Genomic DNA, 57,671 nt, shown 5'->3' on the forward strand with positions numbered 1-57,671 from the left:
TGGCACGCTGTTGAGTTCTCAAGGAACGGACGCTTCCTTTGTACTCACCCGCAGAACATCTTCTGGGGCTTTCCTCCGGGCGCTTCCCTTCGGTCTTGCGTTTCCGACTCTATCAGACTCTTTCGTGCCTGATTCCCGGTCGAAGCGGGTCTCACAATTCCGCCTTTCAGGAATTCGCTTTCGCGTTTCCCTTTCCGGCGGTCCAGACTCTATCAGGCCATTTCGCTTTCCCCGACCAGGACCCCCGCAGACATGCGGCTGCCCGATATCGGGTTAGGGTTTGGGCTTGATAGTCGCTGCCGACCCCCGACTCAACGTCGCGTTGGGGCCAGGCAGGAGTACGACAGTACAGGCTGCCGGGAGTCGAGGCAAATCGTTTCCGGTGCACCCCTAGGTCCTCGAACCACCAGGACTCGGGCGGAACCGTCACTTCTTATGACTTACTCTGCTGAGCAGTACGCCGTCCCCCTACAAGCCGCGGCGGCGCCATTGAAGCTCCACTCTGGGAGGCTCCCCCATGACCACTGTGACGTCCCCTCTTGCAGGGCGTGCCATCGGGCTCACTGCTGTACCCGACCCGGTCTTCTCCGGAGCGATGGTCGGTCCCGGAACCGCCATCGACCCCGTGCGTGAGCCGTCCGAGGCCGTCTCGCCGGTCGACGGAATCGTCGTCTCCCTTCACCCGCACGCCTTCGTGGTCGTCGACGGCGAGGGCCACGGGGTGCTGACCCACCTCGGCATCGACACGGTCCAGCTCAACGGCGAGGGCTTCGAGCTGCTCGTGAACAAGGGCGACACCGTCACGCGCGGCCAGGGCGTCGTCCGGTGGGACCCGGCCGCGGTCGAGGCTGCCGGCAAGTCGCCGGTGTGCCCCGTCGTGGCGCTCGAAGCGACCGCCGATTCGCTGTCCGACGTCATCGAGGACGGCGACGTGAAGGTCGGCGACGCACTCTTCGGTTGGCAGTAACGCGTTCGGCGCAGTGACAGCCGACTGGATAACCACCGCGGGGGCATCGCCCACCGCACGACCGGAGACGGGTGAAATGCAGACAACGCTGCGAGGCGTAGGCGTGAGCCACGGTGTGGCGATCGGCGAGGTACGGCACATGGGCACGGCAGTGCTCGAACCGCCGGCCAAGCAGATTCCGGCCGAGGAGGCCGAGCGCGAGCAGGGGCGGGCCCGGCAGGCCGTGGAGGCCGTGGCGGCCGACCTCATCGCGCGCGGCAACCTGGCCGGGGGTGAGGCCCAGCACGTGCTGGAGGCCCAGGCCATGATGGCGCAGGACCCCGAGCTCATGGCGGATGTGGACCGGCGCATCGCAGTCGGCAGTACCGCCGAGCGCGGTGTGTACGACGCGTTCGCTTCCTACCGCGCGCTGCTCGCCGGCGCGGGTGAGTACCTGGCCGGCCGTGTCGCCGACCTCGACGACGTACGCAACCGGATCGTGGCCCGCCTGCTCGGGGTGCCGATGCCGGGCGTGCCGGACAGCGATGAGCCGTATGTGCTGATCGCCCGTGACCTGGCTCCGGCCGACACGGCACTGCTCGACCCCGCTCTGGTCCTCGGCTTCGTCACCGAGGAAGGCGGCCCGACGAGTCACAGCGCCATTCTGGCGCGGGCGCTCGGTGTGCCCGCCGTCGTGGCGCTCCCCGGCGCCGGCGAACTGGCCGAGGGCACCGTGATCGCCGTGGACGGCAGCACCGGCGAGATCTTCGTCGAGCCGAGTGCCGAGAAGCAGGCGGAGCTGGAGAGCTCCGCCGCCGCCCGCAAGGCGGCGCTGTCGGCGTCCACCGGTCCGGGCGCGACGTCCGACGGACACCTCGTGCCGCTGCTCGCCAACGTCGGCGGGCCGGGCGACGTCCCGGCGGCCGTCGCCGCGGGCGCGGAGGGGGTGGGGCTCTTCCGTACCGAGTTCCTCTTCCTGGACGACAGCAAGCAGGCACCGTCCGAGGAGAAGCAGGTCGCCGCCTACCGCGCGGTGCTCGAGGCGTTCCCCGAAGGCCGGGTCGTGGTGCGGGTACTGGACGCCGGGGCCGACAAGCCCCTGGACTTCCTGACCCCGGCCGACGAGCCGAACCCGGCGCTCGGCGTGCGCGGGCTGCGCAGCCTGCTGGACCACCCCGACGTGCTGCGGACCCAGCTGACCGCTCTGGCGAAGGCGGCCGAAGGTCTCCCCGTCTACCTCGAGGTCATGGCCCCCATGGTCGCGGACCGCGCGGACGCCAAGGCGTTCGCCGACGCGTGCCGCGCCGCCGGGCTGCGGGCCAAGTTCGGCGCGATGGTGGAGATCCCGTCGGCCGCGCTGCGGGCGCGTTCGGTGCTGCAGGAGGTGGAGTTCCTGTCGCTGGGCACCAACGACCTGGCGCAGTACACCTTCGCCGCCGACCGTCAGGTGGGTGCGGTGTCCCGGCTCCAGGACCCGTGGCAGCCCGCACTGCTGGATCTGGTCGCGATGTCGGCCGATGCCGCCAAGGCCGAGGGCAAGAGCTGTGGTGTCTGTGGTGAGGCCGCCTCCGATCCGCTGCTCGCCTGTGTCCTGACCGGTCTGGGTGTCACCTCGCTGTCGATGGGCGCAGCGTCCATCCCCTATGTACGCAGCACGCTGGCGAAGTACACGCTCGCCCAGTGCGAGCGCGCGGCGGCTGCCGCACGTGCGGCGGACTCCGCCGAGGAGGCACGCGTGGCCGCGCAGGCGGTGCTGTCGGGCGAGTAGGACGCCCCGCACGACCTCGGCGTCGTGCGATGTGTGGTGAAGGGGCTTCCCGCCCGGGTCGGCGGGAAGCCCCTTCCGGCTGTCAGTGGTGCGCCTCCGGTTCGTCGGCGGCGATGTCGAAGCCTGCGCAGTACTCCACGCCCGATTCCGGAGAGACGGGTTCACCGGTGTCCGCGTCGGTGCAGTAGGCGCTGAACACCTCCCCCGCGGTGAGCGGGACGAGGCTGCCGCCGGTGAGGCGCCAGCCGTGGACCCGGTCCGCGATTCCCGGAGCGCTGGTCCGCAGGACGACTCCCCCCTGGCTTTCCAGCGCGATGCCGACGGCCAGCACGGTCACGAATTCGGCGCCTTCCCCCGAGTCGAGGTGCGCCGGTCCGGTGGTGTCTCGCTCGGTGTGCAGGGCGGCGAGCAGTTGCTCGTTCTCCGTGGGGGTGCTGCAGACCAGGTGGTGCGTGCCTGGGCCGGCGGCCTCCAGGGTGCGCAGCAGGAGGTGGGAGGCGCGGTCGAAGGCGGCGCGTCCGATGTCCTGCCCGCAGTCGGCGCAGTCCCCGAGCCCGGACAGGAGCATCGTGGCGTACTCCCAGGTGGCCTGCCTGACCGCTCGGGAGACCAGGAGCGGGACGAGGGTGTCGAGAGGTTGTCCGGTGTAGGCGACGGTCGCGCCGCAGGCCGCGACCTCCGCGGTGAACCGGCTGCGGCCGGAGGGGCTGTCGGGTGCGATTCCCGTCTCGGCGCAGAACTCCGCGTACTCCTCGGGGTCGAACAGAGCGACCGTCGTGTGCACGCCCTGTGCGGCGAGAGCCCTGAGCAGGCCTTCGACCTGCTGCAGATAGACGGAGTGGTCGTCGAAGGTGAAGGTGCGGTAGCGCCGCATCGCCGCGAAGTCCTGTTCATCGGTCAGGAGGCCGATGACGCTCGGTGCTTCGCGGCGCAGCGTGCGTCGCATCGTGGTGCTGGTCCTGCCGCGGACGGCCGACCGGTTGTTCCTGGTCTGCGCCATGATTCCCCCAGTGCGCTGTCGAACATTGCTCACTCAGCGTAACCACGGGCACTGACAGTGGCCTGGGTCAGCGGCGCTTGCGGGCCAGCTCCTCGTAGAAGTGGAGGAGTTCCAGATTGTCGATGGATCCGGGGTTGACGGCCTTGGCCAGGGCCGTTCCCTGGAGCAGGCGCTTGACCGGAACCTCGATGCGCTTTCCGGTGAGGGTGTGCGGGATGCCGGGGACCTCGATGACTTCGTCCGGGACGTGGCGCGGCGAGAGGTTCTCGCGGATGGTGCGCTTGATGCTGTCGCGGAGGGCGTCGTCGAGTGCGGCGCCTTCGGCGAGGTGGACGAACAGCGGCATCCAGTAGCCGCCGTCGGGTTCCTCCAGGCCGATGACGAGGGACTCGCGGATTTCGGGGAGGCGCTCGACGGCTTCGTAGATGTCCGCGGAGCCCATCCGGACGCCCTGCCGGTTGAGGGTGGAGTCGGAGCGGCCGTGGATGACGACGGATCCGCGGTCGGTGATCGTGATCCAGTCCCCGTGCCGCCACGTGCCGGGGTACGTCTCGAAGTAGCTGTCGCGGTAGCGGCTGCCGTCGGGGTCGTTCCAGAAGCGGATCGGCATGGACGGCATGGGGCGGGTGACGACGAGTTCGCCGACCTCGTCGGTCAGGGGCCGGCCTTCGGGGTCCCAGGACTGCAGGTCCGTGCCGAGGCAGGCGGCCTGGAGTTCACCGATGTGGACGGGGAGGGTCGGGACGGCGCCGGCGAAGCAGCTGCAGACGTCGGTGCCGCCGCTGACGGAGGCGATCCACAGGTCGTCGGCCACTTCGTCGTGGAGCCAGCGGAACCCGTCGGGCGGGAGCGGGGAGCCGGTGGTGGCGACGCACTGGATGCGGGAGAGGTCGAAGTCCCGGCCCGGGTGGACGTCGGCCTTGCGGCAGGCCATGACGTAGGCGGCGGAGGTGCCGAACAGGGTGGCGCCGGTCTGCTCCGCGACGCGCCACTGGGCGCTGACGTCCGGGAAGCCGGGGCTTCCGTCGTACAGCACGAGGGTGGTGCCGGTGAGGAGGCCGGAGACGAGGAAGTTCCACATCATCCAGCCGGTGGAGGTGTACCAGAAGAAGCGGTCCTCGGGGCCGAGGTCGCAGTGCAGGCCGATCTGCTTGAAGTGTTCGAGCAGGATGCCGCCCTGCGACTGGACGATGGCCTTCGGGAGGCCGGTCGTGCCGGAGGAGTAGAGGACCCACAGCGGGTGGTCGAAGGGGACCTGCTCGAAGACCGGTTCCGTGGCCGCTTCGGTGAGGGCGGACCAGTCGAGTGCGCCTTCGGGTGCGTCGGTGCCGAGCAGCGGGATGTGGACGACGGCGCGCAGGGTGGGGAGTTCGCGGCGCAGTTCGGCGACGGTGTCCGCGCGGTGGTGCTCCTTGCCTCCGTAGCGGTAGCCGTCGGCGGTGAACAGGACGACGGGTTCGACCTGTTGGAAGCGGTCGAGAACGCTGCGGGCGCCGAAGTCGGGGGCGCAGGAGGTCCAGACGCCGCCGACGGCCGCGGTGGCGAGGAACGCGACGACCGCCTGCGGGATGTTGGGGAGGTAGCCGCTGACGCGGTCGCCGGGGGTGACGCCGAGGGCGCGGAGTTCAGCGGCGAGCGAGCCGACCTGGTGGCGCAGCCGGGACCAGGAGACGGGCACCTGGGTATGGGTCTCGTCGACGTGGAGCAGAGCGGGGGCGTCGGCTCGAAGGGGGTCCTCGGCGGTGCGCAGCGCGTGCTCGGCGTAGTTGAGGGTGGCGCCCGGAAACCACTCCGCGCCGGGCATGGTGCGGTCGCCGATGACGGTCTCGTACGGGGCGGAGAACCGTACGTCGAACCATTCGGCGACGGCCTTCCAGAAGGTGTCGAGCTCGTCGACCGACCATCGGTGCAGGCTCGCGTAGCCGCCTTCGGCCGGGGCGCCGTGGTGCTCGGCCGCCCAGCTCTGGAAGCGGGTGACGGCCGCGGCCGCGATGCGGTCCGGGCCGGGCTGCCACAGGGGGGCTTCTTCGGCTGCTGAGGTCATGGGGCGGCTCCCTGGCTGTACGGGTACGCGGGGTGTGCGTGGGTCGCGCGCACGGGCTGGGGTGTGCGCGTGAGGCGGCTCCACGGACGATGCCATGTGATCGTCTTTCGCACCAGGGTTGCCCGCCCATGGTCGCGTGTCCCGGTATGTGGTCCCGGCACGTCCGGCCGGGCCCGGCTCGGCCGTACCCCTGGTGAACGGAAGTTGAACAGAACCCGTTGCCGCACCGGCTGGTGGCAGGGTGAACCGCATGGACGGTCGTGACCTGGTGCGCTCGGTGAAGTCGGTCGGTTCGATGCGGGGGCTGCGTACGGCCCGCTCGGTGTGGCGGCGGGCGCGGGCGGATGCGCGGGCGTTGCCTGCGCGCGGTCCGGAGCGGGCGCGGGTGCCGGGGGATCTGGCGGGTGCGGAGCCGGGGCCGGGCGGCGGCGTGGTGAGGTTCGCCCGGTCGGAGCTGCGGGTGCGGGTGGCCGCGGGCGGGGCGGTGTTCCTGGGGTGGGACGGCGCGGAGCCCTTGCCGTCGTACGCCTTGCCGGGGGACGCGCCGGACGCCGATCCGCGCGCCGTTCTGGAGCCGGACAAGGACGGCGGCTGGCAGGTGGTGTCGGAGCGGCTGACGGTGGTGGTGTCCCGGCTGGGGGCGGTGGAGCTGCGGACGCCGGGCGGGGTGGTGCTCCGGCGGCAGCTGCCGCCCCGGTGGTGGGAGCCGGTGGCGGGTGGGCCGGGGCGGTGGGTGCAGCGCTCCGAGGTCCCGGCGGACGCGCGGTTCTTCGGGCCCGGCGGGCGGGCGGCGGGACCACGGCTCAGGGACGGTGTGTACGCGCTGTGGAACAGCGGCCCGGGGTGCCGGCCCGGGTCCGGGGACGATGCGCGGTATCTGACGATGCCGGTGCAGATGGTCGTCTCGGACGCGGGGACGCATCTGGTGTTCCACGACAACTCCTGGGCGGGTCGGGTGGAGGTGCGGGAGGGCACGGAGGGGGCCGGTTCCGGCCATGACCGGCCGGGGGCGTCCGAGATGCGCGTCGAGGGGGGTCCGCTGCGCTGCTGGGTGGCCGTCGGCACGCCGGCCCGGGTTTTGCAGGCCTGGTCGGCCCTGACGGGCGCTCCGGCGGTGCCTCCGTCGTGGGCGCTGGGTCCGCAGCACGCCCGGTGCGGGTCCGGGAGCGAGCAGGAGGTGCGGCAGGTCGTCGCGGGTTACCGGGAGAGGGGGCTGCCGTTGTCCGCCCTCCATCCGGGGATCGACGGCTTCGAGGCCCGCCAGGAGGACCGGGAGCGGTTCCCCGGTCTGCCGGGGCTGGCGAAGGAGCTGCGCGAGGACGGGATGCGGCTCGTCTCGCTCGTGGACCCGGCGGTGGCGGCGGCCCCCGGGGACGCGGTCTTCGAGGCCGGTGCCGCGGTGGGGGCTTCGGGTGCGTTCGTCCGGGACGCCCGTGGGCGGACGGTGCGCGGGGAGGGGCGGACGGGTGAGTGCGTGTATCCGGACTTCACCGATCCTCAGGTCCGCGCGTGGTGGGGCGGGCTGTACGAGGAGCGGCTGGCGCAGGGGTTCTCCGGTGTCTGGCACGACATGGACGAGCCCGCGTCGTTCGCGGCGTCCGGTGAGGCGGCGCTGCCCCGTTCGGCGCGGCACTCGCTGGAAGGGCGCGGAGGCGATCACCGGGAGGCCCACAACGTGTACGGCCTCATGATGGCGCGGGCCGGATACGAGGGCCTGCTCCGGCTGCGGCCGGAGGAGCGCCCTTTCCTGGTCTCGGGGTCCGGGTGGGCGGGCACGCAGCGGTACGGGGGGATCCGGTCCGGTGATATGCCGCCCGGATGGCCCGGGCTGCGGGCCTCACTGGCGCTGGTGGTGGGCCTCGGGCTGTGCGGGGTGCCGTATGCGGGGCCGGATGTCGGCGGGTCCGGCGGTTCGCCGTCGCCCGAGCTCCGTCTGCGGTGGTTCCAGCTGGGGGCGTACCTTCCGCTGTTCCGGACCCGTGCGGGGATCGACGCGGGGTGGCGGGAACCGTGGGAGTGCGGCGCGCAGGTGCCGGCCGGTGTGCGGGAGGTGCTGGTGGAGCGGGAGCGGCTGCGCCCCTACTGGGTGACGCTGGCACACCTGGCCCGGCTGTCGGGGGCTCCGATGGTGCGTCCGCTGTGGTGGGCGGCGCCCGGCGACCGGGCCCTGCGGGAGTGCGAGGACGCTTTCCTGCTGGGTGACGCGCTGCTGGTGGCGCCGGTGCTGGAGCCGGGCGTCGGGGAGCGGCCGGTCCGTCTGCCGCCGGGGCGCTGGTACGACACGGTGAGCGGAGCGGTGTACGAGGGCCCGGGGCAGGTGGTCGTCGAGGCGCCGCTGTCGCGGGTGCCGGTGCTGGCGCGGGCCGGTTCGGTGATCCCGGTGCGGAGGGCGGACGGCGGGCTCGAACTGGAGGTGTGGGCTCCGGTGGAGGGGGCCGGCGGGGGCGGCTGGTTGGTCCGTGACCGGGGTGACGGCTGGGCGCCGACGGTGGTCGAGCGGTACACGACACGGCTGGTGGGCGGGCGGGTCGTGGTGGAGCGCGACGGCGAGGAGAGCCTGGTGGACGTTCCGCTCCGGATGCGGGGGGTCTGAGCGGGACGCGCCCCCGCGGTCCGCTCGGAGTCTCGTGCCGCCGGTCGCGGTCAGCGGTAGCGGCCGGCGAACCAGGAGCGGACCGCCTCGGTGTGGAGGGGGAAGGCGAGCGCTTCGGGGGCGCGCAGCACCCCGTATCCGGAGGTCTCGCCGGTCGGCACGGACGGCGGAAGCGTGGCGGCCGGCCGCGCGGGGAGCAGCCCGAACAGGAGCAGGTGTCCGTCGGTGTCGCTGAGGGCGTCGGCGAGCCGGACGTCGTCGCCGTCCGCCTCGATGCCGGTCTCCTCACGGAGTTCGCGTACGACGGCGTCTTTCCAGTCCTCGTCGTGGTCGATGAAGCCGCCGGGGAGGGCGGTGCCGCCGAGGCGGGGTTCGATGGTGCGGGTGACGACGACCAGTCCGGTGCCCTCGTCGTCGGTGACGGGAAGCAGGGCGACGGCGACCGGCAGCGGGTTGCGGTAGGCGGTGGCGCCGCAGGCGGGGCAGGTGCGGGGCCAGGTGTTCGGGGACGGCAGCGCTGTGTACGGCGCACCGCAACCGCCGCAGTGGGTGTGGGAGTCCTTCACGGCTTCTCCGTTCCTCGTCGGTTCACGCCCGCGTCCCGTGCCTGCCGGGCGGGCGGGCGGACACGCGCGGACTGTATCCGATCGTCCACCCGCGGCGGCCGGACTAGTGGACGATGTGCTCATGACACTTATGAGGTCCGTTTTCCGTTCGCTGGCAGCGAGTGCCGCCACTTCGCTCGCCGTCACCGTCGCCGCACCGGTGGCGCAGGCGAAGCCCGAGCCGAAGGCTCCCGCGGAGTTCGTCTCCCTGCGGGCGGTCGATCCCACGATCATCCAGGAGATGCGTTACGCCACCGCGCACGACTTCATGGGCGTCCCGGTGGACGGCTACCGCCAGTCGCTGTGCATCCTGACCCGGCCCGCGGCCGAGGCCCTGCACCGCGCCCAGGTCCGGCTGCTGGCGCAGGGGTACTCACTGAAGGTGTACGACTGCTACCGGCCCCAGCGGGCCGTCGATCACTTCGTGCGCTGGGCGAAGGACCTCGATGACGCGGCCATGAAGGGCGAGTTCTATCCGCGGGTCGACAAGACCCGCCTGTTCGCGGACGGTTACATCGCCGAGAAGTCCGGGCACAGCCGGGGAAGCACGGTGGACCTGACACTGGTGCGCCTGCCGGCCGTGCCGACCAGGCCGTACCGTCCGGGCGAGACGCTGGTGCCGTGCTACGCCCCGCAGGCCGACCGCTTCCCGGACAACTCGGTGGACATGGGGACCGGATACGACTGCTTCGACACCCTGTCGCACACCGACGACCCGCGGATCCAGGGCGTGCAGCGCGCCCACCGCCAGTTCCTCAAGAAGACGCTCACCGACGCCGGATTCGTCAATCTGGCCGAGGAGTGGTGGCATTACACATTCAAGCCGGAACTCTTCCCGGACACCTACTTCGACTTCCCGGTGGCCCGCAGGTCCGTCGCCGGCCACTGAGACCGCGTGATCCGGAGAGAGAACGAGCGGGCGGCCGGGACCACCCCCGTGGGTTCCGGCCGCCCGTTCTTCTTCTCGGACGCGGATCAGCCGTATCCGGTTGCCGGTTCAGCCACTACGGTGCCCGTATGCCCCAGCAGACGTTCGATTCGTACGAGGAATTCTGGCCCTATTACGTCGCGATGCACTCCCGGGCCGCGACCCGCTGGGTCCATCTGACCGGCACCCTCACCGGTCTCGCGATCACCGCCTACGGACTGGTGCGCGGCCGGAAGCGGTACGCGGCGGCCCTGCCGCTGATCGGGTACGGGACCGCCTGGCCCGCGCATTTCCTGATCGAGAGGAACAACCCGGCCACCTTCGGCCATCCCGCCTGGTCGCTGCGCGGGGACGCGCAGATGATCGGCATGATGCTGGCGGGGCGCGACCGGGAGCTCGCCGAGACCGCCGCCGAGTGGCTCGCCGACCACGGCTGACCGCGGCTCGCGGCCGGGGCTGTGCCGGGCCCCGGTGACGGGCGCATCCGCGGCCCGCGCGTCCCACGCCCGGTCGCCGCCGTCACCGGGACGGGACGACCGACCGCAGGCGCCGCTATGTGGTGGCCGGCTCGCGGAGCCGGTCCACGCGGGCCACCGCGTGTTCGACGACGGCCACCAGGACGTCCCGTACGGACGACCGGTCCCTGGCATCGCACATGAGTACCGGCACCTGCGGATCCAGATCCAGTGCCGCCTGCACCGTCTCGGCCGGGAACCGGTCGGCGCCCTCGAAACAGTTGACGGCGACGGCGAACGGGATGTCACGGCGCTCGAAGTAGTCGACCGCCGCGAAGCAGTCCTCCAGGCGACGCGTGTCCGCGAGGACCACCGCCCCCAGCGCGCCTTGGGCGAGTTCGTCCCAGAGGAACCAGAAGCGGTCCTGTCCGGGGGTTCCGAAGAGGTACAGCACCAGGTCCTCGCGCAGGGTGATCCGCCCGAAGTCCATCGCCACGGTCGTCGTGGTCTTCGCCTCGACGCCGTCCAGGTCGTCCACCGGACGTCCCGCCTCGCTCAGCCTCTCCTCCGTGCGCAGCGGCCTGATCTCGCTGACCGCGCCCACCAGGGTCGTCTTGCCCACGCCGAAGCCGCCCGCCACCAAAATCTTCAAGGTGACCGGCTCAACGGGCCGCCTGCTGCGGCTAGAGCGCCCGAAGGCCATTGATCACCTCGCGGAGAATGTTCACGTCCGGCAGCTCGGCCGGCGGAACGGGACGGGTTACGTGCACCAGCTCGTCCTCGACGAGATCACCGACCAGGACCCGGACCACCCCGACGGGGAGATCCAGCCCGGCCGCGAGCTCGGCGATCGACTGGGGCATGTCACTGCAGAGTTCGACGATCTCCACGTGTTCCGGGGAGAGCATCTGGTCCCTGCCGGGATCGTCGGCCGCGGGTTCCGGCATGACGATCGCGATCAGGTCGAGGCGGTGACGGGACGCGCTGCTGGTGCGTCCCCTGGTCATCGCGTACGGGCGGACGACCGGCCCCGCGTCGGCGTCGTACCAGCGCGAGGACTGCGGGTCGCCCGGGGCCCGAGGGGTGCGGGGGGTGTCGGCGCTCATCCCATCCACTCACCCTCCCGAGGACGTACCGGTCGTCCGGGGGGCGTTGGCCAGGTGGGCCCCCACGCGCTTGACCATCAGGGTCATCTCGTACGCCACCTGCCCGACGTCCGAGTCGGAATCGGCCAGCACGGCGAGGCAGCTGCCGTCGCCGGCCGCGGTGACGAACAGGAACGCCTCGTCGAGCTCGACGACGGTCTGGCGGACCCGGCCGGCGTCGAAGTGGCGGCCGACCCCCTTGGCGAGGCTGTGGAATCCGGAGGCGACAGCCGCCAGGTGTTCGCCGTCCTCCCTGGTCAGGTCCTTGGACGCGCCGGTCGGGAGGCCGTCGCTGGAAAGGACCAGCGCCTTGCGGATGCTGGCGACGCGCTCGACGAGTTCGTCGAGGAGCCAGTTGAGTTCACCCGACCCCTGACGTGCGGAGTTGAGTGCTGCGGCGTTCGGTGCGGTCATGGACCGTCCCCTCCCGGAGTGGTTCCTTGTGCTGTGTCGCCGGGGCCGGTCACGTCCTCGGCGTTCTGCAGGCGGCCGCGCTGCCAGCCGCGCTGGAGCGAGGCCATGCGGTTGCGTACCTCGTCGGCGTCCCGCTCGATGTCCTCGGCGCTCTCCACCCGGTCCGGCCCGGCGTCGTCCAGAGCGTCGCGGAGCTGGGGGGCGAGGCTGGCCTGCCGGACCCGGCGGGGCAGTCCGCCCACGGTGTCGGGGGCGGCCGGCGGTGAGGGGACGGCTGACGTGGATGACCGGGGCGCCGGGACCGACGGCGTGCCGGGCGGGGCTTCGGCGGGCTTCCGGAATCCGGCGGGGCGGCGCCGCTCCTCGTGCGGAACGGGGCCGGTGGCCTGGCGCCGGGCCGGGGTGCGCGCCGCCTCGGGCTCGGCCGACGTGGGGTGGGCGCGGCCGTCCGGGTCGACGCGGCGGCCCCGGTCGGTGACCAGCGTCGGCGGCGTGCGGCGGGGCAGCGGGCGGATGCCGTCGGGGCGCAGGGCCCGCACGCCTTCGGGCTGCGCCGTACGGTCGGCGGCCTGCTGGTGCTGCTCGCGGTCGCCGTCGCGCCGGAGCTCGCGGGCGCGGAAGATGCCCCCGCGTTCGCTCTCGGTGTCGTCGAGGTCGGCGACTCCGTCCAGTACGGGATCCAGGCCCCGGCCGGCGACGGCTTCGATGAGGGGGTCGCGCTCGAAGTCCAGGACCCCGTCCGGCCCTTCGAGCTCCACCGGACCGTCCAGGAGGGCCGGGTCCGCCAGCCCGCTGGGGACCGGTGACAGGCCGCCCGCCCGGTCCGGCGGGCGGGTGGCGGCGAGGCTGCGGTCCGACGCTGCCTGGCCCCGGTCCTGCCGCGGGTCGCTGCCCGGCCTGCTGCTGGCGATGGCCTTCTCGGACCTGCGGTCGAGACGGAATCCGGTGCCGTGCGAGTCCGGGGCGTCGGTGAGCAGCGCCGCCGGAATGAAGACGACGGCGGTGGTCCCTCCGTACGGGGACGTCTGGAGGGACACGCGGACGTTCTGCCGCTGGGCCAGCCGGCTGACGACGAAGAGGCCCAGCCGGTCGGTGTCGGACAGCTCGAACTCCGGGGTCTCGGCGAGCCGGAGGTTGGCGTCCAGGAGCACTTCCGGGGGCATCCCGAGGCCGCGGTCGTGAATTTCGAGGGTGAAGCCGTTGGCGACCTGTTCGCCGTGCACCTGGACCGCTGTGTGCGGGGGCGAGAACACCGTGGCGTTCTCCAGGAGTTCGGCGATGAGATGGGTGAGGTCGGCGACCGCGGGGCCGCCCACGCCGATCCGCGGGAGCCTGCGGACCTCGATCCGTTCGTAGTCCTCGACCTCGGCGACGGCGGCGCGCACCACGTCCATGAGCTGGATGGGCTTGCGCCACTGCCGGGAAGGAGCGGCTCCGGAGAGGATCACCAGCCCCTCGGCGTGGCGCCGCATCCGGGTGGTGAGGTGGTCGAGGCGGAACAGGTCGGCGAGTTCGTCGGTGTTCTCGGTGCGGCGCTCCATCGTGTCCAGAAGGGTCAGCTGACGATGGAGCAGCACCTGGTTGCGGCGGGCCAGGTTGACGAACACCTCGGAGACGCCGCGTCGCATGTCCGCCTGCTTGACGGCCGCCTCGACCGCGGCCCGTTGCAGCGTGTTGAGCGCCTGTCCGACCTGGCCGATCTCGTCGCGTTCGTACTGGAGGTGCGGGGACTCGGTCTCGACGTCGACGTGTTCGCCGGCTGCGAGGCGGCGCATCACGCTCGGCAGCCGTACTCCGGAGACCTCATGGGCGTCCTTGCGCAGCCGGGAGAGGTCGCGGACGAGCTCACGGCCGATGCGTACGGACACGAAGACGGAGACGAGCAGGGCCAGGAATCCGAGCACACCGGCGACGCCCGCCTTGATCAGGACGCCGTAGCCGGCGGGCCTGCCCCGGTCCTGGAAGCGGTTGTTCATCTCGGTCGAGTCGTTGGCCAGCCGGTCCAGGACGGGCGGGGCCACCTCCTGCCAGCGGGCGGCGTCCACGGCGCGCGAGTCGCGGGTGGGCCCCTGGGCGAGGAGTCTGTCCTCGGCGGTGCGCAGTGGTTCGCTGTCGGGGCCGGACCAGTACCGCTCCACGCGCCGGCGCTCGGAGGCGGGGAGCACCTGGAGGTTGATCTCGTACAGCAGTTTCCGGTTGGCCACGAGGTCGGAGACCTGGCGGAGTTCGGGAGCGGAGAACCGTCCCGCCAGGAGTCCGGAGGCGACCAGCGCGTCTTCCCTGGAGAGCATCTCGCGGGCGCGTGAGACACCGGCCAGCGCACGGACCTGCTTGTCCATGGACACGTTCTCCATCGTGTGGAGGCCGGTCAGGAAGCGGTAGCAGGGGTCGATGAGGCGGTTGTAGTAGTCCATGGCCCTGGCCCGGCCGATGGTGCGCCGGTCGACGGAGCCGCGGAGGGCGTCGAGTTCCTCGACCGCTCCGAGGATCGAGCTGAGCTGGGTCTCGGCGTCGGGGCGCAGGGCGTCGCGGATGTCCTTCTGCTGCGCGCTGGAGGTCACGCGCGCGACGACGCGGTCGGTGACCGCGCGCTGTGTGCGCAGGAGGGGCAGGGCGTCGGAGGCCCGCGGGTCGGCGAGGAAGACGAGGGTCTGGCGGCGCTCGTTCTGAACGGCCCTGACCGTCTCCTCCAAGGGGTGGCCGACCTTCTCCACGATCGTGCTCGCGCTCAGCAGCTGTCCGGCCTCGCGCCCGGTCAGATAGGTGGCGAAGCCCCAGAGCGCGGTGAGGGAGACGAGCGGCACCAGAAGCAACGCCACGATCTTCCTGCGGATGGACTTTCCGCGAAAGCGCATGGCCTCCCCCAGCTCCGCCCCGCCGGGCGGGGATGGTGTTCCGTCAACAAACGGCGCGAGCCTACTACCGACCCACAGACAACTCGAAGGCGTGTCCGGGCGATTTTCGGCCGCCCTGCTGGGAGTTGACCATGAGATGTACCGGTATTCCGGGAGATGAAATTCGCGAATGCGACAGAAGACGCCGATCAGAGCGGCATATTCCTTGCCTTGCCGGTTGGCTGGAAGTCTTCGTTCCGTGCCGGACGAGGGAACGGCAAAGGAATCTTCACCGTCCGGCGTTCGTCTGTCTGTACGGGGGCAGGAGAGCCTCAGGAGTGCACTGGGGCGGGACGGCACGGTCCGTCCGCGTAGAAAGGGTGCATGCGGGGCAGCAACCCTGAAGTCGGACAGCGGTGGGGAGTTGAGAGTCGTTGGACACGCAGGAGCGTCACTCGGCGGTGGAGGTGCCGCGGGCCCGGACGGCTGAGGAGGCGCGCACCGCGGCTCCGACCACGCGGGACGGGCCCCGGATGCCGCCGCAGCCGCTCTGGGTCGAGGAGCCCGCCACCCGCCGGCGGATGCCGGATCCGGTGCGCAGAGCAGCGGTGCGGGCCGTACTCATCACGTCGTTGACCCTCATCCAGGCGATGGTCGCCTTCCTGACCGAGGTGACGGGTTCCTGGCTGGCCTTCCCGACGATGCTCAGCAGTGTGGGCAGCACGGTGATCGCGACGTGGTCGGTGCTGGACGTGTGGGTCACCCGGCAGGTGTGGAACCAGCGCAACGGCGTGGTGTCGGTGCCCAGCAGTTCGGCCCGGCGGCTGCGCCGCGAGCGGCGTATGGCGCGACGGGCGGCGCGGGCTGCCGAGCGGGACGGCGCACGGATACGCCGGGACGCGGGCCGCCGCCGCCTCTCCCGCGCCTGACCCGTGCCTCGCCCGCTCCGCTACGGGGCTGTGCCGGGCTCCGCCGTCCGGCGGTGCGCGTCCTCGGTCCGGGCCGCCGGTACGTCCGGCACCGGTGCGGACCGCTTGAACATCCGGGTGGCCGTGATCTCTCCGTGCACCGTCTCGCTGCCCGGGTCCTGCTTCGGCAGTCCGGGGCGCAGGTGCTCCTCGACGCTGATGTACTTCAGCCCGGCCCTGAGGTCGGCGTCGTTGCGCAACCTGATCACCAGCGGGAATTCGGCCAGCGCCGTCGTGTCGAAGAGTCCCGTGGTGTACAGCAGCTGAACGCCCAGCGCGTCCGCGACCGCGCGCTGGAGTTCCAGCAGATACGTGGCGTTGGCGCGGCCGATGGGGTTGTCGAGGAACAGCGTCCCCGCGTGGCGGTGCTGGTGCCGGTCCCGGCCGCGGTCATTGCTCCGCAGGGCGGCCATCGTGCAGTAGAGGGCGATGGCGGCGGTGAGCAGCTGACCGCCGGAGAAGACGTCGCCCATCTGCCCGACCGGCACCCGCTCGGCGCGCAGCACCGCGTCGGGCTTGAGGATCTCGACGGCGATGCCACGGGGCTCCAGCGCCGCCTGCACACCGCGCAGCAGCAGGGACATCCCGTCGCGCCGCAGGTCGGAGTTCTTCTTCAGGGCCGCCTTGGTGGCCTCGTCGATGACCTCGCCGAGGCGTTCGGTGAGGGTGGCCTGGTCGGGCTCCTCGAAGCGGATCCGCAGGAACTCCTGGCCGGACCACTCCCCCAGGCCCTCGGGGAGCCGGGAGAGCCGCTGGGCGGAGCGGAGGGTGGTGAGCGCGGAGTCCACCAGGCCGCGCAGCCGGTCGACGATGGAGTCGCGGTTGCGTTCCAGCTGGGCCAGTTCGTCGGTGAGGACCCGCAGCCGGGGTGCGAACGCCGTCGCCCACTTCTGCGCGTGCTCGGGGAGCGCGGCGGCCGGGAGTTCGCGGATCTGCTGGCGGGCCGGGGTGCGGACCTGTTCGTAGCGGGTGGAGTTGGCGTGCCGGACGAGTACGTCGCTCGCCTCCCGTACGGCCGCTTCCGCGGTGGACAGGTCGGTGGTGCAGCCGCGCAGGGAACGGCGGGCCTCGGCCGCGGACTGCCGGGCCTCCTCCAGGCTGCCGGGGTACGGCTCGGGGGTCTCGGCGTCGTCCTCGGCGCCGTGGTCGCGCAGGAGGTCGCGCAGCAGGGCCGCGGTCTCGTCGAAGCCGCCTGCCGAGTCCTCGGCGGTGCGGTGGGCGTGGAGCAGCTCGGCGTGGGCGGCGCGGGCGGTGTCCAGGGCCGCGGTCGCGGCGGCGAGTTCGGCCGTCGCGGTGCGCAGGAGCGCCTGGGCCTGTTCGGCGTCGGCGGGGACCTGGTCGTCCGGGAGTTCGGTGTGCAGGCTCTCGCCGTGGGCGGGGGCGAGCCGCTCGGCCTCGCCGCGCAGGCGGCCGAGCTGCTCGCTGGCGGCCGAGGCGCGCGTCTCCAGGAGCTGGACGAGTGATTCGGCGCGGGCGGCGGCGGCCTGCCGGGAGGGGCCGTCGGCGCCGTCCGTGCCTTCCAGGAGCTGGGCGGCCCGGGTGCGGACCTTGTTGGTGAGCCGGTCGAGCTCGGCCAGCGCGGCGCTCTCGTCGCTTTCGGCGCGGGCCTGTTCGGCGCGCAGGTCGGCGCCGACGCCGACCTTCTCGTACAGCTGGGAGGCCGCCCGGTACGCCTCGCGCAGGGCGGGCAGGGTGTGCCGCTGGGCGTCCGGCCCGGGCTCGGGGAGGTGTTCGGGGGCGCCGGCGATCTCGGCACGCTCGGCGCGCAGGGCGCGTGCGGTGCGGCGGGCGTCGTCGGCCGCGCGCTGGGCGGCCCTGCGGTCCTCGTCGGCTGCCCGGGCCCGTTCCAGACAGACGGTGGCACGGGCTTCGGACTCGGCCGCCTCGTCGACCAGTTCGCGCAGCTTCGCCTGCCAGCCCGCCCTTTCGCGGAGCCGGAAGGCGAGTCCGGCGAGCGCGTCGGCGGCGCGGCGGGCGCGCTGGGCTGCCTCCTGGCGTTCGTCGCGGACGCGCGCGGTGTCCGCCGCCGCCTCGTCGGCCTCGGCCCGGGCGGTGCGGGCCTCGGCGAGAGCGGCCTCGGCCGTCTCGGCGGCCGTGCGGGCCGTGCGGGCGGCTTCCGCGAGTTCGGTGAGCCTGCCGGGCGGGCAGTCCGCACGCCAGGAGCCGATCCGGGCGGCGAGCGAGCGGTCCGCCGCGAGGCGGGCTGCCAGGGTGCGGATGTCCTCGTCGCGGGCCGCGGTCCGGCTCCTGAGCGCCTGCCGTTCCTCGTCCGCGGCGTGCTCGTCGTGCATCGCCGGGTTCGGCGGGACGAGGAAGACCCCGGCGGTGCTCGCGGCGGATCCGGCTACGTGGTCGGGGACGGGGGCGAGCAGCGCGGCGGCGGTGCCCACGGCGACGGCGGAGCGCGGCAGCAGGGCGGCGGCGCCGAGGACCTCACGGGCTCGGGCGTGCGCGTCCGGATCGGTGATGACGACGCCGTCGACGAGTTCGGGGCGGGCGGCGAGCACGGCCGCGTGGTCGGCGGGGTCGACGGCCTGGGCGAGGTAGCGCCAGCCGGGCAGCGCGGGGATGCCGTGCTCGCCGAGGTATTCGACGGTGGCGAGCACATCGGGCCCCGGCGGCAGCAGTCCGCCGTCGCCGAGCGCGCCCAGGATGCGCGAGTCGTCCGCGGCCGCGGTGCGCAGCTCGAAGAGACGACGCTCGGCCGCGGCCACGCCCTGGTCGAGGAGCTCCCGCAGCTCGTCCGCGTTCCGGTCGAACTCGTCTGCGGTGAGGGGCTGTTCGGCGGACCCGGGCAACGCGGCGGTCCGAGCTCCGTGGCCGGCCGGCCCGGACTCGGCGCCGGAACCCTCCCGGGCCTCGCCGTGCCGCTCGTCCTCCGCTCCGTCCTGAGCGCCCTGGCGCGGCCGGGGGACGCCGCCGGTGGTGGGCAGGCCCAGGAGGTCGGCGAGGCGGTGGTCGGCGGCGATGGACTCGGCGGCCCTGAGCTCGGCCTCGTAGGCCTGCTCGGCCGCGCGAGCGCCGTCGGCGGCCCGCGCGGCGGCGAGTTCGGCCCGGCTCTCGGCGGCGGCGGCCTGCCTGGACCGGTCCGACGCGGCCCCCGCGGCCTCGCGGGCGGCGTCCCAGGCGGCCACGGCGGTCTGCTCGGCATCGTTCGCGGCGAGCGCGGCGCGGGCGGGGTCCGCGTGGGGTGCGGTGTCGTCGAGCCAGCCCGCGCGGACCGCTTCGGCGGTCTCCTGCTCCACCTCGGCGAGGCGCTGGCGCAGATGGCCGGCCTCGCTGCGGGCGCGTTGGGCCTCGGTGGCGGCGGTGGTGGCGTCCCGGTGGGCGGCCTCGCCCGCGCTCTGGAGCGCGTCGGAGCGCTCTTCCTCCTCGTTGGCCAGGTTCTCGCCCGCTTCGGCGGCGGTGTGCAGGGCCCGTACGAGATCGGCCGCGGCGGTGGCGCGGGCCGCCAGGGCCGGTGCGGCGTCGCGCTCGGCCTCGCGGATGGCGACGGCGACACGGGCGGAACGGTCCGCGGCGGCGCGGTGGCGGAGCACGGCCTCGGCGGCCTGCCAGGCGGCGTGCAGGGTGCGGGCGTCGCCCAGTTCCCGGCGCTGCGCCGCCGCGCTCTTCTCGGCCGCGGCCAGGGCCAGCGAGGCGTGCCGGTAGGCGAGTTCGGCGGCGATGAGGGCGCTGCGGCCTCGGGCCTCCTCGGCTGCGGTGACCGCGTGGGCGGCGCCGGTGACCTGCTGGGCGAGCTCCCCGGTCCGGCCGCGCTCCACGCCGGCGCGGGCGGAGAGCCTGCGGGCCAGGGTGCGGGTGCGGCGTTCGGCGCCGGCGTGGATGTCCCGGGTCCTGGCGCGGACTTCGGCGGCTTCCACGATGCGGCCGAGCAGGTCGACCGAGCCCGCGGTGAAGTCGCGCTCGGCGGTGAGCTCGGCGCGGCGGCCCAGCTTGTTGCCGAAGCCGCTGACGAGGTCGGCGAGTCCGTCGGTGTCGCGGGTGTCGGTGACGGCGCGCAGCAGCAGGTCGGTGAAGTCGGAGTCCTTCTTGACCGCGAAGAGTCCGGCCGCTTCGCCCTCGTCGGCGTTCATCTCGCGCTGGTAGCGGAAGAGTTCGGGGTCCAGGCCGAGCTCGCCGAGGTGCTCGTTCCAGCGGTCGTGGATCTCTTCCCAGTGCACGTCGAGGTGCTGGTAGAACTTGCCCGCCTCGGTGAGCGCGTCACGGAAGCCCTTCATGGTGCGGCGCCTGCCGCGGGCGCCGGAGACGCCTTCGGTGGTACGGCCGACGGAGGTGGCCTCGGCGACGGGCAGCGAGTCGAGGCTGAGCCCGGGGCCGGGGCGGAAGGAGTACCAGGCCTCGGCGAACTTCCGCGGGTCGTTGGACACCTGGCGTCCGCGCCATTCGCTGACCTTGCCGACGACCACGCATGCGCCGGTCAGTGTGTGCTGCCACTCCAGCGCGACGTGTCCGCAGTCCTCCGCGAGCAGGAACTTGCGCAGCACGCCGGAGCTGGCGCCGCCCAGGGTGTTGCGGTGACCGGGCAGCATCACCGAGAAGATCAGCTTGAGCAGGACGGACTTGCCGCCGCCGTTCTCCAGGAAGAGCACTCCGGCGGGCGCGGGCCTGCGCGGCGGTCCGACCGGCTCGTCCTCGAAGAACTCCGCCTGCGCGGGCGCGGGGTGGGGCACGGGCTCGCCGACGCCGCGCAGGTCGAGCACGGTGTCGGCGTAGCGCGCGCCGGCAGGCCCGATGGAGTAGAGGCGGACCCGGGACAGCTCGTACATGGCGGCGGACTCTCGTCGTTCAGGCAGCGGGGGGGGGGAGACGTCGGTGGGGCGGGCGGCCCCGGTGATGGGGGCGGGTCAGCTGTGGAACGGCAGGCCGGCGCCGGCCGCCAGCTCCAGGCCGTCGGGGTCGGGTGGCGGCAGCAGGGTGGCCGAACCGTCGCTGACCGGCACCACGCCGAGCTCCAGGAGCTCGGCCAGGGCGGCGCTTCCCGCCATGTCGCGGACCTGGAGCTGGTAGCGGGCGGTGGTGCGGAAGGCGCCTCCGGCGTCGTCGCCGGTGCGTTGGAGGAAGCCGGATTCGGTGAGGAAGGCCACGGCCTTGCCGACGATGCCGGTGGTGGATCCGGCCAGCCGCCGGGCGTCCTTCGTCGCTCCGGTGGCGCTGCGCCGGGAGTAGATCCGCCAGCCCGCCTCCAGGCCGGGGGCCTCGCTGGCCGGGTCGGTGTTGTCTCCCTGTTCCTCCGCGCGTTCCTCCAGGCGGTGGCAAGCCTGGCGTACGAAGGCGTCGACACCGTTGACCGTGATGCGGCCGATGTACGCGTCGTCGGCGAGGTCCTCGGGGCGCGGGAAGGCCATCGCGGCGACGGCGAGGTGGGCGAGGCCGTGCAGGAAGCGGTCGGCGGAGTCCGGGGAGGCCCGCCGGGCGTAGTCGCCCATGCGCACGGCGAAAACCGAGTCCTCGCCCGCCGTGACGGCCATCCCCGCCCGGGTGGACACCTCCAGGACGACGAGGCCGAGGCCGGTGGCCACGGCGTCGGCGAGCCGGGCGAAGGCCGGATCCTCCCGGTAGCGGCGGAGCAGTTCGGCGTACTCGGCGTCGCGGGCGGGCAGCAGCTTGGGCTGGAGCCCGAAGGCGACGAGCCGGGAGGCGTCCGCCGCGTCGGCCGGGGTGACGGCGGCGGAGGCAGCGGGCGCCGCGGGCCGCTCGGCCGGATACGCCGGCGCCGCCCGGTCGGCCTGGGGCTCGGCCGGGTCGCTCCACGCGTCGGCGTGCTCTGCGCGGTGGTCGCTCACGACGGTCGCTCCTCGTTGCGGAAGGTCTTCGGTACGGGGCGCCCGGTCCGGGCGCGCGGGGTCGAACCGCACCGGGCGGCGCCGGCGGCTCGCACGGAAACGGCCGACGGGTGCGGGGACGGCGTCGTCATGTCGCCTCCGCACGGTCCGCCGCCATGCCGACGGCGTCCAGCAGGGCCGTGCCCACGATCAGGTCGGCGCCCCCGAACTCGGGGTCGTCGAGCGGGGTGCCGTCGTCCACGGAGAACAGCAGGCGGCGCTCCCCCTGCCGGTAGGCGGTGCCGACCGGAGGGCTGGCGGCGTGCACGGCGAGCAGGGCGACCAGATAGGGCAGGTCCGCGTCGCGCCGCCGGGCGTCGGCCAGGAGTCCGGAGAGGCGGCGCGGCGCGTCGTGCTCCAGGTCGAGCAGCTCCATGGCGGACGCGAGCTGCTCCTCGCTGAACCGGCTGTCGTCCGGGGTGGCGATGAGATCCGGCTCGGGCATCTCGGCGCCGAGGTGTTCCCGTTCGAGCGGCGGGGTGAGCAGCATGTCGACCAGGTCGCCGACCCGGACCGCCGTGGGGGTGCGCAGTCCTGTGCCGTGGGCGAAGAACGCGTCCGTGGCCCGGATGCCCTGCTCGACGGGGAGAGGCAGCACGGGGGCCAGGAGCTGTCCGTACAGGTCGAGTCCCGTGCGGGCGGCGGGCGCCGCGAAGGCCTGGCGGTCCTGCTCGGCGCGGAACAGCGGTCCCGCCTCCAGCAGGCGGGACTGGAGCTGGGTGTGGCGGCGGATGCAGTCCTTGACGATGTCGACGAGCTCGGCGGCGCGCCTCTTGTGCTCGGGCTCCTCGGCCTCGTCCCTGGCCTTGCGGATGTTGGTGAGGATCGCGTTCTCGTGGCGGTAGCGGTCGGCGACGTGGTCGAGGGCCTCGGCGATCATGTCGGGCACGGCGTTGAGCCAGTCGACCGCGCGGACGTTGCGCCGGGTGGCGTCGAGCGTCTTGCGGAGCGTTTCCGCGTACTGCACGGTCCGGTAGCGGGCCTGCTCCGCGGCGAGCTGGGCGTCGGCGAGGCGGCCCCGGCTGATCAGGACCTCCAGTTTCACCTCGGCGGCGATCTGGGCGCTGGTGACGTCCGTGTCGAGCGCGCCGACCAGGACGTTGACCGCTTCGTCGGTGGCCCGCAGGTAGACGGTGCCGCCGTATCCCGGGACCTCCTCGATCAGCTTGAAGTCGTAGTCCCGGCGGACGTAGACGCCGTCCGGTCCGAAGGTGCCGTAGACCGCCCGGAAGCCGCGGTCCACGCTGCCGACGTTGATCAGGTTCTCCAGCACCCAGCGGGCGACCCGTTCGTGCTCGGCCACGGGGCGGCGCGGGGCCTGCGCGGCGACGCGCGGGAGCAGTCTGGCCACTATCTGGTCGTGGTCGGCCCCGGTGTCGAAGTCCATGTTGAGGGTGACGTGGTCGATCGCCGCGAGGGCGACCTCGGCCATCGAGTACACGCTGTACTCACCCGCGAGGTTCGCCTTGCGCACGTCGAGGTCGTGCAGCGGCGCCGTGCAGGCGAGCGCCCGCAGCCGCCGCGAGAGCCCCTCGTCGGCGGCCGGGCCCGGTGCGGGCCGCGGCCCCGCGCTGAGCTGGGGCGCAGCGTTTTCCGTGTAGGCAGGCGAAGTCACGCTGCACAGATTAGGTCCTCGGACTGACAACGGTCGAAACGGCGCAGAAGCGGCCGCTTGCCCCGGAGTCGGTCACGCCCGTGCGGGCCGGCCCGACGGCCCCCCCCCGCCGGCATCCGTCACGCCCCGCCGCCCCGGCCTTCGCCCTCCCGGTGGCCCGTGCTGTCCGGTGGCCCGTACCCCCCGCCTCCCGGGGTCCGGACGACCAGGACGTCCCCGGCCTCCAGCTCGGCGGTGTCGCAGCCCTTCAGCGGGGTGCGGCCCCCGTCGGCGCGTTCGATGTGCTGGCTGCCCAGAGCGCCCGGGCCGCCGCCCGCCATGCCGTACGGAGGAACACGGCGGTGCCCGGTGAGCAGGGCCACCGTGACGGGCTCCAGGAAGCGGATCCGGCGTTCCACTCCGCATCCGCCGCGTCGGCGGCCCGGCCCCCCGCTCCCCTCGCGCACCCGGAAGCTCTCCAGCAGCACCGGGTAGCGCCACTCGAGGATCTCGGGATCGGTGAGCCGCGAGTTGGTCATGTGGGTCTGCACGGCGTCGGTGCCGTCGAAGTCCTCCCCCGCGCCCGAGCCGCTCGCCACGGTCTCGTAGTACTGCACCCGTTCGTTGCCGAAGGTGAGGTTGTTCATGGTGCCCGAGCCCTCGGCCTGGACGCCCAGGGCGGCGTACAGCGCTCCCGTGACCGCCTGCGAGGTCTCCACGTTGCCGGCGACCGTGGCCGCGGGGTGGGCGGGCGCCAGCATCGATCCCTCCGGAATCCTGATCTCCAGCGGGGTGAGGCACCCGCTGTTGAGGGGGATGTCGGCGGCCACCAGGGTGCGGAACACGTACAGCACGGCGGCCATGACCACCGACCGGGGCGCGTTGAAGTTGCCCGGCTGCTGCGGCGAGGTGCCGGTGAAGTCGACGAGCGCGCTGCGCGCGTCCCGGTCCACGGTCAGCGTCACCTCGATCACGGCGCCGTTGTCGGTCTCGTACCGGCAGTGGCCGTCGTGGAGCCCCGCGATGATGCGGCGTACGGACTCCTCGGCGTTGTCCTGCACGTGCCCCATGTAGGCGGCCACCACGTCGGGGCCGAACTGAGCGACCATGCGGCGCAGTTCGGCGATGCCCTTCTCGTTGGCGGCGATCTGGGCGCGCAGGTCGGCGAGGTTGGTGTCGGGGTCGCGGGAGGGGTACGCGGCGCCGCCCAGCAGTTCGCGGGTCGCGGTCTCACGGAAGGCGCCGTCCCGCACCAGGAGCCAGTTGTCGAAGAGCACCCCCTCCTCGTCGACGGTGCGGCTGAAGGCCGGCATCGAACCGGGCGTGATGCCGCCGATCTCGGCGTGGTGGCCCCGGGATGCCACCAGGAACCGCAACACGTGGGCCTCGTCCGTCTCGTCGAACACCGGTGTCACGACGGTCACGTCGGGCAGGTGCGTACCCCCGTGGTACGGATCGTTGATGGCGTACACGTCGCCGGGCCGCATCGTGGCTCCGTTGCGCCGCAGCACTTCCTTGATGGACTCCCCCATGGAGCCGAGGTGCACCGGGATGTGCGGTGCGTTGGCGATCAGGTTGCCGTCCGCGTCGAAGAGGGCGCAGGAGAAGTCCAGCCGCTCCTTGATGTTGACGGAACGGGCGGTGTTCCGCAGGCGCACGCCCATCTGTTCGGCGATGGACATGAAGAGGTTGTTGAAGATCTCCAGCATGACCGGGTCGACGCGGGTGCCGACCGCCTGTCTGCCGGGCCGCGGGCGGGCGCGGGTCAGGACGAGATGGCCGGTGTCCCCGACGAGGGCCTGCCATCCCGGGTCGACGACGGTGGTCGCGTCCGGCTCGGCGATGACGGCGGGACCGGTCACGGTGTCCGTGGGCCGCAGATCGGCTCTGCGGTGGAGGGCGGCTTCCTGCCAGCGGTCCCCGGCGAACATCCGCGCCGTGGCGTGAGGCCGCGGCGCCACCGCCCCGCCCTGCCCCGACCCGGGCGGTGGCGGCGCCGAGTCCTCGCCCGGCCCCGGGGGTGGCGGCCCCGAGTCCTCGCCGGGCCCCGGCTCCGACGGTCCCGACTGGGTGGCTCCCTCCCGGCCCGGACCGGACGGTCGCGGCGCGTCGTGCTCCTCCGCCCTGCCGGTCGCCTCCACGGAGACCGCCTCGACCACGAGCGGCCGGTCCATCGTGAAGCCGTAGCGCGCGCGGTGTTCGCCCGTGAACGCCTCGGTCATGGCGGCCACGGTGTCCAGGCCGGTGGAGAGGCTCGCGTCGGTGCCCTCGTACCGCAGGAGCACGCGGGTCCGGGTGCCGATGGCCCGGTCCGGGACGCCGTCGGCGCGCAGTTCGGCCCGGGTACGGGCGGTCAGCGCGTCGCACACCTCGTCCAGGCGGGCCCGGGCTGAGTCGTCGAGCGGCGCCTCGACGGACTGCTCGCGCATGGCGGTCGCGTCGGCGAGCCCGATGCCGTAGGCGGACAGGACACCGGCCAGCGGCGGTACGAGGACCGTGTCGATATTGAGGGCGTCGGCGACGGCGCAGACATGCTGGCCGCCCGCTCCGCCGAAGCCCGTGAGGGCGTACCGGGTGATGTCGTGCCCACGCTGGACGGAGATGCGCTTGACCGCGTTCGCCATGCTGAGCACGGCGATCTCCAGGAAGCCCGCGGCGGTCCCGGCGGCGGTCCGACGGGTTCCGGTGGTCCGGGCGACCTCGTCGGCCAGCGCCTCGAAGCGCTCGCGCACGATGTCCGCGTCGAGGGGCAGATCGCCGTCCGGCCCGAAGACGGCGGGGAAGTGGGCCGGCTGGATGCGGCCGAGCATCACCTGGGCGTCGGTGACGGTCAGCGGCCCGCCCCTGCGGTAGCAGGCCGGCCCGGGCACCGCGCCGGCCGAGTCGGGGCCCACCCGGAAGCGGTTGCCGTCGAAGTGGAGCACCGAACCGCCGCCGGCCGCGACGGTGTGGATGTTCATCATGGGTGCGCGCATCCGCACGCCGGCCACCTCGGTGCCGAGTTCGCGTTCGAACTCGCCCGCGTAGTGCGAGACATCGGTGGAGGTGCCGCCCATGTCGAAGCCGACGACCCGGTCGTAGCCGGCGCGCGCGGAGGTGCGGGCCATGCCGACGACTCCGCCGGCGGGTCCTGAGAGCACCGCGTCCTTGCCCCGGAATCGGGCGGCCTCGCGCAGGCCGCCGTTGGACTGCATGAACATCAGCCGGATGCCGTCGAGTTCGGCGGCGATCGTGTCCACGTACCGGCGCAGGATCGGCGAGAGGTAGGCGTCGACGACGGTGGTGTCGCCGCGTGGCACGAGCTTGATCAGCGGGCTGACCTCGTGGGAACAGCTGACCTGGGTGAACCCCGCCGCCCGCGCCTCGTCGGCGACCGCCTTCTCGTGGTCCGGGTGGAGGTAGCCGTGCATGAGGACGACGGCCGCGCTGCTCAGCCCGTCGCGGCGTGCGGCACGCAGCCGCTCCGCCACCGCGGCCCGGTCCAGGGGCCTGACGGTCCGCCCGCCGGCGTCGACCCGCTCGGGGACCTCGATCACCCGCTCGTACACGGCCTCGGGGAGCAGGACGCGGCGGTCGAAGATCCGGGGCCTGTTCTGGTACGCGATGCGCAGGGCGTCCCGGAAGCCCTCGGTGATGACGAGGACGGTGGGTTCGCCGCGCCGTTCCAGCAGGGCGTTGGTGGCGACGGTGGTGCCCATCTTCACGGCGGCGACGCGGTCGGCGGGGACCGGTTCGCCGGGGGCGAGCCCGAGCAGCAGCCGGATGCCGGCCACGGCGGCGTCCCGGTAGCGGTCCGGGTCGTGGGAGAGGAGCTTGCGGGTGACCAGCCGGCCCGCCGGGTCCCGGCCCACCACGTCGGTGAACGTGCCGCCTCGGTCGATCCAGAACTCCCAGCGTCCGGTCATCCCTCCATAGTGGCGCGCGGCCCTTCGAGAGGGGCGCACCACGCGGGGAGACGGGGCGGGTACGGGCGCGGCGCGCCCCCGACGCGCTGCCCTCCTGCGGTCCCCGGCTGCGCGGTCGTCGCGCGGCGGGGTGTCCGGTCCCGTCAGACCGCCGGTGCGTCCGGTCCGATCCTGCTGCGTACGGCGGACTGGACCTCGGCCTCCTCGGCCGGATCGGCGGCCAGCCGGCGCAGCCGTTCCGCCACCCTGATGTCGCCGGTCTCCGCGTGGCGTGCGGCGACCTCCCGGGTCGTCTCCTCGCAGTCCCACAGGCATTCGACGGCGAAGCCGGTGGCGAAGGAGGGGTCGGTGGCGGCGAGGGCGCGGGCGGCCCTTCCCCGCAGGTGGGAGGAGGAGGTCTCCCGGTAGACGTGCCGCAGTACGGGCGCGGCGCAGGCGATGCCGAGCCGGCCGGCCCCGTCGACCAGGGCCCACAGGCGGGGGGCGTCCGGCCCCTCGCCGCGTACGGCGTCGCGCAGGGCGCCGAGGACCAGGGGGGCGTCCTGTGCCCCGCCCCGGCCGGCCAGTACGCCGGCCGCGGACTCGCCGAGCGCGTCGGGCCGGCGGGCCCAGCGGCGCGCCCGTTCCACCGCGGCCTCGCCGCACATCCGCTCGAAGGCGGCGACGGCCGCTTCGGCGACGGTGTGGGAGGCGTCGGCCGCCGCGGCCTCGATGAGGTCGAGCACGGCCGGGTCGCGGACCTCGGCGGCGAGGTAGTGCAGCGCGGCGCAGCGGGCGCCTTCCGGACCGCTGCGGGCTGCCTCGACGATCATCGACCGGTCCTCGGCCCCCGCCACGGCGGAGAGGCAGCGGGCGGCCGGCACGTGCAGGACGCTGCCCCGGTCGAGCCCTTCCTGGGCCCAGTCGAAGACGGCACGGACGCTCCAGCCGGGGCGCGGACCGCCGGGCCGCATCTGCCGCTGCCAGCGGTCGAACGAGCCCTGTTCGGAGGCGGCTCTGACCCGGGCGCCGACCGAGGGGCGCGGATCGTCGGCCCAGAGCCGCCAGGGGCGGGGCTCGTAGGCGTCACGCACGGTGGCGGCGAGCTCGGCGCGGCCCTCGGCGTCGTCGGGGAACCGGGCGAGCACGGGCAGGGCGAGGGAGCGGAGCCCGGCGTCGTCGTCGCGCAGCGCCAGCTCGTCCAGGGCCCAGGCCCAGTTGGAGCCGGTCGCGGCGTAGCGCCGTAGCAGGGCCAGGGCGTCGTCGCGGCCGTACGAGGCGAGGTGACCGAGGACCGCCAGGGCGAGGCCGGTCCGTGAGTCGTCCGTGTCGAGGTGGTCGTCGGCGTCGTACAGGTGCCGTTCGATCTCCTCGATCCCGCCGTCGAGGTCGAGGTACAGGCGTGCGTAGTAGAGGGAGCGGTTCTCGACCTGCCAGTCGTGACGCGGGTCGCTCAGGACGCAGTGGTTGAGAGCCGCCAGGGCCTCGGGGCGTGGTGCGGCGAGTGCGTGGAGCGTGCCGTCGCCGCGGCCCCTCTGCAGCAGGCCGAGCAGGGTGCCGCTCGGCGCTATGAACGGATCAAACATGGGAAAAGCCTCACATCAAGCTGTCGACGCAACCGGGACTGTGCAGTTCCACGTGCCGGACCGGGAACCAGTGCCGTGACCGGCAATGTTCGCCTCATGAGGAGCGTCGTCCGGGGGCGGCGATCTCGACGCGGCCGGAACGCCTCGACAGGGTCCCCTCCCATGCCCGCAGGGCTGGGGAGGAGGAGCTACCGGGGCTTTCGGCCGACGCGGCGAGCGCGCGTGCTGGGCGGCGCGACGGGGCGAAGCCTGTCGGGAGGGGCACTAGGCCGCGCAGCAACATGATCGGCCGACTGCCGTCTTCTGCCTGGTGTAGACCATCTTCCTCTGCCTCTCGTCGGTGGCCCGAACCGGGCCCGCGACGTCATGATGACCCAGCCATTTCGCCACCGCGACCACATTTACGGCGAAGCCCCCTCAGCGGGCGCCGAAGAGTTCCAGCAGGTCGGCCTTGCCGAACATGCGCGCCGTGTCCAGCGCGGAGGGTGTTCCGGCCGCCGGATCGGCCCCCGCGTCGAGCAGGGCCTTGATCACCGCTTCCTCGCCCTTGAAGACGGCTCCGGCGAGCGGTGTCTGCCCCCGGTCGTTGGCACGGTCCGGGTCGGCGCCACGCCCCGCGAGGGCGATGACCGCGGGGGCGTGCCCGTGGTACGCCGCGAGCATCAGCAGCGAGTCCCCCCGGTCGTTGGTGAGGTTCACCGGGACGCCGGCGTCGACGTAGGCCGCCAGGGCGTCGGCGTCGCCCTGACGTGCCAGGCCGAAGACCTTGGTCGCCAGCTCGACCACCTCGGGATCGGGGGTTTCACTCATCGGGGGACCGCCTTCCTTGACCGTACGCGGGGGTTCCGGCCTGCCGGGCGGCACGCCGGGTGGGCCGTACGAGTGATTCGCCAGGGTACTGCCCGGCCGCGCACACACCCCCGCCCACCCATCGCAAAGGATCACATGGAGTGACGAGAACGAGAGGTCCGCACCGGGGGAGCCCTCCCGGCGGCTCCCGTACGTGAGCCAGTTCAGTGAACAATCGGACTTTTCACCCAATTGCAGCTTTTATCCTATGGATACTTCCGGTGAGCTTGGAAGGACTCATGGTGACTGTCCCCCCAACCAGGAGAACCACTCATGATCCTTTCCATGTCAGGCGTCGTCATCCTCGGCATCATCGTCTTCCTGTTCTTCAGGAAGGACGGCCTCAAGGCGTCGCACGCCCTCGTCACCGCCCTGTTCGGCTTCTACCTGGCCGGCACCGCCATCGCACCGAGCATCACCGCGGGCGGGGCGAGCCTCGCCGGCCTCCTGGGCGGGATCAAGTTCTGACCCTCCGCCCCCGCTCCCACCCCCTTCAGGAGACAGACGTGGCCCGGCGACCACTCCCCCGCATTCTGAGCAGCGGCAGCGCTTCGATCACTCGCAGTCGCGAGATCGCGCGCACGGCCGCCGACAGCGCCACCGACGTGCTCCATCCGCTGATCATGATCACTCGTGGTCTGCGGCTGCTGGCCGGTGCAGGACGGCAGAAGTGGGCCGCGACACCCAAGGACCGGCGTGGTCCCACGCTGTTCCTCGTCGCGGCCTGCGTCCTCGTGGTCGCGCTCATCCCGTACGGGCCGCTGCTGGCCCTCGTCACGGTGATGGGCGCAGCCGCATGGAAGGGCCGGGAACGCGCCCCCGTCAAAAGCGGCCCCGACGAGGCGGAGGCCGGCCGCCTGAAAGCGTTGTACGAGGCGCTCGTGCCGTACTTCTCGACGGCCGACGACCCCAGTCCGCTGTTCACCCACGGCGGCGACTGGGACAAGGTCTTCAGCGCGTACGAGTTCGACGGTGACGGACGCGTCAGCAGCCTCCGTGTGACGTACCCCGCCTACTTCACCGACAGCGAGGCCGCTTCCCGCGCCCGCATCGAACAGCTGCTCCACACCAAGTCCGGCCGCGGCCGGGAGTACCTCTTCAGCTGGGACGAGGAGGGCAACCAGCTCCTCATGAACGTGCTCGACGCCCTGCCCACCACTCTCACCGCACAGCGCTTCGTCACCGCCCCCGGGGAGACCGTCCTCGGGTTCACCGACGACGACGCCGTGCAGCGCACGGTGCCGGTGAACGACGGCGACGGGACCAGGGACGCGCCCGGCGTCGTGTGGCGCACCGGCGCGCGCTCCACCGAACCGCATCTGCTGATCGTCGGCCAGCCCGGCAGCGGCACCACCACACTCCTGCGCTCCATCGCCCTCCAGGCACTCCAGCAGGGCGACATCCTGATCATCGAAGGCAGCGGCACCGGCGAGTACACGTGCTTCACCGGCCGCGAAGGCGTCCTGGCCGTGGAATGCGGACTGGCCGGGGCGCTGTCCACCCTGGAATGGGCGGCCGACGAGACGGAGCGGCGGCTGATCGAGACCAACCGGGCGCGGCAGGCCGGCGAGGCGCCTCCCGAGGACACGCAGCGCCCCCTCTGGATCCTGCTGGACCGGCCGAGCGCACTCGGCCACCTCGCCGGCGCGGACAGCGGGCCCGGCCCGCAGGACCTGCTCCAGGTGCCGTTGCGCCACGGCAGGGCGGCAGGCGTCACCGTGGTGATGACCGAGCAGGTCGACAGCCTGGACGGCGTGAGTGACACCGTCCGGTCCCACACCAGGGCCCGGGTCGTGCTCGGCCGGTGCTCACCGGCCCAGATCGAGTCCGTTCTCGGTGCCGGGCCGCACACCACCCCGCCCCCGGACGTCCCGCCCGGCCGCGGCTACGCCCGGCTCGGCACGGGCGAGGTGCTGCGCCTCCAGGTGCCCGCCACCCCCGACCCGTACGACGACGCCACGAGCGAGGCAGAGCGCCAGGCGGTGCTCGACCTGCTCCCCGAGCGGCGCACGGCGGTCGAGGCGAGCGTGCCCGATCCCGTGATGGCGGACTCGGTGAACGCTTCCGTGTCCGTGGAGGGTCTGGCTCTCAGCGACTGATCCGGGCAAGGACGGGACCGGTCCGGGCATTCCGGGCATGACGAGGGGCCCGCGGACCGATGGATCCGCGGGCCCCTCGTCCTGTGCGCGGGCGCCGCCGCCCCCGCCGTCCGGCGTGGGCGCTCTCCCCCGCTTCAAGTGCCGTGGCGCTCAGGCCACGAATCTTCAAGAGCCGTGGGCGCTCAGGCCACGAACGTACGGGGGGTCTCGGCGCCCGCGCCCGCTCCCGAACCGACCAGCCGGGCGGCGGCCGCGAGCCGCTGGGCCGCCTCGTCCGCGACCGGCCCGCCGACCGTGAACGGCAGGCGCACGTATCCCTCGAAGGCCCCGTCGACCCCGAAGCGGGGTCCGGACGGCACCCGCACCCCGACCCGCTCCCCCGCCACCGCGAGCCGCGATCCGGAGAGGCCGCCGGTGCGCACCCAGAGGGTCAGCCCGCCGCGCGGCACGGCGAACTCCCAGTCCGGCAGCTCCCGGCGCACGGCCGCGACGAGCGCGTCCCGGTTGTCCCGCGCCTGCTCCCGGCGGATCTGCACCGCCTGCTCCCAGCCGCCGGTGCGCATGAGCCAGTTCACGGCCAGCTGTTCGAGGACCGGGGTGCCCATGTCGGCATAGGCGCGGGCGGCCACCAGGCTGCGGATCACGTCCGGTGAGGCACGGACCCAGCCGATGCGCATGCCGGCCCAGAAGGCCTTGCTGGCCGAGCCGACGGTGAGCACGGTGCTGCCCGCCGGATCGAAGGCGCAGACCCGGCGCGGCATCCGCACATCGTCGTCCAGATACAGCTCGTTCATCGTCTCGTCGACCACCAGGACCGTGCCGGCCGAACGCGCGGCGTCCACCAGCGCCCGGCGGCGGTCCTCGTCGGCGAGCGCGCCGGTCGGGTTGTGGAAGTCCGCGACGACGTACGCGAGCCGGGGCGCCGCGTCCCTCAGCACCTGGCGCCAGCGGTTCATGTCCCAGCCGCCGAGCCCCTCCTCCATGGCCACCGGCACCAGGCGGGCGCCCGCCTCCCGCATCAGCTGGAGGATGTTGGCGTAGCTCGGGGACTCCACGGCGATCCGTTCGCCGCGGCCCGCGAAGAGGTGGCAGATCGCGTCGATCGCACCCATCGCCCCGGTGGTCACCATGATCTGTTCGGGCATCGTCGGGATGCCCCTCGCGGTGTAGCGGTCGGCGATCATCTGCCGCAGCGCGGGGAGGCCGGCCGGGTAATCGCCGTGGGTGTGGGCGTACGGGGCCAGCTCCTCCAGGGCGCCCTGGACGGCCCGGGTCAGCCATGGTTCCGGAGCGGGCAGTGAGGCGCAGCCCAGGTCGATCATCGAGCCGAGGGCCTCGGGCGGCAGCGGTTCCAGCCCGCGGGCGGGCAGCGGGTTGCCCGCGGGGACGGCCGTCCAGCTGCCGGCCCCGCGCCGGGACTCCAGGAAGCCCTCGGCCCGCAGCGCCTCGTAGGCCGCGGCGACCGTGGTGCGGCTGACGGAGAGGGCCAGGGCCAGCTCACGCTCCGCGGGCAGCCGCGCGGCGACCGGAACGCGGCCTTCGAGGACGAGCAGCCGGATGCCGTCGGCGAGCGCACGGTAGGCGGGAGGCCTGCGGCTGCCGGGGCCCGCGGGCCGGGGCTGCTGGGCGTGGAGCTGCCGGGCGAGTTGTGCAGCACCGACGGCCGAAGTCCACTGCGCCATGAGAATCAGTCCACCTTCCTCGGATTGGCCATAGTTGGCAGCCAATCCCCTGCCACAGAGTGACACGCAGCAGTCCACGATCACCACACCAGGGGGCACGCCTTGTCCATCACCGCCGCGGCACGCGGGGCTCACCTCCCCCGCCGGCTGATCCAGCTCTACGCGGGCCTGGCCCTGTACGGGGCGAGTTCGGCCCTGCTGGTCGTCGCCGGACTGGGCCTGGAGCCCTGGGGCGTGCTGCACCAGGGCCTGGCCGAGCGCACCGGGATCAGCATCGGCGTCGTCTCGATCATCATCGGCGCGATCGTGCTGCTGCTCTGGATACCGCTGCGGCAGCGGCCCGGTCTGGGCACCGTCTCGAACGTCTTCGTCGTCGGTCTGGCGATGGACGGCACGCTCGCCCTCGTCCCGGAGGTCCACGGTCCGACCGCGCAGGCCGGCACGATGGTGGCGGGGATCGTCCTCAACGGCGTGGCGACGGGGCTCTACATCGCCGCCCGGTTCGGCCCGGGTCCGCGGGATGGGCTGATGACCGGGCTGCACCGGAGGACCGGCCGGTCTCTCCGGCTCGTCCGCACGGCGATCGAGGTCGCGGTCGTGGTCACCGGATTCCTGCTCGGCGGCTCCCTCGGCGTGGGCACGGTCCTGTACGCCCTGGCGATCGGGCCGCTCGCCCAGTTCTTCCTGCGCTTCTTCGCGGTCACGGACAGCGGCGGCCCCACGCCGGCCGCCCGCGCGTCCGGGCAGGCCATACTGCCGCAGTGACTTCCGTACGCCACCCCTATCTGGACCACCCGGCCCCTCTCGCGTTCGCCCACCGGGGCGGGGCGGCGGACGGGATCGAGAACACCGCCGCCGCTTTCCGGCGTGCCGCCGACGCCGGGTACCGGTACTTCGAGACCGATGTGCACGCCTCGGCGGACGGCCGGCTCGTCGCCTTCCACGACGCCACCCTGGACCGGGTCACGGACGCCCGGGGCCGGATAGCCGAGCTGCCGTGGAGCGAGATACGGCGGGCCCGGGTGGCCGGACGCGAGCCGCTGCCGCTCTTCGAGGAGCTGCTGGAGGCGTTTCCCGAAGCCCGGTGGAACGTGGACATCAAGGCCGCGCCCGCCCTCGCGCCGCTCGTGGAGCTGATCCGCCGCACGGAGTCCTGGGACCGGGTGTGCGTCGGCTCGTTCTCCGAGGCGCGGGTGGCCCGGGCGCACCGGATGGCGGGCCCCCGGCTCGCGACCTCCTACGGCGTCCGCGGTGTCCTGGGGCTGCGGCTGCGTTCGTACGGGATCCCGGCGGCGCTGCGCGCCGGCGCGGTGTGCGCGCAGGTCCCGGAGAGCCAGGGCGGTGTCCGGGTCGTCGACCGGCGCTTCGTGCGGGAGGCGCACGCACGCGGACTCCAGGTGCACGTCTGGACGGTGAACGAACCGGAGCGGATGGCCGCGCTCCTGGACCTCGGGGTGGATGGCATCATGACCGATCACATCGAGACGCTTCGTACGGTGCTGAGCGAGCGGGGGGCCTGGGCCTGACGCCGGCCCGGTGACGTCTCCACGGGGAGAGACGAGGGGTGCGGATGAGCGCCGAGACCGCGGACACCGCCGGACAGGCGGACGGCACGGCCGGGCCGGACGGCGCCGTCGACCGGCGCCGTGAGCAGCGCGGCTGGTACTTCTACGACTTCGCCTGCTCCGTCTACTCGACGAGCGTCCTCACGGTGTTCCTCGGGCCGTATCTGACGTCGGTCGCCAAAGCCGCCGCCGACGCCGACGGCTACGTCCATCCGCTCGGCCTGCCGGTGCGGGCCGGGTCGCTGTTCGCGTACGCGGTCTCGGCCTCGATCGTCGTCGCGGTGATCCTGATGCCGGTCGTGGGCGCGGCAGCAGACCGTACGGGCCGCAAGAAGCCCCTCCTGGCCGCGGCCGCGTACACGGGCGCGACCGCGACGGCCGCGATGTTCTTCCTGGACGGCCACCGCTATCTCCTCGGCGCGTTCCTGCTCATCGTGGCGAACGCCTCGATATCGGTGTCGATGGTGCTCTACAACGCCTATCTGCCGCAGATCGCGGGGCCCGAAGAGCGCGACGCGGTCTCGTCACGGGGCTGGGCCTTCGGCTACACGTCGGGGGCACTGGTCCTCGTCCTCGATCTGATCCTGTACACCGGCCACGACTCCTTCGGGCTGTCCGAACAGGACGCGGTGCGGGTCTGTCTCGCCACGGCCGGGCTCTGGTGGGGCGCCTTCACCGTCGTACCGCTGCGGCGGTTGCGCGACCGGTACCCGAAGGCGGCCGGCGACGGAGCGGTCGGCTCCGGCTGGCGGCAGCTGACGGCGACCCTGCGCGACATGCGCCGCCACCCGCTCACCCTCTCCTTCCTGCTGGCGTACCTCGTCTACAACGACGGCGTGCAGACCGTCATCTCCCAGGCGTCGGTGTACGGCTCCGAGGAACTGGGCCTGAGCCAGACGACCCTGATCACGGCCGTGCTGCTGGTCCAGGTGCTGGCGGTCGCGGGAGCGCTCGGGATGGGGCGCATAGCCCGGGTCCACGGCGCGAAGCGCACGATCCTCGGGTCGCTCGTGGTCTGGACGCTGATCCTGGTCGCCGGCTACTTCCTGCCCGCCGGCTCACCGGTCTTCTTCTACGCGCTGGCGGCGACGATCGGCCTCGTCCTCGGGGGCAGCCAGGCGCTCTCCCGTTCCCTTTTCTCGCACCTGGTGCCGCGCGGCAAGGAGGCCGAGTACTTCTCCGCGTACGAGATGAGCGACCGCGGACTGAGCTGGCTGGGGCCCCTGGTGTTCGGGCTCGCGTACCAGCTGACCGGCAGTTATCGGGATGCGATCATCTCGTTGGTGATCTTCTTCGTGGCCGGTTCCGTCCTGCTCGCGAGGGTGCCGGTACGGCAGGCGGTGGCGGCGGCCGGGAATCCCGTTCCCGAACGGATTTAGACGTTGAAGTGAAAGGCCGGTAGTGTACGCCTTTGGCCTGCCCGGAGGACCGTTACTGCGAGTGGAAGCATCCAAACCGTTGGGTGACACCTTCCGCCAGATGTGACAAACCGGGCATTGGCGGGTACTTCAACACTCGCAAACCTGAAAAAGCAGCGGCACGACGGGCGACGCATGACCGGCAACGGGAATCTTTGCCGCCGACCGGACGTTGACCGGATGACGACGACAGCGACATTTGTCCTGTGGGCGACAAGCCCGGGAGGCACGATTCATGAGTGAGCGAGCTCTCCGCGGCACGCGACTCGTGGTTACCAGCTACGAGACGGACCGCGGCATCGATCTGGCCCCGCGCCAGGCGGTGGAGTACGCATGCCCGAACGGCCATCGATTTGAGATGCCGTTCTCGGTAGAGGCGGAAATTCCGCCGGAGTGGGAGTGCAAGGCGTGTGGCGCCACGGCACTCCTGGTGGACGGGGATGGCCCCGAGGAGAAGAAGGGCAAGCCTGCGCGTACGCACTGGGACATGCTCATGGAGCGGCGCACACGCGAGGAGCTGGAGGAGGTGCTGGCCGAGAGGCTGGCGGTTCTGCGCTCCGGAGCCATGAACATTGCCGTGCATCCGCGGGACAGCAGGAAGTCTGCCTGACCGCGTAGCACCGCATCGAGACAGAGCCGCGGGTCTGTTCGGGGCTAAGGCGCCAGGGGCGGGCGGGGGTCGTCCGGGGTGGTGGGCTCCTCGCGGATCACCTCACCCTGGACGACCTTTCCGTCCGGTCGGTGCATCCGCGCCTGCTGAAAGGCGTCCGAGAGGCTGCCGGGGCCCGCCGCCCTCATGCGCCGGTCCAGGGAGCGCTCCGCGTAGCCGCTGAGCGCCGACCGGACCGGGGGTGCCAGGAGCAGCAGTCCGGCCACGTCCGAGATCATCCCCGGAATCATGATCAGGAGCCCGGCGAGCATCAGGAAGCCGTTGCCCCGGGTGCTCGAAGGGGCGGGCGACGAGCCGCCGGCGCCGGCCCCCGGCTGTCCCGGCATCTGCTGGAGCGTCTCGGTGAGGTTGCGGAAGGCGCGGCGGCCGGCCCGCTTCATCACCACCGCCCCGAGGACGACCCCCGCGGCCAGGAGCAGCAGCACGGTGAACCCGCCTGCCACGTCCGCCACCACGATGAGCAGCCAGATCTCCAGCACCGCCCAGGCGGCGAAGGCGAGAGGTACGAAGGTCCGGGCGCGCGAGCGTTTGCGGGCGGTCGGGGGCGGGGTGCCGGTCGTCATGCTCCCAGTGTGCCTGGACCGGCGTGCGGACGCGGTAAGAGGCGCCGGAGAGCGCCCCGCTCCGGGGTCAGGGGTCCGGGGACCGCCCCGCTAGGGGGTCCGGCGGCCGAGCACCCGGTTCGTCCGTGTGGTGACACCCCACGCGGTCACCCGCCAGAGCGCCTCGACCAGGATGTCGCGACTCATCTTGGAGTCACCGATCTCCCGGTCCACGAAGGTGATCGGGACCTCGACGACGTGGAAGCCCGCCTCGATGGCCCGGCGGGCCAGGTCGACCTGGAAGCAGTATCCCTGCGAGGCGACCTCGTCCAGGCCGATGCCCTGAAGCGTCTCGGTGCGGAACGCCCGGTAGCCGCCCGTGACGTCCCGCGTCTGCAGTCCGAGCAGCAGCCGGGAGTACGTGCTGCCGCCGCGGGAGATCATCTCGCGTGACTTGGGCCAGTTGACCACCCGGCCGCCCGGGACCCACCGGGAGCCGAGCACCAGGTCCGCACCCTTGAGCGCGGTCAGCAGGCGGGGCAGTTCCTCGGGCTGGTGGGAGCCGTCGGCGTCCATCTCGACGAGGACGCCGTAGTCGTGGTCCATGCCCCAGCGGAAGCCGGCGAGGTAGGCCGCGCCGAGCCCTTCCTTGCCCCGGCGGTGCAGCACGTGGACCTGGTCGTCGGCCGCGGCCAGTTCGTCGGCGAGCTTGCCGGTGCCGTCCGGGCTGTTGTCGTCGGCGACCAGGATGTCGGCCTCCGGCACGGCGGCGCGCACCCGGCTGACGATCGGCTTGATGTTCTCGGCCTCGTCATAGGTCGGAATGATCACCAGAACCCTGCCGAGCGGGCCGTATCGCCTCTGACCGCCGTCGTTCACTTACTGCCCCTTAAGTCCGTACGCAGATGCACACCATATCGAGCGCGGCGCGCATGCAGACCGACCCGGTCGGGCAGCGCCGGAGGTGGTGGCGGACAGAAGCGCGGAAGTACGGACAGAACTGCGGGTCGGGGCCCGGCGCCCTTCGGGCCGACCTGGGGCCCGCTGGCTGCGGGTCGACCTAGAGCCGTTGTCTACTGAACGTCCGGGCCCCACCCGGGTCACACCCTCCGCACGGCTGAAACCTTCCCTCGCCCCCGAGGCGCGGACGCTGAACCTGGCTGTCAGGGGTGGTGCGCCCGTGCGGCACACCAGCCCCATGACCCAGCGGCGTTCGACGACTGCATGGAGGTTTAACCGGTCGGACGTCCTGTGGTGGACTCGGCCGAACCTACCGGCCGGTGGGCGCACTCTGTCAATAGTTGCCTGACCTGCGTCGTTTACCGAACTTGCCTGGTCAGTCCCGAAGATCCCCAGGTCGTGGCAGAACGGGGGCGGCACCGATCGGCGGTGCGGAACAACCGTAGGTCACTCGTTCGGCCTCACGTAGACCGTTTGTCCGAAGACGACCGTGCGCAGGCAGACCGGGAGTTCGCCGCCGGGGCTGAGGTCGGGCAGTCCCGGCGTTCCCGACCTGGGATCCGTCGACCAGCGCGCCACCCGGTCGTCCGGGGCCTGGACCACCAGTTCGGCGGTCCGCCAGACCGCGTAATCGGCCGGCGCGCCGGGCACCAGCGTGCCCGCGTCGTCGCGGCCGACGGCCCGCCAGCCGCCCCGGGTGTGGGCGGTGAAGGCGGCCCGCACCGAGATCCGGTGCTCGGGCGTGCGGTGGAACGCCGCGGCCCGCACCGTCCCCCACGGGTCCAGCGGGGTCACCGGACTGTCCGAGCCGAACGCGAGGGGCACACCGGCCCGCAGGAGGGCCGCGTACGGGTTGAGGGTCCTCGCCCGCCCGGCGCCCAGCCTGCGGGCGTACATGCCCTCCTCACCGCCCCAGGCGGCGTCGAAAGCGGGCTGGACCGAGGCGGTCAGGCCCAGCTCAGCGAAAGCGGCCACGGTCTCGGGCGTGAGCATCTCCGCGTGCTCGACGCGGTGCCTGGCGGCCCGCACCCGGCCGAGGCCGACCTTCTCGGCCGCCGCCCTGATGCCGTCGACGACGGCGGTCAGCGCCGCGTCGCCGATGGCGTGGAAGCCCGCCTGGAGACCGGCCTCGGTGCAGGCGGCGACATGGGCGGCGATCTCCGCGACGTCCAGATGGGCGGTGCCGGAACCCGGTGCGTCGGCGTAGGGCTCGTGGAGGCAGGCGGTGTGCGAGCCGAGCGACCCGTCGACGAAGAGGTCGCCCGCCGCGCCCACCGCGCCGAGCTCCCGGACGCGCCGGGCGTCCTTCTCGTCGGCGACCCGTCCGGCCCAGTAACCGAAGACCCGCGGCCCCGCTCCCCCGGCCGCCAGCTTCAGCAGCGAGGTGAAGTCCTCCTCGTCGGAGATGTCCGGGCCGCCGCACTCGTGGACCGTGCCGATCCCGAGGGACGCCGCGTGAGCCAGTGCGGCCCTCTGGGCGTCGGCGCGCTGCCGCGGCGAGACGGCGCCGTGGGCGGCCGCCCGCACCGCGTGGTGGGCGGCGCCCGTCAGCGGCGCGTCGGGCCGGTAGCCGGCCATCGAGGTGACCTGGGGGACGAGGTCGAGCAGCGCGGTGGTGACGACCGCCGAATGCACGTCGATCCGCGGCAGGTACACCGGGCGCCCGCCCGCCGCCTCGTCCAGCTCAGCGCGTGTGGGCGGACGCTGCTCCGGCCAGCGCGTGGCGTCCCAGCCGTGTCCCAGGACCACCCGGTCGGCGGGGTGCGCCGCCACGTACGTCCGTACGAGAGCGAGGGCCTCGCCGAGGGTGCGGGCACCGGAGACGTCGAGGCCGGTGAGGGCCAGACCGGTGGACGTGGTGTGGACGTGCGCGTCGGTGAACGCGGGGGTGACCAGGGCGCCGTCGAGGTCGATCACTTCGTCGACACCGCTCGCGAAGGCGTCGGCGGCCCCTTCGGAACCCACCCAGGCGACATGGCCCCGTTCGACGACCATGGCGGTCGCGAAGGGGTCGGCGGGGCTGTGGACGTCTCCACCGCGCAGCAGCACGGTGCGGTGTTCGCTCTGGGGGGCGGTGCTCTCGGTCATGGGGACCAGTCTCCCGCCTGCGGGGGCCGGCGCGGTGCGCGGCCCCCTCAGATCTGCGGCGGGCGCGCCTCGTACGGAGTGGAGAGGACGACGGTGGTGCGGGTGGAGACGCCGGCGAGCGAACGGATCCGGGTGAGCAGGTGCTCCAGCTCCAGCGGGGTCGCGACCCTCACCTTGAGGATGTAGTTCTCGTCGCCGGCGACGCTGTGGCAGGCCTCCAGCTCCGGGACGCCGGCGAGCCGCTCCGCGATGTCGTCCGGGGCGCTCGGATCGAAGGGCTTCACCGAGATGAACGCGGTCAGGGGCAGGCCGACGGCCTCGGGGTCGACGACCGCGGCGTAGCCCCGGATCACCCCGCGCTGCTCGAGCCTGCGGACGCGCTGATGAACGGCCGAGGTGGACAGGCCGGTGGCCTTGCCCAGGTCGGTGTAGCTCATCCGCCCGTCCTTGACGAGCAACTCCACGATGTGACGGTCCAGCTCCTCCATATGGATCAATCTATGGCCCCGGGCCCTCCAGGCACAGCCGTGGAGAGCCGGTGAAGGCCGCCCACGGGCGGCATGTGACGAATGCCACAGGTTTACGCGTCGGTAGCCGGGCGGCTCGCGGTTACGGCGGATGCGCTACGGGAAGTGCTTGCTGTGGTCGAGGCCGCGGCGCCTTGTCGGCCCACCCGAGGGGGGAATTACCCATGCAGAGCCTGAAGCTCACCGGACGTACCGAACCGGAACCCGTTGATCCTTTCGAGGACACCGATCCCGACGCGTACGACACCTTCGAGATGTACCGGGTCGTCTGCCCGGACTGCTCGCAGCCCATCGCACTCCTGGCGGACGAGGACGTGCTGCCGGAGCACGCGCTGTGCCCCACTCCGTGGAACCCGTTCGTCCTGACGGTGTGCGCCGGTACCGGCCGCGCCGCGTCGAAGGCCCGGCCCGCCGACGAGTCGGCCGATGTCCAGGAGCAGGAGACGGCCCTGCTGCTGACGCTGCCTCAGGGACTCGACTGGCGGATGCAGCCCTTCTCGCACGCCGGCGGCGCCGGCTCACGACCGCTGCGGGTGCCGCACCAGCTGCGTCGCCACGCGGCCTGAGACCGAAGCCGCCGGAGGGCGCGGAGGCGCCGGAGGCGGACCGCTCGCACCACGACGGAGCCGGGGCTCCACGTGGTGCGGCTCTCGGCACCTCTCCCGGGCCGGCGGCGCGCGGAACGACAGCGTCCCGCAGCAGGCCGGCCGCAGAGCGGTGCTCGGTCTCGGGCTGGGCCTCACCGCGCTCACCGCGACACCCCTCGGCCCGCATCGAACGCACCGCACCAAGTACAGGAGGACCTGCCGAACGCGCGCCCGAATCGGGCGGGCAGTGACCCGGCCCGGCTTCGCGCCGTTGGCCCTGCATGACCCTGCTGCACTCCACGGCCGGCCCCGGTCGCCGCCGTCTCGCCGCTCCGCCCTCCGAAGAATCGGTTCCGCAACTCAGCGCCCCGCCCGCCTCGTCCGAGCCGGCCCGCCCGGCGCCGCGATCGGCGCGACCGGCGCACCACTCGAGCGACCCGCCCCTCTACCGGGCGCTGCTCCGGCACTGGGAGAGCACCGGGAGGACCCTGCCGGGCCGCCATGACCAGGAGTGGAACCGGATCATGACGACGCCCGTGTGGTCGGACCGGCCGCTGCGGGTCAGCGTGTCTCAGGACCCGCGAGGTGGCGGGCGATGACCATCCGCTGGATCTGGTTGGTGCCCTCGACGATCTGCAGCACCTTCGCCTCGCGCATCAGCCGCTCGACGGGGAAGTCCAGCGTGTAGCCGTATCCGCCGAGCACCTGGACGGCGTCGATGGTGACCCGCATCGCCGCGTCGGTGCAGAAGAGCTTGGCCATGGCGGCCTGACGCGAGAAGGGGCTCCCCGCGTCGCGCAGCCGGGCCGCCTCCAGGTAGAGGGCACGGCCCGCCTCGATCTGGGTGGCCATGTCGGCGAGCATGAACCGCAGCCCCTGGAAGTCCGCGATGGGGCGGCCGAACTGCTTGCGCCCGGTGGCGTAGGCGACGGCCTCGTTCATCGCCGCCTGGGCCACGCCGATGGCGCAGGCGGCGATGCCCAGCCGGCCGGAGTCGAGCGCGGACAGGGCGATCGCGAAGCCCTGCCCCTCCTCGCCGATCCGGGACGCGTCGGGGACCCGCACGCCGTCGAAGTGCAGCTGGGCTGTGGGCGAGCCCTTCATCCCCATCTTCTTCTCGGGGACGGCCGCGCTCAGGCCGGCCGCGTCGCCGGGGACGAGGAAGGCGGTGATTCCGCGGGGGCCGTCGACGCCGGTGCGCGCCAGGACCGTGTAGAAGTCGGCGATGCCGCCATGGGTGATCCACGCCTTGGTGCCGGTGAGGACCCAGTCCTCACCGTCCCGCACGGCCTTGCTGCGCAGCGAGGCCGCGTCGGAGCCCGAGGCGGGCTCGGAGAGGCAGTAGGCGCCCAGCAGGCCGCCCGCGAGCATCGCCGGGAGGTGTTCGGCCTGCTGCTCCTTGGTGCCGTAGCCGGCGAGCGCGTGGCAGGCGAGGGAGTGGACGCTGACGCCGAGGCCGACGGTGAGCCGGGCGGCGGCGAGTTCTTCGAGGACCTGGAGGTAGACCTCGTACGGCTGGTCCCCGCCTCCGTGGGCGGAGTCGTAGGGCAGGCCGAGCAGGCCGGACTCGGAGAGCAGTGTGAACACTTCGCGCGGGAACAGGCCCGCGTCCTCCTCCTCGGCGGCCTGCGGCGCGATCTCGCGCTGGGCGATGTCGCGTACGAGCGCGATGAGTTGCCTGGACTCCTCGCTGGGCAGACGGCGTTCCACCGATTGCGGGGCACGGTCGGGCATGACGGCGCTCTCCTCCCTGTCGGGCGTTGCGGCGGTCGCACGCGCGGGGTGTGAGCGGCGCCGCCGGGGGATCTCCGGACGATGTCCGGAAAACACTGCTGCCCAGCCGATGTTGCCCTCCCGGGTCACGAGAGGTGCTGGCCAGCGGCTGTGGCGGGTTGAGTATGCCCGATCGGACGGTATCCGTCACCGGTTGACGGGGGCGGCCAGGCGGGTGGGCTCCGCGCCCCTGTCGTCACGTCCGGGGACGGAAGCGGATCACATGAGGCCGAGCTGCGTGACGAACATGGCGATGACGACGACGAGCGTCCAGCCGAGGACGTTCTCCAGCAGCTTGGAGCCGTCCTCGGGTCCTCCCGTCCGCGCGCGGCGGCGGGCGTGGGTGGTGGTTGCGGCGGCGGTCGCGGTCATGGCATCTCGTTCGTTCGGTCGGCCGGCGGTCGGTGTCCGTGCGGGAGCGCCGACGACCTGCGCCGCAGGACGGGCCAGGTCCTCCGGCACCTCGTGAGGACCCGACCACAGTGCCACCCCGCGGGCCCCCTGGGTAGAGATCCGCGTCACTCCCCCAGGGCTGCCGGCCCCCGTCGGCGGCTGCCGGCAGCCGCCGTGACCCGGCTCCGGGCGGGCGGGGAAGGACAGGGAGCGGACACCGCCTGTGCCCGACACCACACCGCCGCCGGCTCCTCCGGGCAGCCGCCGCCGACCCACCGACGGCCGACGTCGCCGACGGCCGGATCGCGGCTACCTCCCGCCCTCGCGGCTCCCGCCGAGCATCCCGTCCAGGGTGATCGCCGCGTCGATCAGCGCCAGGTGCGTGAAGGCCTGCGGGAAGTTGCCCAACTGCCGCCCGGTCAGGCCGATCTCCTCGGAGTACAGGCCCAGGTGGTTCGCGTAGGTGAGCATCTTCTCCAGCACCAGCCTCGCCTGGTCGGTGCGTCCGGCGCGTGCCAGGGCGTCGACGTACATGAAGGTGCACAGGGAGAACGTGCCCTCGGAGCCCCGCAGCCCGTCCGGCGACGCCTCGGGGTTGTAGCGGTAGACGAGGCTGTCGCTGACCAGCTCGCGCTCCATGGCGTCCAGCGTGGACTTCCACATCGGATCGTCCGGGGTGATGAAGCCGACCGTGGGCATGCGCAGCAGCGAGGAGTCGAGTACGTCGTCGCCGTAGTGCTGAACGAAGGCCTGCTTCTTCGGGTCCCATCCCCGGCTGAACACCTGCGCGTAGATCTCGTCACGCGCCTCCATCCAGCGGCCGCGGGCCGCGGGACGGCCGTCGTCGTAGGCGACCCGGAGGGCTCGGTCGAAGGCCACCCAGGACATCACCCGGCCGTAGGTGAAGTCCTTCCGTCCGCCACGCGTCTCCCACAGCCCTTCTCCGGGCTGGTCCCAGTGGTCGACGAGCCAGTCGAGAAGGGTGTGCGTCGCGGACCAGCCCTTGTGGTCGAGGTGCATGCCGTGCTGGTGGGCGAAGTAGATGCTGTCAAGTGCCTCGCCGTAGATGTCCAGTTGCCGCTGGGTCGCCGCCCCGTTGCCGATGCGGACCGGGGCGGAGCCGCAGTAGCCCTCCCAGTGCTCCAGGGTCTCCTCGACCATGTCGCTGGAGCCGTCGACGCGGTACATGATGTTCAGCGGTCCCGCGCCGTCCCCTTGGCCGGCCTCCTCCTTCACGCGCTGGTGCAGCCAGTCGATGAACGCGGCGGCCTCTTCCTTGAACCCCATGCCGAGCAGGGCGTACACGGAGAAGGACGCGTCCCGTACCCAGGTGAACCGGTAGTCCCAGTTGCGCTCTCCGCCCAGTTGCTCGGGCAGCGCCGTCGTGGGGGCCGCGACCAGGGCGCCGGTCGGCGCGTACGTCATGAGCTTCAGCGTCACCGCTGAACGCTCGACCGCCTCACGCCAACGGCCGGAGTAGGTGGACTGTCCCAGCCAGGAGCGCCAGAAGCGGGCCGTCTCGTCAAACAGCTGCTCGAACTCGGCTGCCCGGATCTGGTGGGGCGGTCCGTCGGGGGACGACTCCATCACCAGCCCCCGCTGCTGGCCCGCCCGCAGAGTCAGCGTGAAACGCAGGTCGTTGTCGCCCGAGAGAATGCTGAGCAACCGCTCGTCGTCGGGCTCTCGGACGGCGTGGATGGCGAGGTTCACGTCCTGCGAGGTGAACAGGGCCCCGTGCTCCGTGATGTGCAGCTCGTGGGGTTTACGGCCGTAGTCGAAGCGGGGAGCGATCTCCCCTTCGAACGTCATGCTGCCCCGGACGCAGCGCAGCATGCGGACGAGACGGTGCCGGTCGGTCGCGGTGGTGCCCGTCACCGGCATGAAGTCGATCACCTCACCGGCTCCGGCCTCGGTCATGAAGCGCGTCACCAGCACAGCGGTGTCCGGGTGGTAGAGCTGCTTGGTGGTGTACGTCTCCGCAGCCGGCGCGACGGTGAAGTGGCCGCCCCGACGCCGGTCGAGCAGAGCTCCGAAGATGCTGGGTGAATCGAAGCGCGGACAGCAGAACCAGTCGATCGTCGCGTCCGTGCTCACGAGAGCCGCGGTCTGAAGGTCACCGATCAGGCCATGGTCCTCGATCGGGGGGTATTCATCCATTGTGAGCCCCTTTCCGCCTCGCTCGCCCAGCGTAGGGCAGCAAGGGCGGCACGTCCTGGCGACGGCTTGGGCACACCCCGGTGAGGCCCCTGCCGCACCGGTCCGCGGAGTACTCCGGCGCGAGGTCGCCGCAGAGCAGAACATCGGCGAGGGCGAACTCGCCGGCCGATGCGCCCTGCTTCGCACTCCCCCACTCCCCCGCGCGGGCAATGCCCGTCGCCGCCCTCGCGCGACGTACCGCGCCACCGGAACAGCCCGCCCTTCGCAGGCAGAGCCACCTCCGAGCGACGGGCGGCCGGCCGCGCCCGGCGACCGAACGCCTGCGAGAAGTGCGCCTTGCCCGGCTTCCAGCCGTTTACCGCTGTCGAGTCCTTGCCATGGCGAGGACTTGCCGCCCTCAGGCCTTCACGCCGGGCTCCGCCTGCGGATAGACCCGTGCCATGTTCTCCCCCTTCAAGTCTTCGGCCTTCCGGCGCAGACGACGGCAGCTGATCTCGGCCGCCGCCGCGGTGCCGCTTCTGGCGTCGGGCCTTGCCGTTCTGCAAGCGCCCGCACAAGCCGCTCCGAGCAGGCCCACCGCTCCCGCCACGCCCTCGGCGACCCACAAGGTCACCCTGGTGACCGGCGACGTCGTTACCGTCACCACGATGTCCGACGGCAAACAGACCGCAGAAGTCGACCGGCCCGACCAGGCCGTCGGCGGTGTGAAGATCCAAGAGATCAAGGGCGACCTGTTCGTCACCCCGGACGAGGCGGAGCCGCTGCTGGCCAAGGACGCACTGGACAGGCGGCTGTTCAACGTCACCGACCTGATCGAGATGGGCTACGACGACGCGAAGTCGGCCGCGGTGCCGCTCATCGCGACGTACGACCGGGCGCACTCCCGCTCGGCCGCGGAGCCGAAGGCCCCGCGGGGCAGCAGACTGACCCGCAGGCTCGAGGGCATCGGCGGTGCTGTGCTCAGCACCGAGAAGCGGCAGGCCCGCACCTTCTGGACCGGTGTCGCACCGCAGGGCAGCACCACGCTGGGCGCCGGTGTGGGCAAACTGTGGCTCGACGGCCGCGTGAAGGCCGCCCTGAAGGAGAGCGTGCCGCTGATCGGCGCGCCCGAGGCCTGGGCGGCCGGGTACACCGGCAAGGGCGTCAAGGTCGCGGTGCTCGACACCGGCATCGACGCCGGCCACCCGGACTTCGCGGGGCTGATCGACGGCACCGCCAGCTTCGTGCCGGGGGAGGGTGTCACCGACGTCAACGGGCACGGCACGCACGTGGCCGGCACGATCGTCGGGTCGGGCGCCGCGTCCGGCGGCGACAACAAGGGCGTCGCTCCCGGCGCCGACCTGTTCGTCGGCAAGGTACTCGGCGGCGCGGAGGGCTACGGCCAGGACTCCTGGGTCATGGCCGGCATGCAGTGGGCCGCTGAGACGGGTGCCGACGTCGTCAACATGAGCCTCGGCGACTCGTACCCGACGGACGGCAGCGATCCGATGTCGCAGATGGTCGACGCGCTGTCCGAGCAGTACGGCACGCTGTTCGTCATAGCCGCCGGCAACGCGGGCCCGGAAAGCGTCTCCGCTCCCGGCGCGGCAGCCTCCGCGCTGACCGTGGCCGCCACGGACAAGCAGGACCGGCTCGCGTCCTTCTCCAGCACCGGCCCGCTGGCGTACTCCGGCGGCATGAAGCCGGACATCGCGGCGCCCGGGGTCGACATCACCTCGGCCCGCTCGCAGGAGATGACCGACGGGGGCGAGGGTCTCTACCGCACCCTCAGCGGCACCTCGATGGCCACGCCCCACGTGGTCGGCGCGGCGGCGATCCTCGCTCAGCGGCACCCGGACTGGACCGGCGCGCAGCTCAAGGAACAGCTGATGAGCAGCGCGAAGGGCCTGGCCGACGGGTATTCGCCGTACGAGGTCGGCACCGGCCGCGTCGACGTCGCCGCCGCCGTGCGGGCCACCGTCCGAGGCACCGGATCGCTCTTCTTCGGCAACTACACCTGGCCGCACGAGCCGGGCGACATCGCCGTCACGAAGAACCTGACCCTCACCAACACGGGTTCCGCCGACGTCACGCTGAACCTGGCGCTGACCGACACCGACGGCCCGTTCGCCCTGGGCGCCACCTCGGTGACCGTACGGGCGGGCGGAACGGCCACCGTCCCGGTGACCGGTGATCCGAAGACGGCCCCGGCGGGCCGGCACGTCGGCTATGTGATCGGGACTGACGCGGCCACGGGGAAGCCCGTGACCCGCACCTCGGTGGCGCTGCTCAAGGAGGAGGAGCGCTACGACCTGAACATCAAGCTGGTCGGCCGGGACGGCAAGCCCGCATCCGGCATGGTCACGGTCAACCTGGCCGGGGACTTCTGGCCGTGGTCGGTCTACGTCGACGGCTCCACCACCATGCGCATGGCGCCCGGTCTGTACACCGTCGCGGGGTACCTCGACGTGGCCGGTGAGAAGGCGGACCGCTCGGGCCTGGCCGTGCTCGTCGCTCCGGAGACCGTGCTCGGCGACGCCTCCGCGGACGTGGTGCTGGACGCGAGCAAGGCCCGGCTGCTGCGGACCGAGGCACCGCAACGCACCGAGGACCGTCAGCGCAAGGTCGACTTCAACGTCCACTACAAGGGCCTCGACCCGTTCATGGACTACCGCAGCGCGTACGTGCTGCCCCCGTCGTACGACGACGTCTACGTCGCGCCGACGAAGCCGATGAAGCAGGGCGAGTTCCTCCTGACCACTCGCTGGCGCAAGGGCGAGCCGGCACTCGGCCTGAGCGCGGCCGGCGGCCGGCTCCGCTTCGAGACGGTGGTGCAGGCGGGCAGCGCCCTGGGCACCGCCACCGACCGGCTGGACGCCGTCTGGGCAGGGAACGGAGCGGCGGCCGCGTACGAGAAGATCAGGGCCAAGGGCAAGGTCGTCGTCATCACGCGCAGCGACGAGGTCACGCCGCAAGAGCGCGCCGAGGCCGCGGCCGCGGCCGGTGCGAAGGCACTGATCGTGGTCAACGACGGCGTCGGCGCCCTGATGGAGTACGTCGGCGAGTCGGCCATCCCGGTCGCCACCGTGCACCGCGACGCGGGCAAGTCACTCGTCTCGATGGCGAGAACCGGCGCCTTGAAGCTGACCGTGCGGCAGACCGAGTACACACCCTTCGTCTACGACCTCACCCGGGAGTACCCGGGGCAGGTACCGGACCGGCCCCTGGTCTACCAGCCGTCCAAGCGCGACCTGGCCCGGATCGACGCGCGTTACTACGCGGCCGCGAAGGGCGGGCCGGCGGAAGGCTACCGCTCCGACTTCAGCCTCAGCCCGTCGTTCAACTTCCCCGAGCCCGAGTGGCACCCCGGCACCCGCACCGAATGGGTGACACCGGGCCAGGTGTGGAGGGAGTTCCATGCGCAGGGCACCGACGGGAACCTGCCGTGGGTGATGGTGTCGGGCGACAACACGTACGCCAAGGGCACCACCACCCGCCTGAACTGGTTCGCTCCGGCGACCCGGCCCGGCCAGGGCGAGTCCTTCGGGGTGTACAACTCGCGCTGGCAGAACTACCTGACGTGGAACGTGCAGGCATGGGCCTCCGCGAGTGACACCATGCGGCTCGGGGGCTTCCTGCCCTGGGGTGAGACCCCGTCCCACCTGAAGGTGTTCCAGGGCGACACCCTGATCCATGACAACCCGGCCGGCGGAGACATGCAGTGGCAGGAGGTGCCCGCGGGCGACCTCCCCTACCGCGCCGTCCTCGACGCCGAGCGGCCCGGCGACGTCTTCCGGCTGTCGACGCGCACCCACACCGAGTGGACGTTCAGGTCCGGCACCGTCGACTCGGAACGCTTCGAGCGGTTCTCCGTGCTGAATCTGGACTACGCACTGGAGTCGGACCTGCACGGCGACGTGAGAGCCGGGGCGATCCAGAAGATCGCGGTCAAGCCGGTGTCGATGGACTCCGGCACCGTGCCGGGCAAGGTCGGCACCGTGAAGCTGGACGTCTCGTACGACGACGGCGCCACCTGGCAGAAGGTGGCACTCGCCAAGGGCGCCGGGGGGTACTGGACCGGGTCGTTCAAGACGGCGAAGAAGCCCGGCGGCTTCGTCTCGGTCCGCGCGAGCGCCGCAACGGACCGCGGCTACAGCGTCAGCAACGAGATCACCCGGGCGTACGGCCTGCGATGAATCGCACCACCGGGCCCCGGGGAGGCGACTCCCCGGGGCCTTTGCCCTCGCACCCGTTCCCACCAGGGACTATTCAGGGTCTGCCGCCATGGCGCATACTCTCCCCGCTGCGGCGAGCGGAAGAGAGTCGATCGACGATGCTGGATGTCCTGGGCCTCGGACCCGATGACGAGCGGGTCTACCGGGCCTTGCTCGGACAGCCGGACTGCACCGCCGCACTGCTGTCGGATCTGCTCGATACCCCGCAGGCCCCCGTCGACAGCGCCCTGGGCCATCTGGTCGAGTGGGGGCTGGCGATCAGGTCGGCGGAGGACCGGTTCACCGCCGCGCCGCCTGCCATGGCTCTCGGCGCTCTCATCGGCCAGCGCAGGGACGGTCTGCGCCGGGCCGAGCAGGCGCTGGTGACGTTCGCCGAGGAGCACCGGGCGGCGATGACCGGGAGCAGCATCAGCGACCTGATCGAGGTGGTCACGGGCGTCGACGCGATCCGCCATCGCTTCCTCCAGGTGCAGCAGGCGGCCCGCACACAGGTCCGCTCCTTCATCACCGCGCCGTTCGTCGCCGTACGGCCCGACGAGAATTCGGCCGAGCCGATGGCCATCGGTCGCGGCGTGCACTTCAGAGCCGTGCTCGACCGGGCCGTGCTGGCGGAGCCGGGCATCATCGCCGATGCGACCGAGTCCTTGCGCAACGGCGTGCAGCTGCGGGTCGCCGACCAGCTGCCGATGAAACTCGTGCTGGCCGACGCCGACCTCGGGCTCGTCCCGCTGGCGGTCACACCGGCCGGGGAGCCGGGTGCCGTACTGCTGCACCGCAGCGGCCTGCTGGACGCGCTGGACGCCCTGTTCGAGACGGTGTGGCGCAACGCCCACCCGCTCGAACTGCCGGGGGCCGGCGGACCGTCCGAACCCGCCGTCGCGTTCGCGGCGGAGGGCCCGACCGACCTCGACCGGAAGATCCTCGCCCTGCTGCTGGCCGGCCTGACCGACCCCACGGCGGCGGCACAGCTCGGCCTGTCACCGCGCACCCTGCACCGTCGCCTGCGCCACCTCATGGACCTGGCCGGAGTCCGGACGCGGATGCAGCTCGGCGGCCATGCCGTCCGGCACGGCTGGGTCGCGCCGGGCTGAGGAGGCGGCGGGGCGGCCGGCGACCACTGTCACCCCCGCAAGTGGCCGGGGCGTGGGCGGCCGCCCACGCCCTGGCTGTCAGCCGTCCGCGCAAGAGCGCGGCGAGCCGCATCGGGGAACGCACGTCCCACCGCATCGCTCAGCAGATCCATCTCCGCCCGTAGCGCCGGATGGTGAGCCCGCGGCAGGCTGTCGAGCAGCGCTTCGAGTAACGCCCGCAGGCGTCGGCAGACCTGTACGGACGTCGCCCCGTAGTCGCGGATCTCGGAGACGGCGAGCTGAAGGTAGTCCTCCCACGCTCTCCCCCACAGCTCGAGCCGCTGCCCGCCGTCGTCACCGGCCGGCGCGTACCGGCCGGGGAGCGGTGCCCTGCCGACCACGGTGAGGAACGACTCGATGTGGTTGATGACCTGTACAGCGGTGGTGGGATCGTTGACAGCGGGCGAAAGAGCGCGGATGGCGATGTCGACGAGCACGCGCAGGGCGAAGGCGGGGTCCTGTTCGATCGTCCGCTCGGGACCGAGGGCGATGAGACCGGTGACGCGCCGTTCGTCAGGTGTCGACGTCCCGCCGCGGACTTCGACGAGGACGGCGCCTCGGTGAACGTAGTCGCCGATCACGTGAGGCACCGAGATGACGCAGTCGTGCCGCGCGGCGACAGCCGAGAGGCCCGCCGTGTGAAGTGCCTGAACGACCCCGCTCCGGGTCGCGCGGATGACGGTCACCCGCCGGTTCCCCTCGGCGGCCCGGGCGCGGTCCGGCGCCCAGGCCCTGAGCGTCCCTGCCGCGTGCTCGAAGACGCCCTCCCCCATGCGTCCGACGACATCGGCGATGGCTACCGGCCTGAGGTTGTGCGTGAAGCGGTTGAGGTAGACGAGCAGCAGCAACAGGCTGACGGCCACGGCACCGCCGGCGAGGGTGACCCCGAGGTCGGGCACGGAGTCCGGCTCGATGCTGCGCAACAAGGAGAAGGCGAACGCGAACGTGCCGGTGAAGGTGGCGAGCACGGTCTTCTGCAACCGATCCCGGTACCAAATTCGCATGTATCTCGGGGACAACGTTCCCGTGGCCTGCTGAATGACGAGGACACCGATGGTCACCACGAATCCGAGCAGCGCGATCATCGCCCCGACGATGGAGCTCAGAACTCCGCTCGCCGTGGTCACCGAATAGCGCCAGCCGGCCGGCGGCCAGTCCGCACCCTCGGCGCTGATGGCCAGTTCGGCCAGAACGACTCCCAGCAGGAGACCGAACAGCGGAGCGATCCACAGGCTCGCTTTGACGTATTGCCGCAGCCGGAACGCGGAATCCCAGTGGATCATGAGCCGCATGCGGTCCCCTCCCTTGCGTACGCCCGGCTCAGCGGGCCACTGTACGGGCGCCTTTCGCCGCGGCCGTCCCCGGCTTCCGCGCGAGTGAGCGTCACTGTTCGGCTCCGGATGTCAGCAGCACGACGCTGTCCCCCTCCCCGGGGGTGGCCCGGCGCTTCTCGGTCACCGGCTCCAGTCGCAGGTCGGCGCGGACGACGAAGAGCGTCTCGCTCCCGGGTGGCAGCGGGGTGGAGGCCGGCTGCACCAGGAACCGTGCACCCGCCTCGTACCGCGCCGCCAGCACGTGGCGGACGAGCTGTCCACCGAAGAGGATGTCCCCGCCGGTGTAGGGAGCCACGACTCCGTGGCTGTCGTGGGGAGGCCCGACCCGATAGACGGGTCCCTCGACACTGTCCTGCATCACGACCGAAGCGAGCGCATTGAAGTCGTCGTCGTCCGTGGCCAGGAACACCGCCGTCACCCCCTCCAGCCGGGCCCCCGGGTTGGTGGCTGTCGCCAGCAGATCACCCGTGGCCAGTTGGATTCCGGCGTCCGCGATCCGTTCGCGCTCCTGCGTGAGGCCCGCCCACATCAGCAGGTCGAGACCGGCTGCTCTCAGGCTCCTTCCCAGATCGATCACCCACGCCTCGCCCCCCACGAGCAGAATGCGTGTCCCGGCCGGTTTGACGATGCCCAACAGCCTCGCGACCGGCGCCGCGGTCAGGGCGTACAGGAGGACCGTGCCGACGATGACGAGAAACGTGACGGGAAGGATTCTGGCGGCCCCGTCGACTCCCCTGTCGACGAGGTTCGCCGAGAATGCCGTGGCTGTCGCCGCCGCCACGATGCCGCGTGGGGCCATCCATCCGACGAAGGCACGTTCGCCCGGGCTCATCCCGGCCCGGGCGGTCGACAGGTACGCGACGAGTGGGCGTACCACGAGGACGAGGACGGCGATGAGCACCAGGGCGGGAAGGAGCACGGGGACGAGTGACGCCGGCGTGATGGTGGAGGAGATGGAGACGAACAGGAGCCCGATGATCAGCTGGGCCAGGGTCTCGAAGAAGGGCCGCCGCGCGGGCATGTCGAAACCCTTGATGTTCGTGACGGCCAGGCCCGTGACGATGGCGGCGATGAGTCCCGTGTCGTCTCTGACGATGTCGGAGCCCGCCGACACGGCGATCACCGTGGTCAGCTGCGCCAGCGTGCCGAGCGTCTCGCCGAGCCGCAGCGTGCGGAGCGTCAGCCAGAGCAACGCCGTGCCCACCGCGCCGCCGACCAGGCCCACGGCGATGCTGAGGGCGAACTGGCCGAGTTGATATCCCCGGCCGATGTCGATCTGGTGCGTGGTGGCGATGGCGTGGAAGACCAGTGCGCCGAGGATGCCGCCGATCGGGTCGGTCAGGGTCCCTTCCCAGATGAGGATGCGGCGAACCCTGTCCGTGGGTCGTACGAAGTCGAGAAGGGGACCCACGACCGTGGGCCCGGAGACGACCAGGATCACGCCGAGCATCGACGCCACTCTGAGGGGCATGTCGAACATCGCCGGTGCGACGGCGGCGGTGATCAGGAACGTGAGAAGCACACCGAGCAGCAACAGCCGCCCAACGATCCACCGCGTGCGACCGGTGAGCTTTCGCAGATTGAGCCCGAGGCCGGCGTCATAGAGGATCACCGCCACGGACATCGACACCAGGACGTCGAAGTTCTGCCCCATCAGCTTGTCGGGGTGGATGACGTCGGTCAGCGCGCCGGCCGCGAAGCCGGCGGGCAGCAGAATGATGAGCGCGGGAACGCGCAGCTTGCTCGCCAGGATCTGCGACCCGGTGGCGAGCACCAGGGTCAGCGTGATTCCGAGGTAGATCTCATCGTCCGTCACAGAAACTCCCTTCGGCAGGTCCTGGCGTGCTGGCTGAGGAACCGGGCCACGGTCAGACGGTGCCCGCCGTGTCCCCCTCCTGCGGGCCGCCGCCCTGCCGCAGGTCGGTCTCCGTGAGTTCTTCGAGGTCGCCCCGGGTGTCGAGCCAGTACAGGAAGACGACCGCCGGTACCACGATCACCACCGCGACGAGCGAGACGAACGCCAGCCAGGTGAGCGTGGTCGGCGCGCCGGCGCCTTCGGCGACGGTCATCGACGTCGGGAGGAGGTAGGGACGCTGGGCCAGGCCCCAGGCGATGACCGCGCAGGCGACGGCGCCGACGGCGGATGCGCGGACCCAGCCCCCCGGTGCGCGCGTGAGCAGCCAGGCCGTCACCAGGGAAGCCGCTCCCGCGACGACGCCGAGGACCAGCCCCGCGCCGTGGGTGAGTCCGTGCCACACATGCGGGGCGTCCTCGCGGGTGATCACCAGGGTGATCACCACCAGCACCACGAGCGCGGCGAGGCTCAGCAGTCCGCGCCGCCGGAAGTAGACGACCAGATCGGGCGCCTCGAAGCGGCGGGCGTCCGCGGCCAGGAAGACGGCGCCCAGCAGGGCTGTCGCGGCGACGGCCAGCAGACCGAACATGACCGAGGTGGGGTTGGACCAGGCGTCCGCGGACGCCTCCGTGCCGAGCTTCACCCGGCCCGAGGCGATGCCCCCCGCGGCGGCGCCGAGGAAGAACGGCGTCACGAGCGAGGCCACGGCGAATACCGCCCCGTAGAGCCGCCGGCCGGCGAGCCGGGTCACGACCTTCCGGAAGGCGAAGCCCGCGCCGCGCAGGGCCAGGCCCCCGGCGGCCAGTGCGAGCGGCAGCCACATCGCGGAGAACACGGCCTGGAAGAGCGTGGGGAAGCCGGTCCACATGATGACGAAGACGAAGATCAACCAGACGTTGTTGACCTCCCAGACGGGCGCCATCGCGTGATCGATGAGCCCTCTCGGACGCCTGCCGCGTTCGGCGCCTCCCGCGAGCAGGTCCCAGAAGCCGGCGCCGTAATCCGTGCCGCCCGCGCAGGCGTACGCGGCGACGGCGAGCAGCAGCACCACTGCCATCAGGTCGGCCGTCACCGCCGGCCACCCTCGGAGGAGGCGTCCCCGCCGCCGTCCCGTGCGGGGACAGCCGCACGAGGGCCGTACGGGCCGGCCGCCTCCGGGGGGTCCACGGGGTGTCCGGCCGCCTGCTCCGCGTCGGCGAGCCGCCAGCGGGTGCGCAGCTTGAGGAGCACCGCCAGGAGGGAACCGAAGACGAGCACGTACACGACGACCACCAGGCCGAGCATGATCCACAGGGTGGACGAGCGCGTCGCCGTGACGGCCTCCGAGACCCGCATGTTCTGGTAGACGATCCAGGGCTGACGGCCCACCTCGGTGGCGATCCAGCCGCATTCGACGGCCACCACGGAAGCCGGACCCGCGCAGGCCGCCCCGCGGTAGAACCATCTGGACCGGGGAAGCCCGCGCTGCCGCCACCACACCAGGCCGTACCAGAGCGCCAGGAGTACCAGCGCGGAGCCGATGAGCACCATGACGTCGAAGGCCCAGTGCGCGATCGTCGCCTGAACGGCCGTCGGCCGTTGATCCGGCGGTACGGAAGTCAGCCCCACGACCTCGGTGTCCGGGCTGAAGCCAGCGAGAACGGAGTCGAGCAGGGGGACCTTGATGCCGCCCGAGACCGAACCGTCGGAGTGGAGACGGCCGAAGAGGTACTCCGGGACGCGGGTATCGGTCTTCCAGACGATTTCCATGGCCGCGAACTTGACCGGCTGCTTGTGGAACACCGAGCGGGCGATGGAGTCGCCCAGGACGAACTGCACCGGGGTCGCCACCGCCGCGAGGGTGAAGGGAACGGTGAAGCCCAGCCGGTGGTAGCGGTCGCTGCGCCCCCTCAGCCGGCCGACGGCGTAGACGCCGGCCACCAGGTAGCCCGCGGTCAGCAGCATGGCGACGACGAAGTGCCAGTACTGCGGCCCGAACATCGGTGTGAAGACCGCCTTCCAGATGTCCACGTCCTTCGGACGGCCCGCGGCGTCCAGTGAGAAGCCCTGCGGCGTGTTCATCCATGAATTGGCTGCAAGAATGCCGAAGGCCCCCAGCAGCGCCGCGGCCGGGAGCGGCAGCCCGAGCAGGAAGTGCGTGCGGGGCTTCAACCGCCGCCATCCGTAGAGGTAGATGGCGATCAGGACCGCTTCGAGGAAGAACGCCCACGCCTCGACTCCGAAGCCGATGCCGAAGACGTCGCCCCACCGGCCCATCAACCCCGGCCAGAGCAGCCCGAATTCGAAGGAGAGGACGGTGCCGGTGACGACGCCGACGGCGAACTGAACCGCCATGACCGCCGACCAGCGCCGCGCCAGCAGGAGGGCGGTCGCGTCGTTGTGGCGCAGCCCGCGGTAGTGCATGACCAGGGTGATCAGCGGCAGGGCCACGCCCAACGGGACCAGGATGATGTGGGAGGCCAGGGTGAAGGCCATGAGCTCTCTGGCCGGCAGGAGCTGGTCCGGAGCACTCGTCAGCAGGTGGACCGAGGTGTGCATAGCCGCCTTCGCTGTTCAGGTTCCGCGGAGAGGGTCAGCCGCCGGTCGCGAACCCGGGGAAGAGCGTCATCCCGCCGTCGACGTAGAGGGTCGTCCCCACGACGTAGTCCATGAGGTCCGACGCGAGCAGGACCACGGCGTGGGCGATGTCCTCGGGGTCACCGATCCGGTCGTAGGGGATCAGCCGAAGGAGGTCCTCCCTGGCCGCCGGCGTCTCCCAGGCGCTGCGGTTGATGGGGGTCCTGATCGCCCCGGGGGCGACGGCGTTCACCCGGATCTTCTCCGGTGCGAGCTCCTGGGCCAGGGTCTGCATCATCATCTGCACGCCTCCCTTCGACGAGGCGTAGTTCACGTGCCCCGCCCAGGGGATGACCTGGTGCACGGAGCTCATGCAGATGATCTTCCCGGCGGCCCGGGACACCTCCGGGACCACTCCGCGCCGGCGGAATTCCCTGACCGCCTCCCTCGCGCACAGGAACTGGCCTGTGAGGTTGACGTCGAGGACCTTCTGCCACTGGGCGAGACTCATGTCGGTGAACGCGGCATCACGCTGCATACCGGCGTTGGCGACCAGGATGTCGAGCGTCCCGAACTCCTGGACGGCCCGCTCCACCATCGCGGTCACCTGGGCCTCCTGCGACACGTCGGCCTCGTACGCCACCGCGCGCACCCCTGACGACGCGATCTCCTCGACCACGTGC

41 protein-coding genes (1 of these 41 running past the window's edge) are annotated in these 57,671 nt (G+C 72.3%); 15 read left to right on the forward strand and 26 right to left on the reverse strand.

All coding sequences use genetic code 11. The annotated features are described in order from the left end of the window. The first annotated feature begins 517 nt into the window (after nucleotides 1-517). A complete protein-coding gene (locus E6R60_RS16655; RefSeq protein WP_136327355.1) occupies nucleotides 518-967 on the forward strand; it encodes a PTS glucose transporter subunit IIA in 450 nt (149 codons plus the stop codon). 76 nt (nucleotides 968-1,043) lie between these two features. Further along, nucleotides 1,044-2,714, forward strand: a complete 1,671-nt coding sequence (gene ptsP, locus E6R60_RS16660) for a phosphoenolpyruvate--protein phosphotransferase (protein ID WP_136327356.1) — start codon at nucleotides 1,044-1,046, stop codon at nucleotides 2,712-2,714. An 82-nt stretch (nucleotides 2,715-2,796) separates the two neighbouring features. Here the strand turns inward: ptsP and E6R60_RS16665 are convergent, their stop codons facing one another. Beyond that, a complete protein-coding gene (locus tag E6R60_RS16665; protein WP_136327357.1) occupies nucleotides 2,797-3,714 on the reverse strand; it encodes a hypothetical protein in 918 nt (305 codons plus the stop codon). A 67-nt stretch (nucleotides 3,715-3,781) separates the two neighbouring features. Next, a complete protein-coding gene (locus tag E6R60_RS16670; protein WP_136327358.1) occupies nucleotides 3,782-5,758 on the reverse strand; it encodes an acetoacetate--CoA ligase in 1,977 nt (658 codons plus the stop codon). Nucleotides 5,759-6,008: 250 nt separating this feature from the next. On the opposite strand from E6R60_RS16670, the gene E6R60_RS16675 reads away from it, so the two are divergent. After that, complete coding sequence (locus E6R60_RS16675) at nucleotides 6,009-8,351, forward strand: glycoside hydrolase family 31 protein (protein ID WP_136327359.1); 2,343 nt, start codon at nucleotides 6,009-6,011, stop codon at nucleotides 8,349-8,351. A gap of 50 nt (nucleotides 8,352-8,401) precedes the next feature. Here the strand turns inward: E6R60_RS16675 and E6R60_RS16680 are convergent, their stop codons facing one another. After that, the gene (locus E6R60_RS16680; RefSeq protein ID WP_240802601.1) at nucleotides 8,402-8,917 is read right to left on the reverse strand and encodes an NUDIX domain-containing protein; all 516 of its coding nucleotides are present in this window, start codon (nucleotides 8,915-8,917) and stop codon (nucleotides 8,402-8,404) included. A gap of 121 nt (nucleotides 8,918-9,038) precedes the next feature. Here E6R60_RS16680 and E6R60_RS16685 point away from each other — a divergent pair, with 121 nt between their 5' ends. Both E6R60_RS16685 and E6R60_RS16690 read left to right on the forward strand, forming a co-directional pair. Next, a complete protein-coding gene (locus tag E6R60_RS16685) occupies nucleotides 9,039-9,845 on the forward strand; it encodes a M15 family metallopeptidase (protein ID WP_136327361.1) in 807 nt (268 codons plus the stop codon). 128 nt (nucleotides 9,846-9,973) lie between these two features. After that, nucleotides 9,974-10,321 carry a DUF962 domain-containing protein gene (locus E6R60_RS16690; protein ID WP_136327362.1) on the forward strand — a complete coding sequence of 116 codons (348 nt, stop codon included), beginning with the start codon at nucleotides 9,974-9,976 and terminating at the stop codon, nucleotides 10,319-10,321. Nucleotides 10,322-10,436: 115 nt separating this feature from the next. Here E6R60_RS16690 and E6R60_RS16695 read toward each other — a convergent pair whose 3' ends face one another. The 4 genes from E6R60_RS16695 to E6R60_RS16710 are packed head-to-tail and all read right to left on the reverse strand — an operon-like array spanning nucleotide 10,437 to nucleotide 14,753. Then, nucleotides 10,437-11,042: an ATP/GTP-binding protein gene (locus E6R60_RS16695; protein WP_136327363.1), complete on the reverse strand. Its 606-nt coding sequence runs from the start codon at nucleotides 11,040-11,042 to the stop codon at nucleotides 10,437-10,439. Next, nucleotides 11,023-11,445 carry a DUF742 domain-containing protein gene (locus E6R60_RS16700; RefSeq protein ID WP_136327364.1) on the reverse strand — a complete coding sequence of 141 codons (423 nt, stop codon included), beginning with the start codon at nucleotides 11,443-11,445 and terminating at the stop codon, nucleotides 11,023-11,025. Before E6R60_RS16700 ends, E6R60_RS16695 begins: the two co-directional genes overlap by 20 nt. A gap of 9 nt (nucleotides 11,446-11,454) precedes the next feature. Continuing rightward, nucleotides 11,455-11,898: a roadblock/LC7 domain-containing protein gene (locus tag E6R60_RS16705; protein ID WP_136327365.1), complete on the reverse strand. Its 444-nt coding sequence runs from the start codon at nucleotides 11,896-11,898 to the stop codon at nucleotides 11,455-11,457. Next, complete coding sequence (locus E6R60_RS16710) at nucleotides 11,895-14,753, reverse strand: nitrate- and nitrite sensing domain-containing protein (protein WP_168713628.1); 2,859 nt, start codon at nucleotides 14,751-14,753, stop codon at nucleotides 11,895-11,897. Before E6R60_RS16710 ends, E6R60_RS16705 begins: the two co-directional genes overlap by 4 nt. A 512-nt stretch (nucleotides 14,754-15,265) precedes the next feature. On the opposite strand from E6R60_RS16710, the gene E6R60_RS16715 reads away from it, so the two are divergent. Beyond that, nucleotides 15,266-15,661 carry a hypothetical protein gene (locus E6R60_RS16715; RefSeq protein ID WP_136327545.1) on the forward strand — a complete coding sequence of 132 codons (396 nt, stop codon included), beginning with the start codon at nucleotides 15,266-15,268 and terminating at the stop codon, nucleotides 15,659-15,661. Between the two features lie 20 nt (nucleotides 15,662-15,681). Here the strand turns inward: E6R60_RS16715 and E6R60_RS16720 are convergent, their stop codons facing one another. From E6R60_RS16720 to E6R60_RS16745, 6 genes are all read right to left on the reverse strand, one after another. Beyond that, nucleotides 15,682-20,469: a hypothetical protein gene (locus tag E6R60_RS16720; RefSeq protein WP_136327366.1), complete on the reverse strand. Its 4,788-nt coding sequence runs from the start codon at nucleotides 20,467-20,469 to the stop codon at nucleotides 15,682-15,684. Nucleotides 20,470-20,547: 78 nt separating this feature from the next. Next, the gene (locus tag E6R60_RS16725; protein WP_136327367.1) at nucleotides 20,548-21,486 is read right to left on the reverse strand and encodes a hypothetical protein; all 939 of its coding nucleotides are present in this window, start codon (nucleotides 21,484-21,486) and stop codon (nucleotides 20,548-20,550) included. Nucleotides 21,487-21,613: 127 nt separating this feature from the next. Next, complete coding sequence (locus tag E6R60_RS16730) at nucleotides 21,614-23,140, reverse strand: hypothetical protein (RefSeq protein WP_136327368.1); 1,527 nt, start codon at nucleotides 23,138-23,140, stop codon at nucleotides 21,614-21,616. A gap of 119 nt (nucleotides 23,141-23,259) precedes the next feature. Continuing rightward, entirely contained in the window at nucleotides 23,260-27,024 is a 3,765-nt protein-coding gene (locus tag E6R60_RS16735) for a hydantoinase B/oxoprolinase family protein (protein WP_136327369.1), read from the reverse strand. Between the two features lie 143 nt (nucleotides 27,025-27,167). Then, on the reverse strand, nucleotides 27,168-28,589 hold the full coding sequence (locus tag E6R60_RS16740; protein WP_136327370.1) for a HEAT repeat domain-containing protein: 1,422 nt from the start codon (nucleotides 28,587-28,589) through the stop codon (nucleotides 27,168-27,170). A gap of 417 nt (nucleotides 28,590-29,006) precedes the next feature. Beyond that, on the reverse strand, nucleotides 29,007-29,399 hold the full coding sequence (locus tag E6R60_RS16745) for an ankyrin repeat domain-containing protein (protein WP_136327371.1): 393 nt from the start codon (nucleotides 29,397-29,399) through the stop codon (nucleotides 29,007-29,009). Nucleotides 29,400-29,711: 312 nt separating this feature from the next. Here E6R60_RS16745 and E6R60_RS16750 point away from each other — a divergent pair, with 312 nt between their 5' ends. Both E6R60_RS16750 and E6R60_RS16755 read left to right on the forward strand, forming a co-directional pair. Next, on the forward strand, nucleotides 29,712-29,906 hold the full coding sequence (locus E6R60_RS16750; RefSeq protein WP_018103962.1) for a hypothetical protein: 195 nt from the start codon (nucleotides 29,712-29,714) through the stop codon (nucleotides 29,904-29,906). Between the two features lie 38 nt (nucleotides 29,907-29,944). Further along, entirely contained in the window at nucleotides 29,945-31,537 is a 1,593-nt protein-coding gene (locus E6R60_RS16755; RefSeq protein WP_136327372.1) for a hypothetical protein, read from the forward strand. Between the two features lie 182 nt (nucleotides 31,538-31,719). Here the strand turns inward: E6R60_RS16755 and E6R60_RS16760 are convergent, their stop codons facing one another. Then, a complete protein-coding gene (locus tag E6R60_RS16760) occupies nucleotides 31,720-33,219 on the reverse strand; it encodes a PLP-dependent aminotransferase family protein (protein ID WP_136327373.1) in 1,500 nt (499 codons plus the stop codon). A 102-nt stretch (nucleotides 33,220-33,321) separates the two neighbouring features. Here E6R60_RS16760 and E6R60_RS16765 point away from each other — a divergent pair, with 102 nt between their 5' ends. The 4 genes from E6R60_RS16765 to E6R60_RS16780 all read left to right on the forward strand — a co-directional run bounded on the left by E6R60_RS16765 (nucleotide 33,322) and on the right by E6R60_RS16780 (nucleotide 36,812). Then, nucleotides 33,322-33,984, forward strand: a complete 663-nt coding sequence (locus tag E6R60_RS16765) for a hypothetical protein (RefSeq protein WP_136327374.1) — start codon at nucleotides 33,322-33,324, stop codon at nucleotides 33,982-33,984. Further along, nucleotides 33,981-34,745 carry a glycerophosphodiester phosphodiesterase gene (locus E6R60_RS16770; protein ID WP_136327375.1) on the forward strand — a complete coding sequence of 255 codons (765 nt, stop codon included), beginning with the start codon at nucleotides 33,981-33,983 and terminating at the stop codon, nucleotides 34,743-34,745. Before E6R60_RS16765 ends, E6R60_RS16770 begins: the two co-directional genes overlap by 4 nt. A 44-nt stretch (nucleotides 34,746-34,789) precedes the next feature. Beyond that, nucleotides 34,790-36,163, forward strand: coding sequence for an MFS transporter (locus E6R60_RS16775; protein WP_136327376.1), 1,374 nt, complete (start codon nucleotides 34,790-34,792; stop codon nucleotides 36,161-36,163). Between the two features lie 274 nt (nucleotides 36,164-36,437). Continuing rightward, entirely contained in the window at nucleotides 36,438-36,812 is a 375-nt protein-coding gene (locus tag E6R60_RS16780) for an RNA polymerase-binding protein RbpA (protein WP_014044757.1), read from the forward strand. Between the two features lie 44 nt (nucleotides 36,813-36,856). Here E6R60_RS16780 and fxsA read toward each other — a convergent pair whose 3' ends face one another. The 4 genes from fxsA to E6R60_RS16800 all read right to left on the reverse strand — a co-directional run bounded on the left by fxsA (nucleotide 36,857) and on the right by E6R60_RS16800 (nucleotide 40,950). Continuing rightward, on the reverse strand, nucleotides 36,857-37,435 hold the full coding sequence (gene fxsA / locus E6R60_RS16785; RefSeq protein WP_136327377.1) for an FxsA family membrane protein: 579 nt from the start codon (nucleotides 37,433-37,435) through the stop codon (nucleotides 36,857-36,859). 90 nt (nucleotides 37,436-37,525) lie between these two features. Further along, a complete protein-coding gene (locus E6R60_RS16790; protein ID WP_136327378.1) occupies nucleotides 37,526-38,293 on the reverse strand; it encodes a polyprenol monophosphomannose synthase in 768 nt (255 codons plus the stop codon). A 528-nt stretch (nucleotides 38,294-38,821) separates the two neighbouring features. Continuing rightward, nucleotides 38,822-40,462, reverse strand: a complete 1,641-nt coding sequence (locus E6R60_RS16795) for an amidohydrolase (RefSeq protein WP_136327379.1) — start codon at nucleotides 40,460-40,462, stop codon at nucleotides 38,822-38,824. Nucleotides 40,463-40,509: 47 nt separating this feature from the next. Next, a complete protein-coding gene (locus tag E6R60_RS16800; RefSeq protein ID WP_136327380.1) occupies nucleotides 40,510-40,950 on the reverse strand; it encodes an Lrp/AsnC family transcriptional regulator in 441 nt (146 codons plus the stop codon). Between the two features lie 203 nt (nucleotides 40,951-41,153). On the opposite strand from E6R60_RS16800, the gene E6R60_RS16805 reads away from it, so the two are divergent. Next, nucleotides 41,154-41,555, forward strand: coding sequence for a hypothetical protein (locus E6R60_RS16805; protein ID WP_136327381.1), 402 nt, complete (start codon nucleotides 41,154-41,156; stop codon nucleotides 41,553-41,555). Between the two features lie 582 nt (nucleotides 41,556-42,137). On the opposite strand, the gene E6R60_RS16815 is transcribed toward E6R60_RS16805, so the two are convergent. From E6R60_RS16815 to E6R60_RS16825, 3 genes are all read right to left on the reverse strand, one after another. Then, on the reverse strand, nucleotides 42,138-43,310 hold the full coding sequence (locus E6R60_RS16815; protein ID WP_136327383.1) for an acyl-CoA dehydrogenase family protein: 1,173 nt from the start codon (nucleotides 43,308-43,310) through the stop codon (nucleotides 42,138-42,140). Nucleotides 43,311-43,568: 258 nt separating this feature from the next. Next, nucleotides 43,569-43,721, reverse strand: a complete 153-nt coding sequence (locus E6R60_RS16820; RefSeq protein ID WP_136327384.1) for an SCO1431 family membrane protein — start codon at nucleotides 43,719-43,721, stop codon at nucleotides 43,569-43,571. Nucleotides 43,722-44,051: 330 nt separating this feature from the next. Further along, on the reverse strand, nucleotides 44,052-45,899 hold the full coding sequence (locus tag E6R60_RS16825) for a glycoside hydrolase family 15 protein (protein ID WP_136327385.1): 1,848 nt from the start codon (nucleotides 45,897-45,899) through the stop codon (nucleotides 44,052-44,054). 440 nt (nucleotides 45,900-46,339) lie between these two features. Here E6R60_RS16825 and E6R60_RS16830 point away from each other — a divergent pair, with 440 nt between their 5' ends. Together E6R60_RS16830 and E6R60_RS16835 are read left to right on the forward strand one after the other, a co-directional pair. Further along, entirely contained in the window at nucleotides 46,340-50,074 is a 3,735-nt protein-coding gene (locus E6R60_RS16830; protein ID WP_136327386.1) for a S8 family serine peptidase, read from the forward strand. A gap of 137 nt (nucleotides 50,075-50,211) precedes the next feature. Next, nucleotides 50,212-51,204, forward strand: a complete 993-nt coding sequence (locus E6R60_RS16835) for a transcriptional regulator TrmB (protein ID WP_136327387.1) — start codon at nucleotides 50,212-50,214, stop codon at nucleotides 51,202-51,204. Nucleotides 51,205-51,233: 29 nt separating this feature from the next. Here E6R60_RS16835 and E6R60_RS16840 read toward each other — a convergent pair whose 3' ends face one another. The 5 genes from E6R60_RS16840 to E6R60_RS16860 form a co-directional block, all read right to left on the reverse strand. Beyond that, nucleotides 51,234-52,535 (reverse strand): DUF2254 domain-containing protein, encoded by a 1,302-nt coding sequence (locus tag E6R60_RS16840; protein ID WP_240802602.1) that lies wholly within the window; start codon nucleotides 52,533-52,535, stop codon nucleotides 51,234-51,236. A gap of 91 nt (nucleotides 52,536-52,626) precedes the next feature. Next, complete coding sequence (locus tag E6R60_RS16845) at nucleotides 52,627-54,393, reverse strand: cation:proton antiporter (protein WP_136327388.1); 1,767 nt, start codon at nucleotides 54,391-54,393, stop codon at nucleotides 52,627-52,629. Between the two features lie 52 nt (nucleotides 54,394-54,445). Continuing rightward, nucleotides 54,446-55,504, reverse strand: a complete 1,059-nt coding sequence (locus E6R60_RS16850) for a cytochrome d ubiquinol oxidase subunit II (protein ID WP_240802603.1) — start codon at nucleotides 55,502-55,504, stop codon at nucleotides 54,446-54,448. Further along, complete coding sequence (locus E6R60_RS16855; RefSeq protein WP_136327389.1) at nucleotides 55,501-56,970, reverse strand: cytochrome ubiquinol oxidase subunit I; 1,470 nt, start codon at nucleotides 56,968-56,970, stop codon at nucleotides 55,501-55,503. The genes E6R60_RS16850 and E6R60_RS16855 overlap by 4 nt, the downstream gene beginning before the upstream one ends. 34 nt (nucleotides 56,971-57,004) lie before the next feature. Continuing rightward, nucleotides 57,005-57,671 carry the 3' portion of an SDR family oxidoreductase gene (locus E6R60_RS16860; RefSeq protein WP_136327390.1) on the reverse strand. 173 nt of this gene lie beyond the right edge of the window, so only the last 667 of its 840 coding nucleotides appear in the window; the start codon falls outside the window, past its right edge; it ends in the stop codon at nucleotides 57,005-57,007.

Origin of the sequence: Streptomyces sp. A0642 (assembly GCF_004795105.1) — a bacterium.
GTDB lineage: Bacteria > Actinomycetota > Actinomycetes > Streptomycetales > Streptomycetaceae > Streptomyces.

Bases quoted from the DNA above. Each gene is read 5' to 3' on its own strand.
- E6R60_RS16710 (WP_168713628.1), bottom strand. From the start codon at position 14,753: ATGCGCTTTCGCGGAAAGTCCATCCGCAGGAAGATCGTGGCGTTGCTT.
- E6R60_RS16840 (WP_240802602.1), bottom strand. From the start codon at position 52,535: ATGCGGCTCATGATCCACTGGGATTCCGCGTTCCGGCTGCGGCAATAC.
- E6R60_RS16665 (WP_136327357.1), bottom strand. From the start codon at position 3,714: ATGGCGCAGACCAGGAACAACCGGTCGGCCGTCCGCGGCAGGACCAGC.
- E6R60_RS16775 (WP_136327376.1), top strand. From the start codon at position 34,790: ATGAGCGCCGAGACCGCGGACACCGCCGGACAGGCGGACGGCACGGCC.
- E6R60_RS16795 (WP_136327379.1), bottom strand. From the start codon at position 40,462: ATGACCGAGAGCACCGCCCCCCAGAGCGAACACCGCACCGTGCTGCTG.
- E6R60_RS16685 (WP_136327361.1), top strand. From the start codon at position 9,039: ATGACACTTATGAGGTCCGTTTTCCGTTCGCTGGCAGCGAGTGCCGCC.
- E6R60_RS16805 (WP_136327381.1), top strand. From the start codon at position 41,154: ATGCAGAGCCTGAAGCTCACCGGACGTACCGAACCGGAACCCGTTGAT.
- E6R60_RS16715 (WP_136327545.1), top strand. From the start codon at position 15,266: ATGCCGCCGCAGCCGCTCTGGGTCGAGGAGCCCGCCACCCGCCGGCGG.
- fxsA (WP_136327377.1), bottom strand. From the start codon at position 37,435: ATGACGACCGGCACCCCGCCCCCGACCGCCCGCAAACGCTCGCGCGCC.
- E6R60_RS16700 (WP_136327364.1), bottom strand. From the start codon at position 11,445: ATGAGCGCCGACACCCCCCGCACCCCTCGGGCCCCGGGCGACCCGCAG.
- E6R60_RS16735 (WP_136327369.1), bottom strand. From the start codon at position 27,024: ATGACCGGACGCTGGGAGTTCTGGATCGACCGAGGCGGCACGTTCACC.
- E6R60_RS16780 (WP_014044757.1), top strand. From the start codon at position 36,438: ATGAGTGAGCGAGCTCTCCGCGGCACGCGACTCGTGGTTACCAGCTAC.
- E6R60_RS16695 (WP_136327363.1), bottom strand. From the start codon at position 11,042: ATGGCCTTCGGGCGCTCTAGCCGCAGCAGGCGGCCCGTTGAGCCGGTC.
- E6R60_RS16820 (WP_136327384.1), bottom strand. From the start codon at position 43,721: ATGACCGCGACCGCCGCCGCAACCACCACCCACGCCCGCCGCCGCGCG.
- E6R60_RS16750 (WP_018103962.1), top strand. From the start codon at position 29,712: ATGATCCTTTCCATGTCAGGCGTCGTCATCCTCGGCATCATCGTCTTC.
- E6R60_RS16675 (WP_136327359.1), top strand. From the start codon at position 6,009: ATGGACGGTCGTGACCTGGTGCGCTCGGTGAAGTCGGTCGGTTCGATG.
- E6R60_RS16800 (WP_136327380.1), bottom strand. From the start codon at position 40,950: ATGGAGGAGCTGGACCGTCACATCGTGGAGTTGCTCGTCAAGGACGGG.
- E6R60_RS16835 (WP_136327387.1), top strand. From the start codon at position 50,212: ATGCTGGATGTCCTGGGCCTCGGACCCGATGACGAGCGGGTCTACCGG.
- E6R60_RS16855 (WP_136327389.1), bottom strand. From the start codon at position 56,970: ATGCACACCTCGGTCCACCTGCTGACGAGTGCTCCGGACCAGCTCCTG.
- ptsP (WP_136327356.1), top strand. From the start codon at position 1,044: ATGCAGACAACGCTGCGAGGCGTAGGCGTGAGCCACGGTGTGGCGATC.
- E6R60_RS16745 (WP_136327371.1), bottom strand. From the start codon at position 29,399: ATGAGTGAAACCCCCGATCCCGAGGTGGTCGAGCTGGCGACCAAGGTC.
- E6R60_RS16815 (WP_136327383.1), bottom strand. From the start codon at position 43,310: ATGCCCGACCGTGCCCCGCAATCGGTGGAACGCCGTCTGCCCAGCGAG.
- E6R60_RS16740 (WP_136327370.1), bottom strand. From the start codon at position 28,589: ATGTTTGATCCGTTCATAGCGCCGAGCGGCACCCTGCTCGGCCTGCTG.
- E6R60_RS16825 (WP_136327385.1), bottom strand. From the start codon at position 45,899: ATGGATGAATACCCCCCGATCGAGGACCATGGCCTGATCGGTGACCTT.
- E6R60_RS16830 (WP_136327386.1), top strand. From the start codon at position 46,340: ATGTTCTCCCCCTTCAAGTCTTCGGCCTTCCGGCGCAGACGACGGCAG.
- E6R60_RS16655 (WP_136327355.1), top strand. From the start codon at position 518: ATGACCACTGTGACGTCCCCTCTTGCAGGGCGTGCCATCGGGCTCACT.
- E6R60_RS16690 (WP_136327362.1), top strand. From the start codon at position 9,974: ATGCCCCAGCAGACGTTCGATTCGTACGAGGAATTCTGGCCCTATTAC.
- E6R60_RS16670 (WP_136327358.1), bottom strand. From the start codon at position 5,758: ATGACCTCAGCAGCCGAAGAAGCCCCCCTGTGGCAGCCCGGCCCGGAC.
- E6R60_RS16760 (WP_136327373.1), bottom strand. From the start codon at position 33,219: ATGGCGCAGTGGACTTCGGCCGTCGGTGCTGCACAACTCGCCCGGCAG.
- E6R60_RS16720 (WP_136327366.1), bottom strand. From the start codon at position 20,469: ATGTACGAGCTGTCCCGGGTCCGCCTCTACTCCATCGGGCCTGCCGGC.
- E6R60_RS16705 (WP_136327365.1), bottom strand. From the start codon at position 11,898: ATGACCGCACCGAACGCCGCAGCACTCAACTCCGCACGTCAGGGGTCG.